This is a genomic window from Neobacillus niacini, assembly GCF_023715415.1.
GTDB lineage: Bacteria > Bacillota > Bacilli > Bacillales > Cytobacillaceae > Neobacillus > Neobacillus niacini_C.
This window is the reverse complement of record NZ_JAMBOB010000005.1, coordinates 230,686-288,356: the sequence shown is the minus strand read 5'-3', so window position 1 is coordinate 288,356 and position 57,671 is coordinate 230,686. Positions and strand designations below refer to the sequence as shown.

The window sequence follows — 57,671 nt, the reverse complement described above, 5'->3', positions numbered from 1 at the left end:
CAAACCGGTCCTTTGTCTTTATCGGAATGCCGTGAATCAGCTCTTCTTGTTTTCTGCTTTCAAGCTTTTTTACATCTATCTGAAAAAAAGATTGGATGATTCGTGATCGGTCAGGACGGCCATTAAAGATGGTTAACACGCCATCCTCGGTAATGCCGAAATAACCATTCGCTTTAAGTAATGGTGAAATGTCATCCATCTGTTTTCTAAACACCATGGTGGTTGCATCCATTTCAACTAACTGCCATTGATCATACTTCGCCCAAAAGTTTTCAATGGACCAGTAGGAATCAAGGACTACTTCCTCACTTATTTCTCCATCAAGATAGATTCTTTCCAAAATAATCGTCAACTGCTGAGGTTCCGTCATTTGCTGATCTTGATGGTTTTCCACTTTTTCGGCAGAGCCAGTTACCATTATTCCTGGCAGCTTTCCGATGGACATGAAGAGAACAACCGCAACAAAGGCTAAACCAAGCCGATACTGTGTTACCCAATTGAACCTCATGCATAATCACCTCTTAGTATTAGAGATTTAATTCTTTTTCACTACTAGTTTAGCCTTTTTTTCCCTTTTTATCCTTTTTTGAAAAAATCAAAAGAGACAAAGCCTTTTTTCAGCTTTGCCTCTTTTTAAAATTATTTGCGGCTATTAGGTTCTAATCGCTGGGAATCATTGTTTCTGTTACCATCCCGACCAAGTGCTCCATCATCTATAATAACTTGAACTGGTCTGCCGTCGGCCATCGGCTTAACTGCATCTTGGATGGCTCTTTTTGTTTCTTCAGCTCGATCGTTATTGTTTAATTTAACGGAAACCATTACAGAATTACCATAAAGAACGGAGCGGATTTCACGTACATTTTCAATGTCCGATACCTTGCTTTTAATTCTTTCTGTCATACGGTCCTGATTTTCGGGTTTCGTTGTCTTCATTCCCGTATTACCAGCTCTTTGATTCAAATGACCATGGTAATTCACATCACTGGTACTAAATTGATTATCCCGTTGAAAAAAATTATGGTCATGGTTTGCGCGCGGCTTTGTCGGGTTTGGTGGATTTCCATTTTCATCTCTATCCCGAAACTGCTTTCTGCGCTCTTCATTATTTGCTTGGTTTTCAATTCCAAGATTATGGTCCATAAATTCAGTGAAGGGACCATCATTATCCCCAGGCATTCCATTGGAGCCATTTTTATGATTCTCATCTGAATAGTATCCCACTGGCTGCCCCATATTTTTGTGATCTTTGTCCATAGCAGCACGGTCATCATTTGCGCAACCTGACAGCCCAACAGCTAGCAAGGCGGACAGAGGAATCATCCACTGTTTCAAATTAAACAAACGAAAAACCCCCTCTACGATGCGTGAGCATAAAGAATATGCTCAGAATTAGGTTGTGAGTTTATGGGGGTTTTCATTCTGCCATAATCGACCATGAAAGTTATTTTGTCAGCATCTTTAAAGTATCAATGAATTTTTTACGTGAGTAGTACTGACCCACACTTAAATTCATAATTTGATTATATTTCTGCTGGTCACGATACGATCCTTCACGAATGAGCCGGTTCCATTCACGGAAAATATCTGCAGGATAGGCTAATGCGTACAGAAATGATTTCTCGTTCAGTAAGCTTTGGAATTGCGAAAAATTAGAAAGTCGTTCAAATGACCAATCAAGATTAGGAAGAATTCGATTGGCATATTGTAAATAATCCAGTGAAGCTGGGCCAATACTAATTAAATCGAAATCAATGAGATGTAATTGTCCTTTTGAGTCACGTAAGAAATTATGATGGGCAACATCTCCATGAAGAATACAATATGGTTCATTGACAAACAGAGAGCGGTCTTTTTCCATTCCATTTAGTGACCAATTTGCCCATTGGACCATTTCGGATAAAATATGATCATTAATAAAGTATTTTATTGTAGAAATATTAGAGGAAAACGTCGATCCTCTATCTCTCCATTTTTCAATAATAATCCCTTTAGGAATTAACGTACGATAACGTGATTCAAAGGACGAAGTTACTTGATGAAATTGTTCTAGAAGTTCAAGTCCCTCCTGGCGGTTTTTTTGGGATTGAAATGAAAAAGGCGTTTTATTTGGTGGAATGTATTCCATACACCCAAAGTATGTCCCCTCGAAAAATAATGGATCTTTCATTTGAGGATGGACAAAAAGATAGGTTTTTGCAAATCCTTCACTCCTAAGAGTTGAGGTAAATGCCTCTTGAAGCCGAAGCCGTTTATTCGTATGGAAACCTTTTAGCATATAAGTATTTTTTTCTGTTTTTATTAAAATTACACTTTTTCGATAAGGCACCATTTCAACGATAGGTTCTTTAAATTGGGAGCGTAAATAAGAGAGGAGACGAATGAAATAATCATCGTCTCCTTTTTGATTAAAAGTCATACTCATTGCTTTCATCATTGTAACGCATCATTCCGTCCATTGGACCCATTCCATAAGGGTTCATATACGGAGGCTGCGCTACATTTGCTGGTCCTGTATATGGTGCACTATAGATAGGAGGTGTTGGCGGCACAAATGGCTGCTGCGGCATTGCCAGTGGTTTTGGTCCACCACAGCCACAATCACCACCTGCTCCCATTGGTAATCCCCCTTGAGCAGGATATTGCTGCTGCATACCTGGCATTTGACCGCCGGCAAAAGGCATTCCCATATCTGGTGATTCAAAGTCTTGAGCTCCCATTACTTGTGGTCCTGGACCCATTTGCGGGTAACCGTAAGGCATTTGACCATATGGTGCACCCATTCCTGGTTGGCCGAAGTCTGGTCCCATTGGGCCTCCCATTCCTGGTTGACCGAATCCTTGACCCATTGGGCCTCCCATTCCTGGCTGACCGAAGCCTGGTCCCATTGGGCCTCCCATTCCTGGTTGACCAAATCCTTGACCCATCGGTCCTCCCATTCCTGGCTGACCGAAGCCCGGTCCCATTGGGCCTCCCATTCCTGGCTGACCGAAGCCCGGTCCCATTGGGCCTCCCATTCCTGGCTGACCGAATCCTGGTCCCATTGGGCCTCCCATTCCTGGTTGCCCGAATCCTGGTCCCATTGGGCCTCCCATTCCTGGCTGACCGAATCCTGGTCCCATTGGGCCTCCCATTCCTGGTTGACCGAATCCTGGTCCCATTGGGCCTCCCATTCCTGGCTGACCAAAGCCTTGACCCATTGGGCTTCCCATTCCTGGCTGGCCGAAGCCTTGACCCATCGGTCCTCCCATTCCTGGCTGGTTGAAACCTTGACCCATTGGCGCTCCCATTCCTTGCATACCTGTTGGGAACTCAGAACTTTCATCAAATGAAGGCAATTGATCATCAGCTGGGAATTGGTCGTATCCGCCCATCATTTGACCCCCCATCGGCATTTGGTCTATTCCCGGCATTTGACTGCCCATGGTCAATTGGTCCATTCCCGGCATTTGGCCGCCCATTGGCATTTGGCCCATTCCTGGCATCTGACCTCCCATCGGCATTTGACCCATTCCTGGCATCTGACCTCCCATCGGCATTTGGTCCATTCCTGGCATCTGGCCGCCCATTGGCATTTGGTCCATTCCTGGCATCTGGCCGCCCATCGGCATTTGGCCCATTCCTGGCATCTGGCCGCCCATCGGCATTTGGCCCATTCCCGGCATTTGGCCGCCCATCGGCATTTGGCCCATTCCTGGCATCTGACCTCCCATCGGCATTTGACCCATTCCTGGCATCTGACCTCCCATCGGCATTTGACCCATTCCTGGCATCTGACCTCCCATAGGGTTTGTTGTCGGTAATTGCGGCATAAAGGATGAAGACTCATCATCATACCCATATGGCATAAATTCTGCACCAGCTACACCTGGCATTGGTCCAGGTTGATTATGCAGCATATTTGGCATATGGTGCATTGCAGCTCCTTGAACCTGAGGGTATGGCATAAATCCTACAGGCGGACAAGGTGGCGGCGGGCACCATTTCGGTGGCGGCGGACAATATCCAGAACCTGGCAAGATTGGTGTCATCGGTGTACAAAAATCTTGCGGCATTTGCTGTTGGACAGGAAGCTCGTTTGACATCGGTGCTTCTTGTACAGGCATAACCGGCATTTCTTTCGCAGGTTCTTTCATTTCAGGAAGTATGTTTGCTGGTTTTGGAGGTAGAACAGGCTGTTTAACCTCCATATTGGTCATATTGTTCAAATAATAGTTGTTAATATCAATTTCTGGGATGATTTGCAGGGGCATTTTTGGAGTATAAGGTGTTTTTGGTGTTTCGATAATTGGCGTTTTAACTGGTGTTTTAACTGGCGCTTCCTTAATAGGCATTTCCTTAATTGGAGCTTCTTTAATTGGAATTTCTTTAACAGGTTTTACTTTAGCAGGCACTGGTACTGGCACTGGTACTGGTACTACTTTCATTGGAGCTTCTTTTTTCGGAGCCTCTTTTATTGGTGCTTCCTTAATAGGTGCTTCCTTTATTGGAACCTCCTTCTTTGGAGCGGTTTTAATCGGCATTTCTTTTGGTTTCTCTTTGGTAATCGGTTGCTCAGCAATCGGCATTTCTTTCTTTGAGCCTAAGTTGATTGTGGCCCCCGGCTTTGTTCCCATAGGCGCTTCTTTTTTTATATTTCCACCTGTTGTTGGGACTTTTATTTTCATACCGGGCATAATCATATCAGGGTTGCTGAGCTGTGAATTCATCTTTTTCAGCTCTTCAAAATTCACGCCGTACTTCTTGGCGATTTTCCAAAGAGTATCCCCTTTCTGTACGATATGGATCTTCACTCTGATTTCCCTCCTATGCATAAGTCCATATATTCTATGTGATGATAGGCAAAGTGCTAACATTCTTCAGAAAAACTTATGCTTTTTTTCCCAAGAATATGAATCAACCTCTATAAAATAAAAGTAGATGCAATTTATGAAAATTGCATCTACCTAATCATTATGCGTTTTGTAACATCCGTTCAAGCGCTAATTTCGCATTTTCTGCAATTTCAGGGCTTACCTTAATAATATTTTTTGTTTCTTCTAAGGTATCCAAACTCCAAACTAAATGCGGCAAATCAATTCTGTTCATCGTTAAACAAGGACACATCTGCGGATTCAAAGACATAATCTTTTTATCTGGATGATTTTTTATTAAACGATTAACTAGATTCATCTCTGTTCCAATCGCCCACTCAGAACCTGGCTCTGCTTTTTCAATTGCATTAATAATATAACTTGTGGACCCAGCCATATCCGATAATACTACAACCTCACGGCGGCACTCTGGATGAACAATAATCTTCATGTTCGGATAATTGCTTCGTGTATCATGGACATTCTGAACCGTAAAGTTCTCATGGACAGAGCAGTGACCCTTCCAAAGGATAACTTTTATTTTTAAAGGATCGCCTTCGTATTCAAGTGAGTGAGTAATCGGATTCCATACAGCCATTTCATCTAAACCAATACCTAAATCAGCAGCGGTATTTCTGCCTAAATGCTGATCTGGTAAAAATAAAATCCGTTCTTTTTGGGTGAATGCCCACTTTACCATGGTCTCTGCATTAGAAGAGGTTACACTCGCACCGCCATGAGCACCAACAAATGATTTAATCGCCGCTGTTGAATTAACATATGTTAATGGAAGAATACTATCTCCAAAGATTCCTTGCAGGATTTCCCATGCCTTTTCAGTCTGATCAAGGTCTGCCATGTCCGCCATGGAGCAGCCTGCCCGCATGTCAGGAAGAATCACCTTTTGATTCTCATCTGTTAGAATATCTGCTGTTTCCGCCATAAAGTGTACACCGCAGAAAACAATAAATTCTGCGTCTTTATTTTCAGCTGATAATTGAGCAAGTTTTAAAGAATCACCTGTTGCATCAGCAAACTGGACTACTTCATCCTTTTGATAATGATGTCCTGGAATAAAAAGTTTTGAGCCTAACTTATTTTTCACTTCAATGACTCTAGCCTCTAACTCTTCCCTTGACATTTGTTTGTATTTCTCAGGAATCATCTTATTTTTTTGCATTGTCGCTAAAAAACTCATCTTATTTCTCCCCTTTACTCCATAGGACTTTGACGCTTATATCCAGTGCTTTATATGAATGTGTTAAAAATCCGAGTGAAACATAATCAACACCGGTATCACGATAACCAGCTAAATTAGACAATTGAATACCGCCTGATGCTTCTGTAATTAATCCATCCGGAACGAACTTAATTAGTTCTTTAATTTCATCTGGAGTACGATTATCAAACATAATCACATCGGCACCAGCACTAACAGCTTCTTTAACCTGAGCTTCGGTTTCAACTTCAACTTCCACCTTCACCATATGACCGGCCTTAGCTCGAACACTTCCCACTGCATGTGAAATGGATCCAGCAAAAGAAATATGATTATCTTTTATCATAATTCCATCATATAAGCCAAAACGGTGGTTATAGCCTCCACCAGTGGTAACAGCATACTTTTCAAGCATTCTTAAGCCGGGTGTTGTTTTGCGGGTATCACAAATTTTTGTATGACCACTGTCAAGAGTATCAACGGCTTTTCTAGTAAGAGTCGCAATCCCACTCATTCTTTGAATTAGGTTAAGAACCACTCTTTCCCCTTTTAGCAAATCAGATATTTTACCTGAGGCTGTTGCAAGCTTTTGGCCAAATTCTATGGCTTGACCATCCTTCACAAAAACCTGTGTCTTAATTTCCTGATTCAATAGCTTAAATCCCGTATTAATAATCTCTTCTCCGCAGAATATTCCATTATCCTTTGAAAGAAAGACAATTTCACCTGTTGTATCATCTGGAAAAATTAAATCGGAAGTAATATCCTGTTCCCCAATATCCTCAATAAAAAATTGCTCAAGTAGCAAGCGCAGTTTCAATGTGTTCATGGTTTCTCTCCATTTCCTTGCTAATTTTATGAATAATGGTTTTATTTAACCAATGTAGGTGATCTTCTGCTGGGAAATCACTTCGATAATGACCGCCACGGCTCTCTGTTCGCTTCAAAGCAGATTCAGTAATTAAATTCGCCGTAATCAGCATAAAAATCTGAGTCATCTCTTCAAAAGAATAGGCGTCAAAATTATCGATTTGGTGGACTTTAAAATGGTCTAACCAAGCTTTTTGTTTTCGAAGATTAACAGCATCTCGGACAATTCCGACCCGCTCCATCATGTAATCCTTGATTTGCTGAGTATCTGGTAAGATTACTTTTTCCTTTTGAATATACGGTCCAATCTGCATCTTCCCATGGATTTGTTTATATGCTGACTCATTTAACCATTTGGATAGCTTTTTCCCCATATATAAACCTTCTAATAGAGAATTACTTGCCAGACGGTTAGCACCGTGCAACCCTGTGCAGGCGGCTTCACCAATTGCATAAAGTCCCTTTATTGAAGTTCTTCCTGCTAGGTCTGTTTTGACACCACCCATTAAGAAATGACTGCCGGGTGCCACTGGGATTCTTCCCTCTGATAGTTGAAGTCCATTTTCCTCGCAAATAGAGGTAATCGAAGGGAAACGATCCTTAAAGTTTTCTATATTACTAATATCTAAATATACATTGTAGCCATTTTTACGATAGTCATAGATTTTCTGCGAAACAACATGCCTTGGTGCAAGATCCTTGAGCGGATGTACACCTTCCATGATTGGCGTGCCGTCATCGGTAACAAGGATGGCTCCTTCGCCGCGAACCGCTTCCGAAATCAACCCTTTTGTTTCACCATTTAGGTAGAGGAGTGTTGGATGGAATTGAATAAACTCCATATCCACAATTTCAGCTCCAGCTCGATAAGCCATTGCGATTCCGTCACCGTTGACCGTTGGGGCATTTGAAGTATAGGTGAACAATTGTCCACATCCACCAGTTGCTAGAATGGTATTCGTGCTGTAGTGGTACTTTATCGTGCCATCCTGTTCCTTCGCTTTTACACCAATGCAGGTTTTCTTAGAATCCAGCAATAATTCATAAGCAAAAACATTTTCATCAATGGTGACATTTTCCTTCAGCTTGGTAATAAGAAACTCAACCACGTTTTTACCTGTTGCGTCACCGCCACCATGAACAATCCGCTTTTCGCTATGTGCCCCTTCCATCCCTAATAGCAATTCACCGTTGTGATTTTTATCAAAAACAGATCCTTGTTCAGAAATGAACGTAATAAGCCCAGGTGCAGCGTTAATGATTTGCTCGACAGCTTCTTGATTATTGTGATATCTTCCCGCTTCAAGCGTATCAGCAATATGTTTACTAGGGTGATCATGCTTGCCAATAGCTGCAGCAATACCACCTTGGGCCAAATAAGAATTGGCTGTTCTTACTTTTCCCTTTGTGAGTATCCTCACATTTAAATCCTTATTTAAAAGCGAGGCTAACTGCAATGCAGCAATCCCACTTCCTAAAATTAAAACATCACTATTTGTCATCATATTGCCTCCTGGATTAACAGGTGTCTTGACATCTATATTTACATAGATTTAAACTAAATACAAGAAAATTTTTAAAAGCCAGTTATCAATATTCAAAAATACTAATATTGGAGATTACTATGATATATTTTGATTTTGCTGCTACCACTCCGTTAGATTCTGAAGCTGCAGAGGTGTTTGTACAGGCTTCTACTGAGTATTTTGGGAATTCAAGCTCCCTCCATGATATCGGTGGACAGTCACAGGACTTGCTCGAGAATTGCCGTCAAGAGCTGGCAAATCTTTTAGGTATTAACCAAAAGGGGCTGTACTTTACAAGTGGTGGTTCAGAGGGAAATTTTCTTGCCATTGAGGCGTTATTATCGGCGCCAAAAAAACCTGGAAAGCATATTATTGCCGGATTGGCTGAGCACTCTTCTATCCATGGAGTTCTCAACCGACTAGAAGGGTACAGTATTACCTTTTTACCTTTTAAAGCTTCCGGGCTCATTGATGTAGAAGAATTGAAGCGTACCATTACTTCGGAAACCGTATTAGTGGCCATACAGCATGTTAATTCGGAAATTGGAACTATTCAGCCAATTGAAGATATCGCACGAATTTGCCGGGAGAATAACATTCATTTTCACAGCGATTTTGTTCAATCTTTTGGAAAAATTGATGTGCGAAGTCTTACCCAACTTGTTAGCAGTTTTTCGTTCTCTGGTCATAAAATTTATGGTCCAAAAGGGGTTGGCGGAGTTTATATAGACCCGACCATTTCGTGGAGACCATTTTTTCCAGGGAGCTCTCATGAAAAAGGATTTAGACCAGGAACTGTAAATGTGCCTGCGATTGCAGCAATGACTGCGGCTGCTCAAAAGATACATGGCAATTCGGAACAAAACTACGTTAAATATTTAGAGCTTCGCACAGCTTTTATGGAGTCGCTTAAGCCTATTAATGAATTTGTCCATATACATCAGGCTGATTCGGCGTCACAATTACCTTCAATCATTGGTTTACGGATTTCTGGGATTGAAGGACAATGGATGATGTTAGAATGTAATCGGTATGGGTTTGCGATTTCAACCGGAAGTGCCTGTCAAATCGGCTTACAGTCTCCTGCAAAAGTGACACAAGCATTAGGATTAAGCCCACAAGAGGCAAAAGAATTTATCCGGATTTCGTTTGGAACTTCGACCAATAGAGAAGATGTCGTAAAGCTTGGAGAGACTATTGTAGATATTGTAAAAAAATTTAAACGATAGAAACTATGCTAGAATATAGAAATAGAAACACCTAGGAGGTATATATGGCAGAGCAAAAAAAAATATTAGGGGATGAAAGGAGAGCTTTCATTTTAGAGCTGCTTAAGGACAGTCCTGTGCCGCTTAAAGGAAGTGAGTTAGCAACCCGGACAAATGTAAGCAGACAGGTCATTGTCGGGGATATTACGCTCCTGAAAGCAAAAGATGAGCCAATCATTGCAACAAGCCAAGGCTATTTGTATTTTAAGCAAAACACTGGCGTTCCATTATTTGAAAGGACCATCGCCTGCAGGCACATACCAGACGACACCGAAAAAGAGCTAAATTTACTCGTTGATCATGGTGTATTGGTAAAGGATGTAAAAGTTGAACATGCGGTATACGGAGATTTAACGGCGTCGATTATGGTATCCAATCGCCAAGAAGTCAAACAATTTATGGATAATATCCAAACGACGAAGGCCTCGTTATTATCAGAGTTAACAGGCGGCATTCATCTCCATACAATCGCAGCGTCTACCGTGCAAACCTTGGACAAAGCTGAAGCTGCATTAAAGGAAGCTGGCTTTTTAATTGAATATTAAACTAAAAGTACCGAGCATATGCCCGGTACTTTTAGTTTAATTCAACCATTTTAGATGGGTAACTTCCCAATAATGTAACTCCACAGCCTAGTGCTTCGAGCTCGGCCATTGCGCCTGGTATCAGTACCTCATCAAGCTTCATTTCCAAATCAATAATGAAAAAATAATTACCAATTCCAGTTTTCATCGGTCTTGATTCAATCTTAGACAGGTTTATTTTTCGCCAAGCAAAAGCAGATAGGACCATATGCAGCGTTCCGGCTTTATCGGTTGGAAGTGTGACCATCAGGGTTGTTTTATAATGGGACGAACCGCTAAGTTCCTCAAAATCCAGCCCCTTTTCTGATAGCACGAAAAAACGGGTATGGTTATGATCAAAGTCATGAATATTACGTTGAACAATCGATAACCCATATTCTTCTGCAGCCAATTCATTGGCAATGGCGGCAACATTCAATTCAGGGTGGTCCATCACCATTTTCGCTGCAGCAGCCGTGGAACTGATACTCTCATAAGGAATCCCGTGAAACTGAGTATGTAAGAATTTATGGCATTGGGCAATCGCATGAGAGTGACTGTACACCTTCTGAACATTCTGCCAATTTTCTCGATTAGTAGGGTGTACCATCAGATGCTGCTTGATTGGAATGGTAATTTCTCCAACAATCGGCAATTGAACCACATGGGTTAAGTAATCTATCGTTATATTAACTGTGCCTTCAAGGGTATTTTCAATTGGAACAACCGCTAAATCTACTTTTTTACTGACAACTGCATCCATGGATTCAGGAATCGTTCGGTACGGTTCAAGTTCAAATCCACGAAAAACCTTTTTCACCGCTAATTCAGTGAATGTTGCCTTTGGTCCTAAAAAACCAATTTTCATGATTTCACACACTCCCTAACAAAAATCTCTCTCTGCTGTAAAAATGATCAATTATGCGCCTGTTCCAAGCACTTCTACTTTTTCGACGAATTCCAGCTTGCGTAATTCCGAGAGCAGCTCATCGATATCCGTAGAAATATCGGTGGTATTTAGCGAAAGTGTAACGTTTGCTCTACCTTGCAGCGGTATAGTTTGATGTATCGTCAACACATTGCAGCCAGAAGATGCAACTACACCCAGCAGCTTAGACAATGTTCCTGAACGATCTTCGAGATGGAAAAAGAGTGTTACTAATCGTTCCTTTACCACTGTAGAAAAAGGAAATACAGTATCCCTGTATTTATAATAGGCACTTCTGCTTAAGTCTACTTGTTGTACAGCATCCCAAATAGATTCTGCCTTCCCTCTCTCAAGCATTTCTTTTACATCCAGTGTTTTCTTCATGGCTTCAGGCAAGACATCTTCTCTTATTAAATAAAATTTCTTATCAAATTTTTCATTTTTCATCTCTATACCCCACCTGATTAGAAAAAGCTAAAGCGCCCGAACTACGACTGATTTGGGGCGCCTTAGCTAGAATTTCTCAAAGTCCCCTCAATTACCTAATCAACAAATTCAAATTCAAATTCTAATAATTTAACGGTATCCCCATCTTTTGCACCTTTTTGCCTTAAAGCATCATCTATACCTAAACCACGGAGCTGTCTTGAAAAACGACGAATAGATTCTTCTGTTTGGAAGTTGGTCATCTTAAATAGTTTTTCAACCTTTTCCCCTGAGATGACAAATGATCCATCTGGTTCTCGAGTTATATAGAAGGCCTCAGGATCTGCCTCATGCTTGTAAAGAACGCGATTAACACCTGTATCCTCTTCTTCATGATCAAGAGGAAATTCTGGAGTCTGCTCGATTTTGTCTGCAATCGCAAATAATAACTCTCTCAAGCCTTTTCTTGAAAGTGCAGAAATCGGAAATATCGGAAAATCCTCTTCAAGCTGCTCTTTAAATTTTTGCAGATTCTCTTCCGCATCCGGCATGTCCATTTTATTCGCAACAATAATTTGCGGACGCTCAGTTAAGCGGAGGTTGTACTCTTCTAGCTCTTTATTAATAGTCAGATAATCCTCATAAGGATCGCGGCCTTCGATTGCTGCCATATCGATGACATGAACGATTACTCGTGTACGTTCAATATGACGTAAGAATTGATGACCAAGTCCCACACCTTCACTTGCACCTTCAATAAGCCCTGGAAGGTCTGCCATAACAAAACTTCTGTTATCTTCGGTTTCAACCATTCCTAGATTTGGAACAATTGTTGTGAAATGATACTCAGCAATCTTAGGTTTTGCTGAAGAAACGACAGATAATAAAGTTGATTTCCCAACACTAGGGAATCCAACAAGTCCAACGTCAGCGAGCAGCTTTAATTCAAGGATAACATCACGCTCTTGGCCTGGTTCGCCATTCTCAGCAAGCTCTGGTGCTGGATTTGAAGGGGTTGCGAAACGGGAATTTCCTCGTCCACCTCGTCCACCTTTAGCAATGACGGCACGTTGACCATTTTCGACAAGGTCGGCTATAACTTCTTTTGTTTCTGCATCCATAACGACTGTGCCAGGTGGTACCTTAACAATCATATCTTTCGCATTTTTACCGTGCTGATTTTTGGACATCCCATGCTCACCACGAGGGGCTTTCCAATGGCGTTGATAACGGAAATCCATTAATGTACGCAAGCCTTCATTTACTTCAAATACAACATTGGCACCTTTACCACCGTCTCCGCCAGCAGGCCCGCCCATTGGTACATATTTTTCACGGCGAAACGCAACCATTCCATTACCGCCGTCTCCACCTTTTACGTATATCTTCGTTTGATCGACAAACATGTGAATCCTCCTGATTTGACTGATAAACGAATGGAATACAAGCTTACACCATTGACATAAAGACTTCTAAACCTAGTTCGTTTTCTGAGAATTCCTTTACTACATACTGTATTTCCGATGAGTTCAGGAATTGCTCAATCAGTTCTTTTTTTATTATTATTCCGCTAAAATCAAAAAAGAAACGAACTCCATCTGATTGCGGTTGAATTGTTATTGATAAATGATTTTCTTGAAAGGCCTCAATTGCCTGATCTAAGCAAATAAAGAAGGATTCTGTCCAATTCGACAGAATGTTATCATTTATTTTCACGGCTTGAAAGTCAGTAAGTACCTCATATTCAAGCTGAAACAAATGATTTTCCCAATTTGATTTTAGGAGCAAGGAAGCAAACCCTGGCAAGTGTAAATTTGAGAGGTTTGATTCATGCTGTGCTTCAATCACAATTTCATTTATATATTCTTTTGCCCGGTCAATTCTATTTAAATCCAAGTTGCCTTTGATTAACTGCAGCCTATTCAGCCAATCATGCCGTGAGTGCCGCAGCACTTCAATGATATCCCATTCTTTGTCCATAATCGCACTCCTAGCTAGGGTCTCGAAATACTATTTGATGTTAGTATATCAAAAAAGTTCACATGAGTAAGCAATTTTGCGTGAATGTTTTCCATTTGAGGTAATATGAGGCTTTTCATAGAAGGTCAAATTGGAGTTTATAATTGGATATTTTTTCCTAGATAATTAAAAAGAAAACCCTAACCAATCAGGTTAGAGTTTTCTCTGAATGCTTATGCTTCTTGAGCTACTGGATAAACGCTCACTTTTTTACGGTCACGACCAAAACGTTCGAATTTCACAACGCCGTCGATTTTTGCAAAAAGAGTGTCGTCTCCTCCACGGCCTACGTTTTCACCTGGGTAAATCTTTGTACCGCGTTGACGGTAAAGGATTGAACCACCAGATACGAATTGACCATCTGCACGCTTAGCGCCAAGACGTTTTGCTTGAGAGTCACGTCCGTTTCTAGTAGAACCTACTCCCTTTTTAGATGCAAACAACTGAAGATCTAATTTTAATAACATTTATTCCACCTCCCACTTTTTGAAGGTAATTTTTATGTGCTTACCGTATTCTTCTTCAATCGTTTGTAATGAAATAACCATACCTTCAAGAAGAAGTTGAACCTTCTCAAATATATCATTCTGAATATTTTCTGGAATGATACAGCGGAGAAAGCCATCTCCCTGCTCAATCTCTGGAGTGACACCCGTTAAGGCGTGCACCGCATTGATAGCGCCGACGGATACTGCAGATGCGCCTGCACAGACGATATCCTTGCCCCTGTCAGCAAAAAAAGCATGACCACTTATTTCAAAGGATTGAATCGATTCGGATTCAGTACGATTAATCGTAATTTTAATCATCTAGTGCCCAACAACTTAAGCGTTGATCGCTTCGATTACTACTTTAGTGTATGGCTGACGATGACCTTGCTTTTTACGGTTGTTTTTCTTCGCTTTGTATTTGAAAACGATAATTTTCTTAGCGCGACCTTGTTTTTCAACTTTAGCTGTAACAGTAGCACCAGCCACTAATGGACTTCCTACTTTTACATTTTCACCGCCAACGAATAATACCTTATCAAATGTAACTGTTTCACCAGCTTCAGCGTTTAGCTTTTCAATATAGATAGCTTGACCAGCTTCTACCTTGATTTGCTTACCACCTGTTTCGATAATTGCGTACATAACTGCACCTCCTTATAAACTCAGACTCGCCATATACAGGCGCAAATGCAAAAGCATCCAGCTTAATACCTGTCCTGTGCGGTTGTAGCACGGGTGCTACAAACATAACATCGATAATTTTATCACGGTATAGGCTTTAGTGTCAATAAGGTTCTCCAGCTTTTTGTGCTAACTCGCCATGCTTTCCAAATTGTTTTACTACATAATAATGATGAGCAGTTGGCTGAATCGAAAAATACACCTTAAATTTCAGCCATTCTTCCAGCATATCAAGATGTGGTGCGATTGCCTCTTTTACAGCTAGAGTTGTTTCAACTAATACCGCTTCCGATTCAGAATTTCGGTGTTCAAGTAATTCCCGCTCTAAGCGGAATGCTATCGTCTCTGCACTTAAAATTCTTCCTGTCCCATCGCAAACTGGACATTTTTCCTGAAGGGCTTCTGCAAGTGAGACCTTCGTTTTTTTCCGGGTTACCTGCAGGATTCCAAGTGTTGTAAAACCAATTATCTTAGTCCTAGTACTGTCCTTCTGAAATTCTTTCTCTATCGTTTCTTGGATGTACCGTTTATCTTTTTCGTTTTGCATATTAATAAAGTCTATCAGGACAATCCCGCCGATATCGCGAAGTTTCAGCTGGCGGGCAATTTCAATTGCTGCAAGAGTATTGGTTTTAACTACTGTATCCTGATAATCATTTTTGCCGGAGAATTTTCCCGTATTGACATCAATAATCGTTAAGGCTTCCGTCTCGTCAAAAATTAAATATGCTCCATTATCGAGCCAGGCAATTCGCTTAAGCGCCTTGTCAATTTCATGCTCGATTCGATGGTGTGCGAATATATTTTCTTTTCCATTATAATAAGTAATTATTAGATTAGGCTGTCTTGATTGTATTAATTTTTTTAAGGATAGATCATCAATAATTACTTCACCAGCTGACAACCCAGTAATCGAATCAAGAACTAATTGTGTAAAGGTATCTTTTTGAAATAGTACCCCAGGCTTTTTAAGAGATGCAGCTTTTTCCAGTAGTTCTGAATAATGTCCTCGTAAGCTGTTTAGTTCTTTCTCCATTTCCTCTTGGGTTACTGAGGTACTTGATGTTCGAAAAATTAGACCTTCGTCTTCACTTTTAAGTTTCATGCCAATACTACGGAGATTTTCCTTTTCATCAACAATTTTTTTTGAGACTGCCACATAGCGTCCTTGAGGCATATAAATAAGATTGTCCCCATTTAACTCAATAATCCCTGTTACCCTTGCCCCTTTTGGACCAGTTGCGTCCTTATCAACTTGGACTATTAACTTTTGACCTTGATGAACATAGGTAGTTACACTTTTCTTTTCCTTATCATTGCTCCGCTCTGGCGATAATACATATGAAGCTAGCACATCTCTATGTAAATAAGCATTTTTCTCCTCACCAATATCGATAAAGGCAGCATTCATTCCTGGAAGGACCTTTGTTACGGTCCCATAATAAATATTACCGACCAGAGATCTCTGCTCTGGCCGGTCAATAATAATTTTTTCAACTATATTATCCCTGACATAAGCAAATCTCTTTTCTCTTGATTGTGCATTAATAATTAACTTTTCCAATCGAACTTCCTCGCTTTTTTCTGATTGTTACTATTATACCTAATTAGTAAGAAAAAAGAAGGTCGCTGATTTTATCCGTTAATCGCTTTTCTGAAAAATAAGCATGTAGTAGTTCGTTTTCATCTAGCATTCCTTTTTCTTTGCCATCACTCTCGATAATAATTGGGTGCTTGCAACCCCGCTGAAATTTTTCCAGAACGTCTATTAGCAAGTCTTGCTCATTTGCCTGAATTGGTTTCAGAGCTTGGAGATCACTTTTTTTGCCATAATAACGTTCGAGTAAAAACCTCATAAAAATATATCGGCGCTGTTTCCACTCATGGTAGAGTGAGAACAGTAAAAAGCCTACGATAATCCAAACATTTATTTGCTGTGGAGCTGCTAGGAATGTTACTAACGAAAAGATTCCAACGCTGAAAAAAGAAATGATTAGCGTTAACCGGTGGGCTATGGGAAATGATTTTTTTAAGGAGAGTAGCATAAAAATAAGCTTTCCACCATCAAGCGGCCAGACCGGAAACATATTAAAGATAAAAATCATAATGTTGTAGTTTAAAAATAAAAGAAACAAATCCTCAGACATCAAATCAAAGGAAAATAGTGCGTACGCTAATGCTACCATCCAGATATGCTGTATTGGACCTGCGAGGACAACAATAGCCTCTTCCTTTAATGGCCGGTTGCCATGTTCCTCCATTTCAGCCACCCCACCAAAGGGGAGGAGGGTGATTTTTTTAATTCTCCATGAAAAAAAAGAAGCTGCAGCAGCATGCCCCATCTCGTGTACAAAAATGATGGCGATTAACAAGCATAGCTCAAGGAAATGTGCTGTAGCAATCGATATCGCGATGACAATCCATAACAAGGGATGGATATATACATGTTGTAATAAATGTATGACTCTATTCAACGCGTATCACCTGAATCGGGTCGATAAAATCATCGCCTTTTTTTATAGAAAAGTAATATTTTCCCTTTGTTTTATCTTCACCCGTTGATTCTGAGGCTGTACCCACGACGGTTTCGGTTTCAATAAACTCGTATAAACTAACCTTAATATCATCGAGATTACCGTAGGTGGACTGTGTTTGGTCAGCGTGCTGGATAATGACCGTTTTACCCGTATCTTCCTTCACACCCGCAAACATGACATTTCCCTCTTTCATCGCTTCAACGGTTGCTCCCTTAGTTGTTTCAATCATGATTCCCTGTCCATTTTTCTCAAAGTTTTCGAGGACTTTTCCTGAAAACACAGGTATATCCTGTTCTTTTTCAACAACGTTTTTCTCTTCTCCCTTTCCTTCCTCCGTAAAAGGCAGAAGTGCTAATGGCTTACCAAATTGATCTTCATACCATTTAGATACAGTGGCAAATTTAAAATCCTGCTCCATTGTTTTCGTTACAAACTCCTTCGCTGGAGCAAATGTTGCAGAATTTTCTCTGAACATAATTGCAATCACAAGAAATAAAACAGCGGATGCCAGGATCTTGAAAATGAAAACTTCCTTTTTAAATAATGGATGAACGCCTTCATCCTTACCTGGATCAAAGGAGGAATAATTGTTAAAACCATATTTTTCATCGTCCCCCGGCCAGCTTATTTCTCTTTCAGGCCCATTTCCAGATGACCCCTTTTCTTTTTTCCTTTTTGCGATTCGTCGTCGTATTTCTTCAGGAGTAGACCGCATTATTCCCACCAACCTTTAGACAGCTTTTTGTACAAGTCTATGAGGCTGTCCTCAAGAGTATGACTCCGGCAAACTTTTTTTAGGTATTGGACATTTTCAATAGATTAGTCTCCATTTACCCAGCAACTAAAAAATGTACATTTGCCTCTATCTGAAACTTCCATGTTATTTGTGGATAAGCCACACGTTTTTTCGGCTTATCCATATAATGACTGTAACTAATTTATAGAGGTGAATAATTTTGTCAAAAAGTCACATAGATCATTCCTATCGTGGGGATGTATACGATTTGATTGAGTTAAACCAAATATTAACTGGTCCTTATCAAATTCTTTTTGAGGGGCAGAGTCCATTTCAGGACGTGCTCTTGCTAGAAACAAAAAATATACGTTTATACTGGAATGATCAATTAGTTTGGAATAGCTTAGATGAACGGATCTATTACGAAGCTCTGGTTCATCCGACCATGTTCCTATCAGATAAGCATGAACGTGTATTAATTATCGGTGATGAATGCGGAATGGCATTGCGCGAGGTTCTCAAATATCCAGATGTCTGTCATGTTAGTTTAGTACCTCTGTCCGCTGAAACCCTTTTAGCTGCCCAGAAAACAATTGAAATTTCTGAACTTAACGAAGGGTCTCTTTTAGATAAACGAGTGCAAATCATCCAGAGCAGCATACATGACTTCTTTATGACTGAACAAGAATCATTTGATGTGATCATCGTTAATCTTCCACGACCAGACACAAAAGAAATAAGCAAAATGTATACGAAAGAACTGTTTAAAAAATTAACCAAACTCCTGACACATGACGGTATATTGGTTTCACAGTCTGCTTCGCCTGAAGATAATCCGTCTGCCTTCTGGTGTATTGAGAAAACAATCCAAAGCGCTTCACTTCATACACTTAACTATCATGTTAATGTTCCTTGGTTTGGAGATTGTGGATTTCATCTTGCCGGGAAATCTAAACTAATTTGGGATGAAGGGAAAAAACGCGATGTCAAAAACCGTTCACTTCCGAAAAATCTAAAATCATGGTTTACTTTTACGCAGCAGGTAAAGTCAGTCAAAAAACAAGCTGTTGTCAACTCAATACAATCCTTACGCCTAGCAACTTTCCTTCCAAATAAAGTGCAAGACCAGGAACTTCATCATCTCCTCTCCAATTCCCACACAGTCCTATACAAAGGCAGTACTAAGGGAGATTCTGTTTTAGTGCTAGAGACCAAAGATGTGCGACTGTATTTAGACAAGCAGCTTCAGTTTAGTTCTTTAGATGAACAAATCTATCATGAGGCTCTAGTTCACCCTGCCCTTTCCATGGCTCCAAAAAGAAATCGTGTGCTAATTGCAGGCGGCGGGGATGGCTTTGCTATTCGTGAAGTGCTTAAATACCCTGATGTGAAGCATATTGACTTAGTAGACCTTGACCCATTGATGATACACATAGCGCGTAACATACCTAAAGTAGCTTCCTTAAACGGTAGAGCCCTCCATGATAAGCGAGTATCTGTTCATCAAAAGGATATTCAGGTTTTTCAAAAAGAGCAAAAGGAACTCTATGACGTCATCATTGTGGACTTACCCGATCCGGGTGATGAGATATTGAGCAGATTGTATACAGTAGAATTCTTTAGTAAATTATCCAATCTTCTAACGGAAGATGGTATTCTAGTCTGTCAATCACATTCACCAGAGTATGCACCCTTTGTTTACTGGAGCATCGGATTATCACTTAAAGGAACTGGAATGAATATCAGGAGTTACCATACCGAAGTTCCATCATTCGGGGATTGGGGATTTCATCTGGCATCAAAGAAACAGCTGAATTTGCAGAATAGAAAAGTATTCGTCCCGCATCAAACTCTGCCAGACGACCTATCCAGCTTATTTGTCTTTCCATCTAAGTACCGGTCTGTTCGGGAAAACTCACACATGAATACCTTATCTAACCTGAAATTACATGAAATATATCAACAAGAATTACGTAGATAACAGATCAACCGATTATTGATTCCAATAATGGCTCTACTCAGAATGTAAGTATGGCCCATTTTGGATAAGGGAAATATTATTATTTCTATCAAACAAGGACATCCGTACAATATATTTGTCCATAATTGCCATACCATAAAGGAAAAAGGAGGGGAATGATCAGACTTTGACTAAAGAAGGAAAGCATATTATCATTGACGCTTTTGAGTGCCAGTCTCCCCATTTGAACGACATCAAATTTTTAGAAGAAATGTGCAAAAAAGCTGCTCTAGATGCAAAAATGGAGATTTTATACTCTTACTTCCACCCGTTTCAGCCGCAAGGTGTGACAGGAGTACTGGTGTTATCTACTTCTCATCTATCGATTCATACATGGCCGGAAGAAAGGTACGTGTCATTAGATTTTTATACTTGCGGCACGCTAGAACTTACACCCCAAGTAGAATTTCTTATAAAAGAATTATCTTCAAAGCAGGCAATGGTCTACTCCATTTCTCGAGGAGTATCCTATCCTCAATTGATTTATTGTGAAGAATTAGGCAGTTGATATTGCCTATTAAACAAAGGTGAAAATATATGAGAACCAAAAACGTAAAGCCATTTACCTATGGATCATTATATAAACAACACACACCTGATGATAAAATTACTCCTCTTAGGGACGGGAACCTAATAGATTTTACAATAACAGGGCCCTACCAAAATACTAGACCAGATATTGCGGCCAATTCAATTACAGTTCACAAGTCAGGTGTATATCAGATCACAGCAGATGTATCCGTTATTTTGGAAGAAGACCAATCAGTGGTGTTCAACATAATCCGTCTTCCTGATGCTTCCGACCCACTAATTGGCTCTACCTTTGACGCAAACGGGAATATTACCGTCACAGGAATAAATGTTCAAGCTTATTTGTATGCTGGAGATGCAATCGGCATTTTTATTGCTGGTACGTATGCTCCTAGAGGTAAACTGCCACGATATAATAGAGCCGCACTCACTGTTCAATTGCTTGAATATTAATATGTTAGGCACATGTAAAAAGGCCTGTCCACTTTGAAGTGAACTCGCCTTTTTTATTTATTATCTTTCACCAAAGACACTCTTGTTTTTATGACTTAACTGAAAATTTTTACCTGGAATTAGTGTTTTTGGATTATGGACTTTTTTCATAGGGTTTTGGACTATTTTTATATGGTTTTGGACTATTTTTATATGGTTTTGGACTATTTTTATATGGTTTTGGACTATTTTCATGGAGTTATGGACCATTTTTTAATAGTTATGGACTATTTTACTATCCTTTTGGACTTTTAGCCAAATATTACCAAATGAAATCATAAAAAATAGCCTGTCCACAATTTAGTGGACAGGCAAATTGATTATCTAACACCAAAAAACTTTTTAAGTTTACCAAAAACACTCTTGTTTGCTTCTTCAAGCGGTTGCAACGGAATGGACTCACCTAAAATACGTCGAGCAATATTTCGGTACGCGATGGACGCTTTACTATTAGGATTTAAGGCAATCGGTTCGCCGTGGTTAGACGCTTTGATTACTTCCTCGTCATCTGCGACGATTCCGATTAATTCAATGGATAAATGTGTGGTAATTTCATCTACATCTAGCATATCGCCGCTCTTCATCATATGATTTCTGATCCGGTTAATCACCAATTTCGGTGACTCGACTGTCTGTGATTTTTCAAGCAGCCCAATGATTCTATCAGCATCACGAACAGCAGATACTTCAGGTGTTGTGACGACGATTGCACGGTCCGCACCCGCAATTGCGTTCTGAAAACCTTGTTCAATTCCTGCTGGGCAATCAATAATGATATAGTCATAGTCTTGCTTTAGTTCATTAATTAGTTTGTGCATCTGTTCTGGCTTAACAGCTGATTTATCAACGGTTTGCGCTGCTGGCAGCAAATACAATAAATCTTCGAATCTCTTATCCTTTACGAGTGCTTGATGGATTTTACATCTACCTTCTACGACATCCACAAGATCATAAATGATACGATTTTCAAGCCCCATAACAACATCTAAATTTCGAAGGCCAATATCTGTATCTACTAAACATACTTTTTTTCCTTGAAGGGCCAATGCTGTACCTATATTAGCAGAAGTCGTGGTTTTTCCGACGCCGCCCTTACCGGATGTAATTACTATTGCCTCTCCCACATTAATGTCCCCCTTCTAATCGCGTTAAATTAGGCCTTAAATTTATTAAAACTTGCAATCTATCTACGATGATTTGATGGTTGTCGTCGATGTACGCACATTCCATTTCACGTTTTTCATTATTTTGAGGGTTATCAGGCGCACGGTTTAGACAATCACTAATCCTAAGCTGTGACGGCTGCATGCTGGATGCAGTAATAACCGCTTGATCATTACCAAAAACCCCTGCATGGGCTATTCCCTTTAACGATCCCATAATAAAAATATTGCCGCCTGCTATTACCGTTCCGCCTGGATTTACATCGCCTATAAGCAATAAATCTCCTGGAACCTCTAATATTTGTCCAGAGCGGATGATACGCGCAACGGTTACAACTTCGTTTTCCGCTTTCAGCTTATCTACTTCTGCTCGAGTGACAACATTTGATTCAATTTTATCGACCACTAGATTCTTTTTCTGACGGATAAGATCTTTTATTTCTTCAGTTTGAGCGTCAGTCAAATACCTGTTACCCACATCCACTTTAACAGGTGTTAATTGACGCTCAGTTTGAGTTCTTTGATTTTCAGATAGTTTTTCATCGAGTTCCTTTTTCAGCTCATAATAGGAACAGCTATCATCAAGATGAAGGACAATTCCATCCTTCGTACCTTTAATCGTAACATTTTGTCGCTTTTTCATGGAGAAAACTCACCTCAAATAATAAGAAACACATTAGACACCTTTTCTATCCATAGACACACATCTATTATACAATTCGACACGCTTTCTGTATTCTCCTTTTTTAAAAAGAAATACAAAAATCATTCATCTCGTAAGCTTTGCGCAAAACTTTCAAAATGACGCTTTAACGGGTACGCCGCTACCAAGAGAAAGACTGCATTTAGAATGAGGGAAGGATAAAAACGCATCTTAATATAACTTATAAAATCAAGAGTAGTGATATGGATTAAAAAATCCATTTCATAAACTCCTAATTCTAGCAAGGAAATCCCCACTAGAGATATTAACCATGCGACAATAATATTGGTTTGCAACACATGCATAATTTTTGAAATAAGGTACGTAACCAATGGAAAAAGAAAAAAATAAATTCCAATAATCTCAATCCAGACAATATCAAATAGCAGACCAAAAATGGCTGCATAGATGATTCCATATTTTCTGCCAGTATAAATGGTTAGAAACAATATTCCTGCAAATAGAAAATGTGGCGCCAAAATAAAGTTGCGCCCGAAAACCTCTGGGGGCATATATTGGACGAATATGCTCTCTAATAAGAAAAGGAATAGAAACAAAAGAGGAAGTAGGAATTTCTTCACAAATCCTCCTCCTTCCCTTCGCTTTCACCCATATCACTTTGATTAGGCTGAGCCATTGACCGTGTGATCACTATGATATTTTCCAAATCATAAAAATCCGCACCTGGTTCGACTAATGCTGTTTGATTCAAACCATATTGATCTGGCTTAACCTCAATGACTTTCCCAATTTGCAAGCCCTTAGGAAAGACGCCGCCTAAGCCGGAGGTGATGACATTTTGTCCTTTTTTTATTTCCACCCCTGAAGGAATCGCTTTTATTAACAACGCTTTTTTCTCTTTATCATAACCTTCAACCAGTCCAAACACATCCGTCTCACCTTGAACGATTGCAGATATCCGATTCTTCGGATCCATTGCACTTAACAATTGGACGGTTGAACTAAATTGATTGACAGTTTTCACCTTCCCAATCAATCCATGGGCAGTGACAACCGCCATATTTTTCTTAATTCCATTTGTTTTTCCTTTATTGATAATAATCATTTCATGCCAACGATCAGGGTTTCTACCTATTACGGTTGCCTGTAAAGGTTCAAAATCACTCAGGGTCTCTTCTTCACCAAGAATATCACGCAGCTCATTATTGTCCTTTTCAAGCTCATGTACCTGTGCTTCAAGGCTAACAAGCTTCTCCAGCCGTGACTTTAATTCTTTATTCTCTTCATATGTATTTTGCAAGTCCTGAAGATTTTCAAAGAAACCTGCAACTAAATGAGCAGGCTTTGAAACCAGGGATTGAACCAAGCCGACAGTATCCTTTAAGAACTGCTCCGGCCAGGATAGTTTACTTCTCTCCCTTAAAGAAAACCCAATCAATGCCACGAGAACAATAATGCTTACCAGCAAAACGATCAATCGTTTATTCAAAAAGAACTGTGGCATGATTATACACCTCTATTTTTTGACAATGTTGTACGTATTCAATGATTTCCGCTCCAGGCACTTCGCTTTCCGCAGGCGTTGCGGTGAGCCTCCTCGGCGCCTAAGCGCCTGTGGGGTCTCACTTGCTCCGTACTCCTGCAGGACATTGAATTACATCCTTGAATCCGCCCACGCACGAAGAAAATGCGATAGGATTTTCGAGGAGTCTCGTGCCTTCCGCTCCAATCAACAAGTTAGTACTAACACAACCATTTTTTTATATAGTTATATTATTTGTTATCTTGATTCTTTTGCTTTGTTTTTGAATAGTTGTATATGGTCTAGGGCTTTTCCTGTGCCGATAGCTACACAATCAAGTGGATTTTCTGCAATAAGAACAGGCATGTTCGTTTCTTCACTTATCACCTTGTCCAAATTACGAAGCAGTGCTCCTCCGCCTGTTAATACTATTCCACGGTCCATAATATCTGCAGCAAGCTCTGGAGGTGTTTTTTCTAATGTGTTTTTTACAGCCTCTACAATCGCATAGACGGTATCTTTTAATGCAACACCAATTTCTTTTGCTGTGATTTCAATTGTTTTTGGAAGTCCCGTAAGCAAATCACGTCCTCGGATTTCCATATTTTCGATACCTTCAGGGTCACCTGCAGAACCAACTTCCATTTTTATGGATTCCGCTGTACGTTCCCCAATCATCAGGTTATAATTTTTCCGGATAAAAGTAACAATTGAATCGTCCATTTCATCCCCAGCCACACGAATCGATATGCTCGTAACGATACCGCCTAAAGAAATAATCGCTACTTCTGTTGTACCGCCGCCAATATCGACCACCATACTGCCCGTTGGCTCCCATACAGGAAGGTTTGCACCGATGGCAGCAGCAAATGGCTCCTCAATCGTATATGCGTCCTTAGCACCAGCTTGACGTGTTGCATCTATTACAGCTCTTTCCTCAACAGCCGTTATTCCTGATGGTACACAAACCATTACATAAGGCTTACCTGAGAAAATGCTCTTACTTTTAATTGCTGTACGGATATGGTGTTTCATCATCGCTGCTGTAATTTCAAAGTCCGCGATGACACCATCCTTCATTGGTCTCATTGCAACCACATTTCCTGGTGTACGTCCAATCATGTTCTTCGCATCATTACCAACCGCCACAATCGACTTCGTGTCAGTCTGCATCGCCACAACAGATGGCTCTCTTAATACAATTCCTTTACCTTTTACATAAACAAGGGTATTTGCGGTCCCCAAGTCAATCCCAAGGTCTCTAGTCCCAATTCCAAACATAGTTGTATCTCCCTTTCTGATACGAAAATAGCTTAGGTAAGTGAATATACCTTCTAATCAAGTTTTTTTCTAGTAAAATTTATATAGTAATCACGTAAGATGTCCTAAAAAATCATAAACATTATTATATCCCAACGTCAAAAAAAATCATAGTATTATAAATATCCTTTTTCCTTGAGAGAGACAAATTTATTTTCGCCGATGATGAGGTGGTCGAGGACGTCGATGCCTAACATTTTTCCGCATTCCACAAGCCTCTTGGTTACCTCTATATCCTCACGGCTCGGTGCGGGATCTCCGGAAGGATGATTATGAAGACAAATAATGGAAGCTGCTGAGCGTTTTAAGGCTTCGCGAAACACCTCCCTTGGGTGCACTATCGAGGCGTTTAAGCTTCCAATAAAGATTGTTTGTTTATGGAGCACTTGGTTTTTTGTATTTAAATACAAACAAACAAAATGCTCCTGTGATAAAAAGCGCATGTCGTTCATCACATAGTTGGCGCCATCTTCAGGTGAGCGTATCACATAGCGATCTGTATAATTTAAGTTGGCAATCCGTCTGCCAATTTCAACAGCAGCTAAAATTTGAATCGCCTTTGCCTGGCCGATTCCCTTTATTTCAGTCATTTCTTCTAATGTGGCCGCTTTTAAAAGTCGTAAGCCTTCAAAATTTGTAAGCAGTCGGTTGGATAATTGTAAGACACTTTCATCCTTTGTACCAGTTCTAAGTAGAATTGCAATGAGTTCATGGTTTGATAAACTCTCTGGGCCATTTTGTATAAATCGTTCTCTTGGTCTTTCGTCTTGAGGAAAATCTCGGATCATTAATGAATTAGTGGACATTCTATTTCCTCCCTTATTAGGGAGTTAATAAACGATCTAGTTGTTACGACAATTGGTAGCCTAGCCTTTTCAACTCACGATAAGTCCTTGAGACGGGCAGGCCGACAACCGCAAAATAATCTCCATTAATTTTTTTGACAAGCATGCTTCCCAGCTGCTGAATCCCATATGCACCTGCTTTATCAAGCGGCTCACCACTTTGTACATAGAAATTGATTTCCTCGTCATTTAACTCCCAAAACCAAACTTCTGTTTTTTCAAAAAAACGGGCAGTTCCATTTGGAGACAAAATGGATACACCTGTGTAAACATCATGCTTTTTACCAGAAAGAATTTTTAATTTTTCTCTGGCATCTGCTTCGTCAGTCGGCTTTCCTAGCACCTGACCATCCGCAACGACAATCGTGTCGGAACCAATAACAAAAGCATTTGGATTTTCTTTAAAAATAACCTGTGCTTTTCGCTCGGCAAGATCCATCACTACATCCTCTGGAGAAAGCGTTGGATCAAAGCTTTCATCTACTTCACTGCTTGAGATTGTGAATGTTAATCGGAGGTTTTCTAGAAGTTCTTTTCGCCGTGGAGAAGAAGAGGCTAAAATGAGGTTCTGCATTCAATCACCTTACCTTTTGCATCAATTAGGGAGATACATGTTAATCCTATCAGAATTTGTTGAAGCAAACAATTTTTATATCATTAAAGTTCGAAGATTTTTGTCAGATTATGCAAATTATATCTTTGGATTTGAATTCAGAATATTTTGTTTTAACAAGAAAAGCCTGTCCCAATTAGACAGGCTTACTTTAGTAAGATAATTTCCCGGAAAATATCAGCTTTTGTCGACTACAGAGAATAGTAAACGCTTAAAAAGTTTAATAAATGCTGTTGTGCTTCAATCAAACTATCTTTTTTCTTCTTTTCTTGAAAAGCTTTTACTTTTTCAAGTGCACTTGATAATTCCACGTTTAGATTCTTTACCTTTTCATTTTTCAGGTCTTTGGATTTATTCAATTGATCACCTAAACTCATGACTTCTTTACTAGCTTCAGTTGACATACTATCGGAAAGAATGCCATTTGAAGTGACCTTAGAAAGCTGTTGATAGATGGCAGGTGCGGCCTCTAAAAAACCTTTTTCACCTTCATTTATATCCGATACTGTCTTTTCAGGAATAGGGATTTGTTTTGGCAGGACATCATCAAAGCCATTTGCTTCATAATGACTTTCCATTTGTTTTGCTGTTTCAATTGAGTCAGCCACACCTAAAAACATAAACTCTTTATCATTCATCGTTAGTGTTTGTGCTGGTGCACCTTTTCCTTTCGCCTCGTTTGCTGCTCCTGATGCTGCATCTTTCGATGAGAAGGCACCACCTTGAACAATAAACGCCGTTTGAGCACCTATGACAATAGAGCTACTCTTCCCTCCGGTTGCTTCCGAATCTTGATCCGATCCCTTATCTATGACTGTAGGCACAGTTACAGCGGGTTTACTGTTATCAGAGATAAATAGCTTAAGCATCAGCACCCCAAGGCTCGATCCAATCAAGATAGCAAAAACTGCCGTTACCAAGATGGATTTCAACACTCCGCCATTACGCTTAGTAGAAAAAGTCGAAAGAGTAACAGTCTTCTTTTTTCCACCCTTTTTCGGGTTTTGACTGCTGACAACTTTGTATTCCTTGATGTCATTATCAGAGGATTCAGGAATAATCCAATCAAAGCTTTCATCAATCGATTCTTTGGCGGCTGCAGTCTCTAGAAATACATCATCTCCACTGCTATCCTCGTCAATCGTTATCACTTTCGTAAAAGAATCTTTACTAGATTCTTGTTCCTTCTTAATGGGTTCATCAGAAAAGGTTTGGGTTTCTCCATTTAACTTTATTTTGATGGTATTGCCAGTATTCGGCTTGTCCACTAACTTGTACTCCTTCCCCTACCAATAGCAATTTCTACCATCCTATCACAAAGACAAAAAAAAATAACAAGACTTTTGTCGTCTTGTTATACAATGCTTTCGTCAATTTTTTTATTTGTTTGGTTTTATCAAGTCTACTGATAGTTGGTCAATTGGTATAGGCTCTTTCACTCCATCTTTCGTACAGAGGTTATGAGTATTCCCATAAAAACAAACACCACTTATCTTTTTATCTGTAATTCTGATAAAAGTCTTATTATCTTCTGGGATAAAACCACCCGTAAAAGGATCTTTGATTTTATCAAGATAATTTAACTGAAGCAATTTGTCATAGGTAATATCCGCATATGGATTGCCTTGTATTTCTTCATCCTTCAAATATAAATGAGCTGCATCCTTTAAGGTAATCGCATTTCCGACAAAAGCTTGATCTTTTGTCATGGCGATTACCTTGGTCATTGAAATAATCCCTACAGAAGAAATAATACCTAATATGACAATAACTGCCAGTAATTCCACCAAGCTATACCCTTTTTGATTTTCTCCAAAAGATAGGACCTTTTTCATAGAAATAATGAAATCTCTGTTAGTTTCCATCAGCAAAGGTACTCAATGGATTTTTCTTATTGGCTGGCGCCGGTGCATCAATTTTTGGCAGATCAGCAAGTAAATCTTCAAGGGTAGGCAGGTAATAAGCAGAAACAGAAAGACTGTAGTTTAACTTTTCGTTTTCCGTACCCTGACTTAATGAAGTTACCTCCTGGCCGCCAGAATAGCTGATATTCTCAACTACTACAATCCTGTTTAGAGATTCAAGGGTGCTAATAAACTTTTCCAAATGTTCATAGCTTGGCGATTCCACACTTAAGCTCATGGTAATCTTTTTTACCCCACTAACCGCAGGAGCAGCAGGTTGTTGATTGGCTGCATCTTGACTCGCTGTCTCCTGAGTTTCGGTTGTACCCTCTTGAGTCTCAGCAGTACCCTCTTGTGGTGTTTCGGCACTAGCAGTCGCAACATCAGCTCCAACAGAAAAGCCTATTGATCTAATATTACTATTTGAAACGTTTTCTGCTCGCTCTAAATCAAGGATGACCTGCTCTTGAAGCGGAGTGACAGGTACCCTTTTTTGTAGTTCCCTTGTATCCTCTACTACCTTAGCAGTATCATCCATTCTTTTTTGAGTTATGGTTTCTAATAACTGCTGCTCTGTTTTTAGTGACTGCTCTTTAACCTCAAGATTGGACTTTAATGGTTTAAGCAGAAGGAATTGAGCAATGACAATGAGTAGGACAACTATAAGAGTTCCAATCAACAATGTAAGCTTTTCATTTTTCGAAAGTCGAAGCTTCATGATGCTGTCACTCCTTCCTCATCATCCTTATCTTGACCTTTGTTCAGAATCTCCTTAATTGCTTCTTTGTTAAAAGTAATTCCAAACTGCCCAATATATCTTGGTACATACTTATTAGTAGGTACAGTTACTGTATTTTGCGATTCAGGTGAATCTGGTTTAGTTGTAATTATAATATTGTTGGGATTATTTGGATCAGTGGTAACTACTAGATTATTGTTAGTAGTGGTAGTTTGCCCATCTCCAGTTTGTGATGTTGCTTCGTTACTAGCTACATTAACTTCATTAGTGCTTAGAGAACTAAGACTCACTTCGTCAATCCATTCTGATTCATTTAAAGTATCTAAGAAGTAGGCTGCCTCCCTGCCACTATCAAATTGCACAGAAATTGAAACAGTTCCTGCCTCTGTATAACTAAAACTTTGAATAAAGCCTCGCTCAGGTAATAAGGATGTAAGATACTGCATCACCGGTACTGTTTGAATTGGATATGCCTTGGCCCATTCAACCGCATTTTTCAGCACAGTAACAGACAAGTTAGATTCATTCTGCTGTGAATTACTCTGTTCCGCTTCCACAATTTTCTTCGTTGTTTCAATTTGACTTTCGAGGTTAGCAATATCTCTCTTGGCTGACTGGATTTGCAAGAGATAGTAGCCTCCAATCATTAAAAATATAGCCGAAACAATTGATATGATACCAATAAGTCCCTTTTTTCCACGTTCCTTTTGGGGCAGCAGGTTAATATCTACTAACATTATTGCACCTCTTTTAAAGCAAGACCTAAGGATAGTAATAAATTAGATGGTAAGTTTTCGGTTTTACCTTTTATTTCGGTCTCAAGTGTCATTCTTTCGACAGGAACTTCCATTCTATCGATCATTTCCGCATGAATTGCACTTACCATTGGGTGGTCACCGTCTAACAAATACTTCGTAATATCTCTTTTTTCATTACTAAGTGTATAGCGGTAAAAATCATGCAGCTTATTAATCTCTTTAAATATTTCTTCAAACTGGATGACGAGTTCTTCTGATTCACCCTTATATTTGCAATTTATCATGCCAAAATCTTGCCGGACTTCCCAATCGTCGATGTTAAACGGTAAGGAGAAATGTCGCATGACAAGTGGTACAGTATCCTCAAAGATGCACAAATTAACACCAGTTAAATCGAATTGAACTGTAAATACGACCTCATTATCACTTGAGTGACCTAGCTGCTCATACAGCCGGTACAATGATAATGGTGAAATATCAGCTGCAATGGGATTAAGCTTGAGGCTAGAAAATAATTCAGCATACTCCATCACAACCTGTTCTGGAGCTGCAAATAATAGCAAATCTTTTGTTTTACCATTACTTCCGAGTTGATAATAATCAAAGACCGGTTCCTCAAATGGTAAATGTATACTAGATCCAAGTTCCAGATAAAGATATCCTTTGATTTCGTCTTCCTGAATATCAACTGGAATGGAGACTTTTCGAATAATCACAAGTGAGTCTGGGACGATGAAGCGGATAGAACGTCTTTTGATTTTCCATTCATCAATACATTCCTCAAGAATGTTAGAGAGTGCATCATAATCAACGATTTTACCGTCAACGATAATACCTGGCATTAAAAAGCGTTCGCTCCATCTTTGTGCAGCAGGGGGATTCGATTGTTTTAATTCAATAAAACGAATCGAGTGGTCATTAATGACAAAATTAATTATTCTGTTTTTTGAAGAAAAAAGGGAAAATGCCATATCTAAAACCCCTTACTTAAAATCCTTGATTAAGAAACTGTAAGTATAAATCAATCAAATCCGATCCCCAATAATAAGCCGTCAATGTCCCGGCTGCAATAAATGGACCGAACGGTATCGGCTGCTTTCTTTTTACAATTTTGAAAATCAGAGCAAACCCGCCGATTACGGCTCCAAATAATGTTGATAAGAAAAAGGATAGCAGGACAAGTTTAAAGCCCATGACAAATCCTAATAAGGCATAGAGTTTTACATCACCCATGCCCATTCCACCCTTACTAATGAGGGCAATGACCAAAAGGAGAGTGAAACCTGTAACAGCACCCAGCAGGCTGTCCCACCAAGGGGATAATGGCCAAAAAATCCGTTCCAATAAAAAAATCCCTGCAAACCAGATTAAAATCTTATCAGGGATGATCATATAGTGAATATCTGAAACGATGATTATCATAAACATCGAAATGAGCGATAGTGCAACTACTAATTCTCCGGACCATCCGATAACAAACGGAGCTGTTGCAAACAGAATACCTGTCAGCAATTCAAAAATAGGATATATAGGAGAAATCCGCGACTGACAGCCGCGGCATTTCCTCTTTTGAAGAAGATATGAAATTACTGGAATTAGTTCATATACTCTTAATTGGTGTCCACAAGTTGGACAAGACGAACGTGGAGCTACAATGGACTTTTTCAAAGGAACCCGGAGTCCCACTACATTGAAGAAGGAGCCAAAAACTAGTCCTAAAATAAGAAAATAAATCATTATAATAATCATAAAATTATTTTATGATAGAGTTTCTTGATAATTCATGTTCAGGAACTGGTTGACCGTCTGTTGCCTTTTGAACTCCTCGATCCTTACCACCTTTATCTTCTTCACTATATAAACGGACACTATATTCTAACTTGTTACTATTATTTTTAATAATAACATATGAATCAGTAGCATCCTTATGATCAGCTGTTACACCTGTGGCTACAGCAGTTGGTTTTAAATATGATGTAGTTGTTCCATCAGGGTCTTTAACTGTTTCTAGATATCCTTTTTCTTCTAAATAACTTAGATTAACTTTTACTTCTTTTCCTACAGCTGGCATTAAAGATTTATCCGCAGTAACAGCAATTTTTGCAGAGTTAATCATTTGCTGAGCATTTGCTACGTGAGCATCTTTCTTTGAGTTATCAATCAGACCCATAATTGATGGAATAGCGATAGCTGCAATAATCGCTAAGATTACAATTACTGCTAATAATTCAATCAAAGTTAAACCGCGTTGATCTTTCATTTTGTTCTTTAACTTTTGAAACATGTTTCCCTCTCCTTTATGGTTCTATGAACCTAGTAATATTGTCTCTTGTAGTATACATTAATTTACAAACATGTAAAAGAGAAATTAATGGTATTTTGTCACATAAACGCAAAAAAACTAATACTTTTGTAATCTATTGATTAATTTGTTGGAATTGGTCGAACATGCTGAACTGAGGTACCATTATTGCTGCGACAATAGTCCCTACTAATGCAGCCAAAAAGACAATCATTAAGGGTTCTATTAATGATTTTAACTGATCAGTACCTGTATCAACTTCTTTTTCATAGAACTCAGCAATTTTGGATAGCATTGAGTCTAGTGCCCCTGTATCTTCACCAATACTAATCATTTGTGTGACTAATGGAGGAAACGCCCAATGATCCTTCATTGGCTCTGCCATAGAACGTCCTTTTTCAAGATTGCCTCTTGACTCCTTAATAACTTTTGCAAGAACTTCATTCTCCACTACTTTCTCAACAATCGCCATCGCTTGAAGAATAGGTACTGAACTAGAAAATAATGAACTAAGTGTTCTCATCATTCGGGCTAAAGCAGCCTTTTTAAGAAGGTTACCGAATACTGGCATTTTCAATAAAAAATAATCCATATAGTATTTAGTGTTTTTGTTCTTATTTAAGAATGAAACTAGAGCTACTAAACCAATTATTAAAAGGATTATTACCCACCAAGATGATTGAACAAACTCACTAGCAGCTAACACAACCTTTGTAATAGTAGGTAATTCTCCACCAAGGTCATCAAACATTGTCACAAATGTAGGAACAACAGCGATGAGTAAGAAGATTACCACGGCAATCGCTATAATTCCAACGACAATTGGATAGGTTAGTGCCGATTTTATTTTTTGAATTGTATAGTGCTGTTTTTCAAAATGCTCCGCTAAGCGTTCAAGCGTCTCATCCATATTCCCGCTGACTTCTCCAGCCTTGACCATATTAATAAACATTGGATTAAAAATCTTCTTATGCTTTGACACAGCTTCCGAATAGGGAATACCTTCACGTAAATCTTGCTCAGCTAACAATAATGCCTTCTTTAATGCCTTACTTTCCGTTTGTGCAGCAAGAATACCCGTTGCATCAACGATGGTAACACCAGCTTTAAGTAAAGTAGCAAATTGTCTAAGATAAATAACAAAATCCTGAAGCTTTACAGGGTTCCCTAAGGAAATTTCCGTTGTCATTAAGGTCTCCGGAACCTCCGTTATATCAACAACCCTAACCCCATCTTCTTTTAGTTTCAACATTGCTTCTCGTCTAGTTGCTGCAGTAATCGTCCCTTGGCGTTTTCCACGTCGATCACGACCTGAATATTTATACCTAGTCATCACTCATCATCTTTTCTTGTAGATATTTGATTGCAGATTCTTTTTGGATTAGATTTCGATCAATTAAATCCCTAATGCTCATCTCAAGCGTATGCATTCCATGAGCTCGTGATGTTTGCATAGTACTCTGTATTTGATGTATCTTTTCACTTCTTATCATGTTAGCGATAGCAGGTGTATTGACCATTATCTCTGTTGCAGCTTTACGACCCTTTTTATCAGAAGTTGGAAACAAACGTTGTGAAATAACTCCAACTAAAACTGAAGCTAGCTGTACCCGTATTTGTGGCTGCTGTGCTGGTGGGAATACGTCAATAATCCTGTTTATTGTTGCCGGTGCACTTGATGTATGAAGTGTTCCAAGTACAAGGTGACCTGTTTCTGCTGCCGTTATCGCAATCCCAATCGTTTCTAGGTCACGCATCTCACCAACCAAGATAATGTCTGGATCCTGACGAAGGGCGCCCTTTAAGCCGTTTGCATATGATTTTGTATCAAACCCAACTTCACGCTGATCAATGATTGAATTTCCATGCTTATGGAGGTATTCTATTGGGTCTTCTAGGGTAACGATATGTTTTCGCATCGTTCTGTTTACATAGTCTATCATGGAAGCAAGAGTGGTAGATTTACCACTTCCTGTTGGACCTGTTACTAGAATAAGGCCCTGCGGTTTTTCAACAAGTTTTGCAACGATTTCAGGTAAATCTAGATCTTCAATTGTCGGTGTCTTTGAAGCTACCACCCTCAATGCCAACGATACACTTTTCCGCTGATGATAGGCATTAACACGAAATCGGGAAGCACCTGGAATCCCGTAGGAATAATCCAATTCTCCCTTTTCCTTAAAAACATCCCACATTTCTTCTGGGATTGTTAATCTCGCCATTTCTTCTGTATCAGCAGGAAGTAATATATCCTTTCCGTACCGCCTTAGATCACCATTAATCCGGAAAACGGGAGGTACTCCAACCGTTAAATGAATATCGGACGCTTTAAATTCGAGAGCTGCCCTTAATATATTATCGATTTTTTCCTTCATTTTTTTACTCCTACTCCAAAATTGCTACACGTAGTACTTCTTCAGTTGTAGTAAGACCTTGTTTTACTTTTAATAAACCATCATCGATTAAGAAGATAGTTTTATTTTTAAGAGCATGATCCTTAAGTTTATGGAATGAATCATCATTCATAATTACCCTTCGCATATCATCATTGAGAACGAGCACTTCATGGAGGGCAATCCTCCCTTTATAGCCGGTCATATTACACGAAGAACAACCTTTTCCACGGGAAATTTTATCAATCTTCATTCCCCGTCTTGCAAAAATCTCAATTTCCCGCTTCGATGGTTCCTGCACTTCTATACAGTCACGACATACCTTTCGAACTAGCCGTTGAGCAACAATCCCACTCAATGAGGAAGCAAGCAAAAATGGTTCAACCCCCATATCGATTAATCTAGTAATCGTACCTAGCGAGTCATTTGTGTGTAACGTGCTAAGCACTAAGTGACCCGTTAGGGATGCACGGACTGCAATCTCAGCCGTTTCCTTATCCCGTATTTCTCCAACCATGATGATGTTTGGGTCTTGTCGAAGAATAGACCGAAGTCCCGCGGCAAAAGTCATTCCAACATTCGTGTTAACCTGGATTTGATTAATTCCCTCCATCTGATATTCAACAGGATCCTCAATGGTAATAATATTGACTTGTTCACTGTTAAGCCTATTTAAGGCAGCATACAGAGTTGAGGATTTACCCGAGCCAGTTGGACCTGTTATAAGGACGATTCCAGTTGGCTGTTCAATCATCTCAGAAAAACGTTTTAGGTTTAGTGCATTAAACCCAATCTTATTCAAATCATTTAATGCCGCACCCATATCCAGAATCCGCATTACAATTTTTTCACCGTAGACGGTAGGCAGAGTTGAAATCCTCAAGTCAATCGGATGAAATTCAAGATTTAATTTAATCCTTCCATCCTGAGGAATTCGATGTTCGGTAATATCAAGATTGGCCATTATTTTAATTCTTGCAGTGAGTACACTTAGCATATGGCGTGGTAACACACGATCAACCCTTAAGACACCGTCAACACGATAGCGGACAACTACCTTTGTTTCCTGTGGGTCGATATGGATATCACTTGCCTTTTGAACAACTGCATTAGTAAGAATTTGATTAACAAGTCTTACTATTGGTGAGTCTTGGTTAGTGACATCATTATCTTCTCCACGTTCACCTGGAGTTAACTCATCAAAAAGTTCTTCTAAGCCATCATCTGAGTTGTAATATTTGTTAATCGCCCTGATAATATCATCTTTTGTACCGATAACTGTTTCAATATGAAAACCCGTAGAAAGCCGTAAATCATCAATCACTATAAAGTCCATCGGGTCTACCATGGCTACATAAAGTTTATTACCTTCTTTTTTTAGCGGAACGATTAAATTTCTTCGGGCCGTTTCCTTTGAGATTAATGAAAATAGATTAGCATCAAAGGGATAGTTATATAGGTTCACATGCGGTATCCCTAGCTGAACCTCTAATACTTCTGCTAGCTGTTGGTCTGTAATATAGCCTCTTTGTAAAAGAGCATCGCCAATTTTCTGATTAGCTGCTTTTTCCTCTAATGCAGATTGTAATTGAGCAGGAGTGATTAAGCCCTCTTCAATTAGTAAGTCACCGAGACGTTTACGAGATTGTTTCATTTTATATCACGGCCTACTTTATTTTTCTTCTTCATTTAGTTTCCCCCAAAGGTCATCATTATTTGAAATCTGTTGATTTGTGTCTGATGCTGACGGCGTTTGAGTTCCATTTGAATTTGTTGTTCCGTTACTTATAGTCCCTCCAGTAGTGCTTGTACCTTGTTGTGTTCCTTCTAGTCCCATAATTTCAACACGATATACAGGAGGATAATAGTCTTCCGATATCAATTTACTAGTTAACAGCTGGCTGCCTTGGTAAATATTCCGATAAACCTTAACAATCTTCCCATCTACTCCCTCTGATTCTACCTTTGTTTTACCTGGAAGTACGAGCGGACTGTATTGGACAATCGTCTTAGGTTTCAATACTTGTTCATCTTTTTTGCTAATTTCGTATTTGTAAAGGAGCTTGTCACCGTTCAACGTGACTTTAAAATCACCATTCACTAATTCAAGCTGTAAGGTATATGGCACTTTATTAGGATTTTCAATTACCAGATCAATACCTTTAGCGGTGTTAACCATTGCTTCAAAACCTAATACAGCATATTGTGGTAAAGCCTTGCTGATATTTCTTTCACTTATTGTAAGGTTGGTAGGCAGCACTGCTTGGTAAATACCTGTCGCAACAATATTTATTGCAGATGAAGTTTCAAACTTCTGCTGTTTCGCAAACTCAAGTAATGAAAAAGTAGATTCTTCTCCAATAGTAATCGCAGGATTTTTATTTATCACATTGGATAGTTCTGCAGAAACATTTTCTAAATCCACAATAACCTCGCTAATGACATTATCATTACCTTTTACAAGTAAATAATCTTTATTTAGGTGAAATGAGAATGTGCCATCTTCAAATTGAGCTGCTGTATTTGTTAAATTCTCTGTCAGTTTAGTCAGCTCAAGTTGTTTACTATCGACCTCAGGAAAAAGAGTGTTAATTTGTTCCTCAACCTGTAACAGGTCTATACTAATGCTAGCCAAGTTTTTCTGACCATCCTTTAAGTTTAAGACTGTTTCTGTGGCATCAAAATAAAACAAATTCATATCAAAAGCTGCCACTTTTTCACTGTATTGAAGCTCAATTTTCGCGTTTTTCACCCATTCAACATGTCTTTCTTCCAGAAGTGCTATGGCCTCGTTTTCGGTCTTCCCCGAAAGGTTTACTGAACCAACAGAAGTACCTTCTGAAAGCATTCCATCATTATTTCCTATTTTTCCAAATGCTTGTGAACCAAAGTGGGAAAAACTAAAAATAAATGCTGTACTCATGAAGAGAACTGTAAATAATTTAATAAATGGTTGATACTTACTCATATATACCCACCCTTTTGCACTTGGTCTATTTCTGCAACTCTAATATTTTTTCTTTAGGTTCCTTATTTTCTTCTAAATCTGCTGCCACTTCTTTTTCAGCTAGTAACAGCTCTAACTCAAGTTCGTCGAATTGAGGGTTGTCATTTTCTTGTTTTTCATCGAATTCTATTGGTTCAAGTTCTTCAAGTTCATCGAGCCAGCCATCTTTCACAGGCTCTAGTACTTTATTCGAATCTTCTAGGAGCATATTTTCAATTTCAGAAAGATATCCATCACCAACAAGTTGATCATTTTCAACTTCTTCAATTGTATCCAAGCTACCATCTCGAATTTGTAAGAAGGAAATATCTTCATCCGAATTTTCTTGTATGTTATTTTTTGCGAGTGTTAAGGAAGCTTTTTCGGGTAAACTATCATCAAAATATTCAGTATCAGCCCTATTTACTAAAGAGTTGGGATGAGAAGCTACTTCAATTTCTGATAGATCCAACATTTCTAACTCAACACTATTTCCTTTTTGATTATCTGAAGGGAACACATCTTGATCAATATCGTACATTAGTGACACTACTTCTCTATTAATAACTGTTCCTAAACGGGAGTTCATAAAGTATGCAGCAAAAAGGGAAAGTACTAATAAAAGTAAAAAGGTTACCTCTAATGGAACTGTAGACCTTGTTGAGAGTCCCCCTAGTGCCAGAATAAACCCTGTAAACGTTACAAGTGCCTTTCCTTTAAAGGTATAACCCAATGGTAGAAATGAAATCACTAACATAGAAACTAACATAGCCCCAAAGGCCCAGAATATAAACTGCATCACTTCATTCCCCTTCTTTATTAGGTAACTGCTATAAAATTACAAATTAGTCCAATAACTATACTTTTTTGTTGATTTTCTCTATAATTAGACAAAAATCGTCTACTAAATATTGTATAATACTTTTAAATAGATTAAAAGACGCTGGAAAACATTTATAGGTCATAAATACTGAAATTTGTTATTTTTTGTACTGGCAATTTGTTAATATATAATTCTAAGAGACTAAAAAACATGAATTGTCCCAGAGGGGAATTGATTAAATGAAAATATTGAAGGATGAAAAGGGAATAACACTTATAGAAGTACTGGTATCAATTGCAATTCTTTCCATTGTGTTTATTTCAATAATGAATCTTTTTCCACAAATGGAAAAAATAAATCTTCAAAATCAAGACAAATCCCAGGCAATCAGTACGGCTAAAGAAATTCTTATTCAATGGCAAAAAAATGATGAAACTACTCGTGAAAAAGTAAATAATCTCTTCACAGGGACTCCGGTAGGGGGCTTTTATACTACTCTTGAACAAGGGGGTAGCGTAAGAATAATGATCAAAGAAACGCCAAGTGATAATAAGTCCCTTAAAATAAACTTACATCAGATAACTGTTCAGATTCTAAATGACAATGGAAATGTTATTAGTGAAACGTACGGTTATGTTAGGAGATAGGAGTAAATCCAGTGAAAAAAGATGAACGAGGTTTAACATTAATTGAAGTTATAGTTACTTTAGCAATATTGTCGATAGTCAGTGTAATTATTTGGAGCGTTTTTTTTCAGGGCTATAAACATTCGCAAAAATCGATATCTAAAAACTCTATCATACAAGAAACGAATCTACTAGTTACAAATCTAAAAAAAGTTCATCAAACATCTGATCAATATGTTATTGACATTAGCACTAATTGTAAGATTGTTGTCACACCTAAAAATTACAATTCAAATACTCCTCCGCAACTAGTTTCAGGGCCAACTCAAGAATTTGGACCATCAAAGGTTTGCTTTGAGGTTACTGGTAAAAGTACAAAAGTAATCGATAAAAGCATGAAAGAAATAGATGGTACTCACACTTTGATTACAATTGAACCTAACTCTGAAGAGGTTGAACTTTCAATCTTAGCAAGCGAATTAAGCAATAAAAAAAATAATGTAACGATAAAGACCTATCTCTATAAAATGAAAGGAGCTGATTATAATTGAATAATAATAGTAATGAACAAGGGTATGCCCTTGTAACAGTTTTACTTATAGTTACTATTTTTATGGTAGTATCTTTGTCGTTTATGGGACAAGCATTTTCCAGTGTGAAACAGAATACAGTGGTCGAAAAAGTCTCACAATCTGTTTCAGTTGCTGAGATGGGAGTTGCATATTATAAAGTAGCACTCCAAGATATTTACGAAACAGAACAGCCTGATGTATATACTTTTTTAACTCAAGAATATAAAAAAAATCCAAGTCTAAACTATAAGCTAAAAGCTGTGGAAGCATTTTATGACAGAATTCCTCCTGCATTTGGAATTGGTCCTATTACTTATACTAAGCCGGTAGACTTTAAAAAGAAAGATGATCCTGTTTATCCGATTGATGGAAATACTAGAAGCTATTTTGTCTTGAAAGATTTCTATGCTGTCAAAGGGACTGATTCAATAAACTTCCATTATAAAGTTGAAGGCTATGATAATGGTGAAAAAACTGAACTCGAAGCTGATACGACTATTAGCTTCCAAACGCTTAATGCAGGAACGCCTACAACTAGTTTTGTAAAAAAACCTGAACCACCTAATTGTACAGATTTAAGTAAACTAGGTGAAACCGGATGTAACCAAATACTTGTTGGGAGTGAGACTTTTCCTAGTAATAGCCCTAACAACTTATTGAATAAAACCATTTATTCTACAGGTACTCTGACAGTAGATAATAATATTAATAATATGACAGACGTACACATTCACGCAGATACACTAGTTATCGGGAATAACTTAAAGAATACTGACGGTATAGCTACAGGAAGTACCATAGAAACTATAGGGAATGTAACAATAGGAAATAATTTCACCGCCGATTGGACAAACCTTTATATCGGAGGATCATTATCAGTAGACGGACAATTTAACTTAAAAACTGGTCCAGGAAAAAAAGAGAAGGCTTTGATCAGAGGTAACGTTACTGTAACGAATCATATGGATATCGGCACAGATTATACTATGTGTGTAAAAGGGAACATCAAAGCCGCTACCTTGTCAGTGAGTGGTACCTTATATGCTAGAGAAAATTCGATTATACTAACACAAAATAATGCTATTATATCTGGTCCTGTTAAGTGGATTGAAAAGTTAAGGGCAGATGAAATGGCTGCCTTTCAAAATGCATGTGGAACAACCTTTGACGATGCATCAATTATTTGGGATGATAATATTGAAACTGAAATTGATAATGTAAATTATAATTAATTGAAGTTCCCCCATCGTATTAGTTGATAAAACTATAGTCTTAAATAGAAAAGAGGCAGTGAAAGTTATTTGAACACTTTTACTGCCTCTTTTCTATTTATCCACTAACATGAGGAGTATTCCGCAACGCGATTCCTTCCAGCACGCTTCGCCCCAACATACAATGCCCGATCAGCATGCCGCACCAATGCCAGCGGCTCTTCAGCATCCTCAGGTGCTGTAGCAACCCCAATAGAGGCTGTAATCTTCACTTGATGTTGTTTAAGGTCCAATGATTGCTGTATGGTAAATGGCCAGTTGGCAATCGTTTGTCTAATCATTTCAGCCATCTGAAAGGCTTCTTCCTTCTTGGCCTCAGGTAGAAGAACGACAAATTCCTCGCCACCGTATCGGGCGACTGTTCCACGTGAACCTATTAGATTACTTAAGCGTGTTGCAAGTTCACAAAGAATTTCGTTACCGCTTTGATGACCATACGTATCATTGACGGCCTTAAAATAATCAATATCCAGAATTATTAATGATAAGACCTTACGTTCAAATTGAACTAATTTATCAAATTCCTCAGTTAATAATTTTTCAAAGTAACGATAATTGTATAATTTCGTTAATGCACAGTGTTCGCTTTGTCTCTTTGTAAGCTCATAGTGCTTTGCATTTTCCATTGCTACTGCAAAATAGGAGCAAAGTATATCGACAATCATCAGTTGAGATTTTTCGTATGCTCTTTTTCGCTTTGAAGCAAGCATTAATACCCCAATGACTTTTTTATTTCTGACAATTGGTACTGCTAATATACTTTCCGCATCAGGTGAGAGAAGTCCCTTTGAAAAAGACAGCCAATCCTTTTTTGAATTATATAAGTAGCCTTTTTGTTTTTCCCAAACAAAACCGCTTATTCCCTCACTTTTTCTAACCCTTACTAAATCGCTTGTTAATCCAGCACCGCCCTCTATTCGGCGGGTTAATTGAAGTTCGTCTTCATTTATTACTTCCAGAATATAGGCGTAGTCGACCGGAAGCATTTCACTAAGCTTATGGATGAAAAGATCAATAACCCCATTTACCTCAAGCCGTTCTGCCATTTGATGGCCAATTTCAGCAGCCTTTTGTAAATATTCGTTAACTTTTTCAGTAGAGTAATAAAGATTAAAAATGATAGATAAACTTGCAAACGGAACGGCCACTATTACTAATGCTAATAACCCTTGCTGGTTATAAAACATATATAGCACAAAGCCTAATGGCAAGGTAAGAAACGTAGTAATAGTCTCAACCATGAAATCCTTCCCAAAGTAGGATTCCTTACTCTTATAAATAAAGTATAAATAAAATGATATAATAACCTGATTTAAAATGTAGTTTACTATCGCATATACAGCTGCAAGCCAAATAGAGTTAGGATCATTTATTAAGCTAGGTCCAGTTTGTCCACCAAGTGAGTAGTAAACTACTCCACTTACTAAGGATACAAGGAAAAACATGACCAAGTTAAGTGGAATACGGAAATATTGCTCCTTTTGTATCCGCAGCCTTAGCAATAACACGATTACAGCGGCTTGCGCAAATACCATTTCAACGAATAAGCCAAAGCTTAAAAATGTTGCAAGGGATACCCATTGAATTAAAAAGATAGGCGTATTATTGATAACCATTGGCATAAAGGCAACAACAGAAGTTAACGTCAAAAAGGCTAATAGATCTAACCATTGCCCTGAGAGGTGAGGAGGGAAAATTTGGTAGGTAAACCACATTCCTGCTGGAACGAACAACAACCAAACAAGAAATATAGCTTTTTTTATCTTTGGTTGAACTGCCATATAACTCCCCTCCCCACTCGCAATATTTTGAAATCGAGATGTATTTATTTTATCAAAAATACTTTAGTTTGTCATAGTGATATTTTATTGTTTTTCAAAAATTCACACAAGAAAGGTTTAGCCTCAGAGATGAAATACAAAGAGCCTGTGACGATTAGTACTGAATCTGGCTGCGAATTCTGGATACATTTGACAAGGTGAGAATCCCAATTTTCCCCGATACTTTTAGTTTCCGAATGACTCAATGAGAACAAATCAGTCGCTTCTGCTGCACGAGGAAATTCAAATGAAACGAAGGAAATTTCATCTGCCACTTGATCCAATTGAGCAATCATTTGATCTAGCTTTTTATCCTTTAAAGCAGCAAATACGATATGAATAGTATTGTTAGAATAGCGATTTGAAAGTTCATGGACAAGTGCTGAAATCCCCTCATCATTATGTGCACCGTCAATAATAACAAGTGGGTTATTTGATAAGATTTCAAACCTGCCTGGCCAATATGCAGTCTTTAAGCCCGTCCTTATTGCTTGTTCACTTATTTTAAATTCTTCGTGTTGATTGATCGATTGTGCTGCCATTACGGCTAATGATGCATTTTCTGTTTGGTGCTGGCCTATCATACTAATTTCTAATTGTTTTAAAATTTGATTATCACTTTTTAATGTAAAGACCTCTCCTCTTACTTGCGGGCTGTGTGCGGTAATTGAGAAATCCTGGTTCAAACTATATAGTGGAGCATGCTTTTTTTCAGCTTGTTCTTCTATTACTTTCAGGGCATTTGTGTTTTTAACAGCTGTAAAAATTGGTATTCCTTCTTTTATAATTCCTGCCTTTTCAAAAGCAATTTCCTCATAGGAATGTCCTAGGATATTCGTATGATCTAAACCTATATTTGTTATGATAGACGCTATCGGCTGGATAATATTTGTTGAATCAAATCTACCACCCAAGCCAACTTCATATAATACGATGTCCACTTGATTAACATTGGCAAAATAATAGAAAGACATAGCTGTGATGACTTCAAATTCAGTCGGTCCGCCAAGCTCTGTTTCTTCAAGTTCATCTGCGAGCGGTGCAATAATATTGGTCAGTTCTAATATTTCTTCGTCACTAATAGGCTTTCCATTTATAGAAATTCTTTCATTAAATTGTTCTATAAATGGTGAGGTAAAGGTACCAACTGAATAACCAGCTGCCTCAAGGATATTTCGCAGAAAGGTCACTGTAGAACCTTTGCCATTTGTACCGCCAATATGAACAGTTTTCATTTTCAATTCTGGATGGCCTAGTTTCTCCATCATCCATTCCATTCGAGAAAGACCTGGTTTAATGCCGAGCCTTAATCTTGCGTGAATCCAGTCAAGGGCTTCGCTATAAGTTGTAAACATCCATGACACCCCTATTGAATATTCTAAAAGAAGACGAATCCTAAAACAGGACTCGTCTTAATGTACTTATTATAACCCTTTTAATTCATTTAAACGAGCCTCTACTAGCGCTCTCTTTTCACGATAATCGTTTTCTTTTGCACGTTCTTCGGCAACAACACTTTCAGGCGCCTTTTTCATAAAGCCTGGGTTGCTGAGTTTCTTTTCAACTCTTTCTACTTCTTTTGTAAATTTATCATATTCTTTTTCAAGACGAGCAATTTCTTCTTCAATGTTAATCAATCCTTCTAATGGAAGAATGATTTCCAATCCAGTGATTACTGCTGTCATTGCCTTTTCTGGTGTTTCAAGGTTCGTTCCCATTTGTAATTCTTCTGGGTTACAGAATTTTTCAATATAGGCACGATTTTTTTCAATAGCCGCTAAAACAGAATCATCCTTTGCCTTAACAAGCATTTTAATTTTCTTGCTCATTGGTGTGTTTACTTCAGCACGAATGTTACGAACGGAACGAATCATTTCCATTAACATTTTCATTTCTTGTGCAGCTTGTTCATTAGAGTAAGCCGGATTTACCTCTGGCCACTTAGCAGTTGTAATTGATTCACCGCTGTGTGGAAGGTTCTGCCAGATTTCCTCGGTAATGAATGGCATGAATGGATGTAACAAACGCATTGTCTGATCAAGAACATGGGCAAGAATCGAACGAGTGGTTTTCTTAGCTGCTTCATCATCACCGTATAATGGAAGCTTCGCCATTTCAATATACCAATCACAGAAATCATCCCAGATAAAGTTGTATAGTGCACGGCCCGCTTCACCGAATTCATAACGCTCAGATAGCTTTGTCACCGTTTCAATTGTTTCGTTTAATTGCGTTAATATCCATTTATCTGCAACTGATTTTTCTCCGCTAAAATCGATTTCCTCATACGTCATGCCATCCATATTCATCAATGCAAAACGAGAGGCATTCCAGATTTTATTCGCGAAGTTCCAAGTGGATTCAACCTTTTCAAAACTAAAGCGTAAATCTTGACCAGGCGAGCTTCCTGTTGAAAGGAAATAACGTAAGGCATCGGCACCATATTTATCGATAACATCCATAGGATCCACACCATTACCAAGGGATTTACTCATTTTTCGTCCTTGTTCATCTCGAACTAAACCATGAATGAGAACATCTTTAAATGGACGTTCCCCTGTAAATTCAAGACTTTGGAAAATCATTCGGGATACCCAGAAGAAGATAATATCATAACCGGTTACGAGTACATCTGTTGGGAAGAATCGCTTAAAGTCCTCTGCTTCAACATTTGGCCAGCCCATTGTTGAAAATGGCCATAATGCAGAACTGAACCAAGTATCCAAGACATCTTTATCCTGCTCCCAATTTTCGATATCAGCAGGAGCTTCGTGACCAACAAATATCTCGCCTGTTTGCTTATGATACCAAGCTGGAATTCGATGACCCCACCAAAGCTGTCTTGAAATACACCAGTCACGGATATTTTCCATCCAGTGCAGATAAGTTTTTTCAAACCGCTCTGGAACGAAGTTAACTTTGTTTTCTTTATTTTGCAAGGCAATCGCTTCATCCGCAAGTGGCTGCATTTTAACAAACCATTGCGTCGAAAGGTAAGGCTCAACTACTGCCCCACTGCGCTCGGAATGACCAACGGAGTGCAAATGCTCTTCGATTTTGAAAAGAACTCCTTGTTCTTGTAGATCTTTAACAATTTGTTTACGGCACTCAAAACGATCCATACCTTTGTACTTTCCGGCTCTATCATTCATTGTTCCATCTTCGTTCATAACAAGAACACGCTCAAGATTATGACGGTTGCCGATTTCAAAATCGTTCGGGTCATGTGCCGGAGTAATTTTAACTGCTCCAGATCCGAATTCCATATCAACATAATCATCGCCAACAATTTTGATTTCACGGCCAACGATTGGAAGAATAACTGTTTTCCCAATTAGGTGCTTATAGCGATCATCCTCTGGATGAACGGCAACAGCCGTATCACCCAACATGGTTTCTGGTCGAGTGGTCGCAACTTCAATATGTCCTGAACCGTCTGCTAACGGATATTTCATATGATAGAATCCACCTTGAACATCCTTGTAAATAACTTCGATGTCCGATAACGCTGTCTTTGTAGATGGATCCCAGTTGATGATGTATTCGCCTCTGTAAATTAAACCCTTTTTATAAAGAGTTACAAATACCTCATTTACTGCATCCGATAAACCTTCATCTAATGTGAAACGCTCACGGCTATAATCTAATCCTAAACCTAGTTTTGCCCACTGCTGGCGGATATGGGATGCGTATTCTTCTTTCCACTTCCATGTTTCCTCAACGAACTTTTCACGTCCTAGATCATAACGGCTCTTACCTTCACTACGTAGTTTTTCCTCAACCTTCGCTTGTGTCGCAATACCGGCGTGATCCATTCCAGGAAGCCACAGAACATCGTAGCCTTGCATTCGCTTCATGCGTGTAAGGATATCCTGTAATGTTGTATCCCAAGCATGCCCTAAATGAAGCTTGCCTGTAACGTTTGGCGGCGGGATAACGATGGTATAAGGCTTCTTCCCCTCATCATTCTGTGCTTCAAAAAACTTTCCTTTTAGCCACCATTCATAACGTCCTTGCTCAATCGACTGTGGATCATACTTCGTCGGCATGGTAATTTCCTTTGTTTCCATTTGACCATCTCCTTTATTTCTCTTTTAAGCCCAAACAAAAAACCCCATTCGTCAATAAAAGGACGAATGGAGTTTGCTTCGCGGTACCACCTTTTTTCCAACCATAAAGTAAATGGCTAGCTCTTAACTGGATAACGGATTTGATCCGTCTTCAACTAATGGGATTCTCAAATATCCGTTCGCTGAAGAAGCTCGAGGGCGACCTTCTGATTGTCTGCTTAGGAGCCTTTCAGCTAATGGCTGCCCTCTCTAAAAACAGATAAAATCGTACTCTTCCCTGTCAATGCTTAGTTTTTAATTTATGTTATTATACTACCCAAAAAAGGTTCTAGACGTCAATAATGATAACCAAATTTTTTTATTTTTAAACATACTAAAGAATTATGCAATTTGGTTATTATTCTCTATTATTTCTTCCGTGGGATTTTGTTGTAGTGATTTTTTTAGTTCATTGCTTGATCGTGCCAATGTAATACCTAGGATTGCCCAGAATAATGGAGCCACTGGAACGGTACTTATATTAAAGAATGCTTGTACAAGATAACCAATAATGGTTGAGATTAATCCGTATAATATGAGTTTCTCTCTTCCTTCTGCATATTTTACTGCTTGAAATGCTTTTCTGATAACAACAAACAATAAAAGTAAATAAGTTAAAAGTGCTGGAAGCCCTAATGTAACGGCAATCTGTAAATACTCATTATGTGCTTTATCAACAAGGATATATGGACTACCTAAATACTTTTTCTTTTCATCTTCACTTGCAGGAAATACATATTCCAACGTGTCAGGTCCAGAACCTACCCAGAAATATTCTTTAACAAGAGGTAATGTCTCTTTCCAAATAAAGAACCTACTGGAGCCTTCTTTCCCAGTACTTTGATTGGATGCAATCTTATACGAATCAGAGAATAGCGATGTTAGTCTGCTCGTGATAGAGCCGCCTTCTAAAGCATCAATACCTACAAAAAGTAACCCAAGAGTCAGCAGTAAAGCCGTCCACTTTTTCCAAAGATATTTTCTTTTCGCTATAACAAATATCGTTAAAAATACAATTCCACAGAAAACGCCAATCCAGCCGCTCCGTGTTTGTGAAAAAATCAGGGCAACAAAAGCTATACAGCTAGCGAAAAAATAACACATTGTAACTAATTTACTTTCCTTCGTTTTTACATAAAGTGTAATCGCCAGCATCATCATTAAAACAAGATATGCCCCAAAGAAATTGGCATTATCAAAAAATCCAAAACTTCTTGTTGTATTGAAAGTTAAGGCATTCCGTGGGAAAAAGTCTAATAAATAATGTTGTAAGATTCCATAAATCGAAACGAATACAGAAATGATTACCATACCTGGAATTACATTATCTAGTTTTTTTCCATCCATTAACCGATATGAAAAGAGAAAAACGCTGCAATACGAAAAGAATGATACCAATCCTTCGAACCTTGTGTCCGTCCCATAAAACGATGTTACTCTATTTACTGAAAACAATGTAGAAATACCGACTAAGCACATGAACACTAGAACAATATACTCTACCTTCAAGGATGATTTTGGCAGACCAGTAGTCCAATATTTTTTCTTAAGAATAATATAGAGCCATGTACATAAGACAAATACATCTAAGTAGAATACCTTAGGAAAAGTATAGTAAGTAAGCGGTCCCCAAGGATAAATCATGAGTGGAAATAGTAGAATAAACCAATACATTTGTTATTGACCCCTTTATGCGACTCCATTATGTAATAAAAATTTCCAAAAAAATCTCAGTTTTCTATGACTTTTTAATTATTCCATTTATCCTAGGATTATTCAATATTATTTTTCAGTGAAGAGTTATTAATAAAAAAGTGTTAGATAATTGGGGAGTTTAGACTATGTGTAGAATATACATAAAAGAAATGCCTTTTTGGAGAGGAAGGATGTTATGAAGCGGAGGAAGTTCATCACGAAATACTCCTATACTCCCTGGTATCGAACCTGCAGGAGAGTATGTGAGCAGCTGATTTTGCCGTTTACGGTTTTTCAATTAATCCGGACACTGTTTATACCCACCGTCTTTGATGTCTTGTTATTAAGTATTTTTGTTGCGATTGCCGTATCAATTTATTTTGAAATTGTTTAAGAGCCCATTTAGCAATCATTACTGCTGCTGGGCTCCTTCTTTTGCCTGCCTCGCTTGTTCATCAATTTCTGTCATTCTCATCACTACATACTCGGAATTTTTTAAATGCCAGTATTTGCGCTGGAGCATTCGCACAAATTTCAACTCATTTTTGGGCTGTTCTTTTTTATAGTACCGTTCGGCCACCTGGATTATTGGGATGGGATAAGCTAAATAACTGAAGAAAAGTAGTTTTTCATCGGCTTTAAATGGAAAGAATTTAAAGTAATGGTACACCCAGTCGATAGCCTCATCATTCCGTGTTGGCTGTGTATTAAAGGTACGTGACAGGTATGGTAAGAGATCATGAATCGGTGAGCCGTAACGGGCATTTTCAAAGTTAATAAAATAACCATAACCCCTATCGTCATAAAGGAAATGCTCGGATGATAATTTCCCATGTGTAATTACCATTCGTGCTTTTTCATTTTCCTTCGTCTTTTCATACCATTCTTCGAATTTCGTTTTTGAAAAACGAAGCGCCTGGCTTATTTCGTTATAGTACAAGCAAAACAAAAGTTCAAAAGGAGACATGTAGGTCTTTTTCTCACATTCATCGATAAACCCATCCAGAAACTCCTGATTTTTATCGAGCAGCGCAATGGTTTTATCATAATGTTCTTCTCGTTCTTCTTTATTTACATTGATGTCTTTTGCAGATAAGGTGTGGAGCCTGGCTAATTCACGAAATAGCTGCAGATGTTTATGAGTCCGGTCTTCCTTTATTTCATTGGACATCCAAGGCATTAGGTAATAAAGGTTTTTATCATGGAGGACACCATATCTTCCGTCCATTGTCGGATAAATAGGTACAATCCGATTGTATCCCTTTTGGTAAAGAAGATGAACATGGCGAATAAAATCTGTCCCCGTTGTCGGAACGATTTTCTTCAATGCAAATGTCCCTTTATCGGAATAGATTTTTTTAATATTGCCGTGTTCTTCAACGAAATAGGGGTTTACTTGATAGTTTCTTAAAATAGGTATAAGTGGTTCCACCAGATTTGAATCACTCATCAGCATTCAACTGCCTTTCGCTCATGGAAAGTCCTTAAAAGGATGTGAGCAGGTTTTGAAACCCGCTCACACTGCTTTTGGTTCATTATTTTTTTGCAAAGGCAACAGGTACATATAATACTTGGCCCTCAAACACATCCTGATTGAGTTCAAGATTATTGTAACGAAGCAGGTTTGGTACGGATACGTCATAACGGTCGGCAAGACTATCAAGCGTATCGCCCTTTTGAACAATACACACTTTTAATCTAGCCTGATCTGAAGTTTCTTCCTTGCGGGCAAAGAACTCCGTTAGTGTCATCGTTTTCTTCTTGGTATTCTTCTTTTTCGCTTGTTTTGGCGGTGCTTCTGGAGAGGATGAACTCTCTTCCATAACTGGCTCTTTTGGTTCTGCCGGGACTTCTATTTCTTGTTGAATTGGTGCCGCTGGAGCTTCCTCGATGATTTCCTCCATCTCATCGACGGGCTCACTAACTTCACTTCTGGCATGCTCAAAAACTAAAGGCCGCTGTGGCTCTTCTTCAAGCTCTTCTTCAGGCTCTTGATACGAAAAGGTTGGGAATTTCGGAAAAGCTTCAACCTTTTCCTCTTCTTGCTGCTTTCTTGCTTCAGCCTCAAATAAGAAAGTATCCTCAAATGTATTCTCTTCCTGATGTGTTTCTTCTTCTCTTGGAACTTCCACCTGATACCGATGGAGTACTTCATACGCTTCTTCTTGCTCAACCTCTTCTTCTTGCTGAGTAGAATCATACAAGCCGCTGATGGTCAGTTCAGCAGATAGTTTGAGACAGCTCCGTTCCGGGATGGAATAATCAAACGACTCCACGATAACATCGATATCATAAATGCTCTGAATTCGATTGTTTGGAATGGTAATATCTACTGGAAAACGATGTGAAAATTCACAAATGCCTTCCTCCTGTGGATCTACCCTTTCCACATACTTTTGGTTAGGGGCATTTTGTTCCTCTTCAACAGTACTTTCTTCGTCATTTCTATATTCGCCTGTTAATTCCAGCGAACCACGTATGGTTACGTATTGATCATTTTCCTGGATGGTAATATCCGGGTCTAGAGAAATCGACACAAGTTCAGCTACTTCCTGTCCCTTTCTAAACCACAAAGATTCCTCCAAGGAAAATCGCAGGCACGATTGATTCTCCTGAGACAAAGCGACTCCTCCTTTCGTTTCCTTTTACGCAAAAAATCACTATGTCACTTACACAATATGAACCAAAGCATTTAAATATGATAAAAAAGCCTAGTGATGCGAAAAAGTTTAAGATATGGAGCGTTCTTTGAATTGGTATAGGACGGAATCACGTGGGGTTTTGAGAACTGGCAAAAGTATATAAGCGGAGATTTTCCGGTTAAATGCAGGATGGAGCTCGCTTCGGGGTAATTAAGCGGAGGTTTTCCGCTTAATCATAGAAATATCTCCCTTTTCCGAAATTTTTTAGCCAATAAGCGGAATCTCTCCGTCTATTTAAGCCACTTTTAATAATAATTACAAATTAAGCGGAATTTCTCCGTCTATTAAGTCTGCTCGAGTTTTAAGTGCAGACCTTATTAATTTATGTGCCAAATATATTTCAAATCCATAAATAAACACTCACCTCTAAAAGGTGAGTGCCTGAAAATGGTATTATTTAAGTTTTGAAAAAGCAATTTCGACTGCTTTAATCGTCTTCTCAATATCCTCATCGGTATGAGCCGTTGATAAGAACAATCCTTCGAATTGTGATGGCGGCAGGAATACTCCTTGATCAGCCATTTCACGGTAGTACTTAGCAAAAAACTCCAAGTTAGAGGTCTTTGCGGTTTCATAGTTGATTACATCTTCATTGGTGAAGAAGAACCCGATCATGGAACCAGCGCGATTAAAAGTAACAGGAATATCATACTTTTCAGCCGCTGCTACAATACCTTTTTCGAGTAGATCACCCTTGCGTTTGAACTCCTCGTAATGCTCTGGTGTTAATTGACTTAATGTCTCATAACCAGCAGTCATCGCAAGTGGGTTACCGGAAAGTGTTCCTGCTTGATAGATTGGCCCTGCAGGAGCTATTTGACGCATGATTTCGGCTTTACCGCCGTAAGCCCCAACTGGCAGTCCGCCGCCAATTACTTTTCCAAGACAAGTGATATCAGGGGTTACGTTGAAATAGCCTTGTGCGCAATTGTAACCGACACGGAAACCAGTCATTACTTCATCAAAAATCAGCAAGGCGCCCTTTTCAGAAGTAATCTCACGAAGACCTTCTAAGAATCCAGGAAGCGGCGGTACAAGTCCCATATTCCCGGCAACTGGTTCAACGATAATACATGCAATGTCATCGCCGAACTGTTCGAATGCGTATTTAACACCTTCAAGGTCATTGTAAGCGACTGTGATCGTATTTTTAGCAACACCTTCTGGGACACCAGGGCTATCAGGTAAACCAAGTGTAGCAACACCTGAGCCTGCCTTTATCAATAGTGAATCACCATGTCCATGGTAACAGCCTTCAAATTTCAAAATCTTGTTTCGGCCTGTATAGCCTCGTGCTAAGCGGAGCGCACTCATCGTCGCTTCTGTTCCGGATGATACCATCCTTACCACTTCAATCGATGGCACACGTTCAATCACAAGCTTAGCCAGTTCATTTTCCATTAAGGTCGGTGCACCATAGCTAGTTCCAAGATCAGCCACCTTTTTAATGCCTTCAACTACTCTGTCATTTGTATGGCCGAGGATTAGCGGTCCCCAAGATAAGACGTAATCGATATACTCATTACCATCGATATCATAGATTTTTGAACCTTTTCCTCTTTCCATGAAAATCGGATCCATATCGACAGATTTAAACGCACGTACCGGGCTGTTAACGCCGCCTGGCATTAAATCTTGAGCTTCTTTAAATGCTTCTACTGATTTTGTATATGAGCGCATTTTTCGTGTTCCTCTTTTCGAGTTGTAGTTATTAATTTTCTTTTAACCAGCGGCAAGCGTCTTTAGCTGCATAGGTAATTATAAGGTCTGCACCTGCACGTTTAAAGGCAATTAACATTTCCATAACGGTTTGTTTTTCGTCAATCCAGCCGTTTGCAGCAGCTGCCTTAATCATCGAATATTCACCGCTTACGTTGTAGGCAACAACAGGTAAGTTATAGTTATTTTTAACATCACGAACGATATCAAGGTAAGGCATTCCAGGTTTCACAATTAAGAAATCTGCCCCTTCTGCTACATCAGATTCAGCTTCACGGAATGCTTCCATCCGGTTGGCCGGGTCCATTTGATAAGTTTTGCGATCACCGAATTGTGGTGCACCTTCAGCTGCCTCACGGAACGGTCCGTAAAAGGCAGAAGCATATTTAACCGCATAAGACATGATCGGGATTTCCTTAAAACCAGCTTCATCTAATCCAGCACGTATCGCTGCGACAAATCCGTCCATCATATTTGATGGCGCAATAATATCAGCACCGGCTTCAGCTTGAGCGATGGCTGTTTTCACCAATAATTCAAGGGATGGATCGTTTAAGATTTTATCGCCTTCAACCATTCCACAGTGGCCATGGCTGGTATATTCGCACAAGCAAGTATCAGCAACAACAATCATTTCTGGGTAATGTTCTTTTATGTAACGAGTGGCAACTTGGATAATGCCGTGGTCATGAAATGCTTGGGTACCACATTCGTCTTTTGTAGCTGGAATTCCGAATAATAATACAGACTTAATTCCATGTTCAACGATATCATCCATTTCTGCTTTTAGATTGTCCATTGAAACTTGGAATACACCTGGCATCGAAGATACTTCTCTGCGGATGTTTTCGCCTTCATAAATAAATAATGGATAGATGAAGTCCTCTGGTCGTAAGTGGTTTTCTCTTACTAGTGAACGCATGTTAGCGCTTGACCGTAATCGGCGATGACGTGAAAATTGAAGTTCCATTTCTTTTTACCCCCAAATTGTTTTTATAGGTTTCTGTGTAATCATAGTGTTGATCTCCACTCCAGGCACTTCGCTTTCCGCAGGCGTTGCGGCGAGCCTCCTCGGCGCTAGCGCCTGTGGGGTCTCACCTGCTCCGTACTCCTGCAGGAGTCTTCGTGCCTTCCGTTCCTATCAACGAGTTTCCTAGCACAGACTTTCTCCACTAAAAAAAATCATTTTTCTAAGTACTCTATCGTGCTTTCTACCATTTCTTTTACGGTGTATTCTATTGGTGAGACGTGGACTGGCAGTCCAAAGGCTCGTAGTTTCTTCTCTGTGATGGGACCTATACAGCTTATCACACATCTTTCAATATGACTCTCTAGTTGATATTCCTTCACGACGCTCATAAAATGATTAACCGTGGAAGGACTTGTAAACATTAAGATATCAATTTCATCCTCAGTTAACATTTTAGCCAGTTTATCCCGGCTATCGTCTGGCATGTACGTTTCGTAAATAACGATTTCATCGACTGTGGCACCATGGTTGCTGAGAGAAGTGGAGATATACTCCCGAGCAAGATTTCCCTTTGGAATCAGCACTTTGGATCCACTAGGAACCATCGGTAAGAACTCTTCTGTAAATACCTCTGTCACATAAGCAGAGGGTACAAACTCTGCTTTGAATCCTTTTTCCTGTAGTACTTCTTCTGTTTTCTTGCCGATTACAGCAATTCTCGGAAATGTTTTATTCTCTTCCTTCTTATAAAAAGAGAAGAAAGTTTCGACAGTGACATTGCTCGTAAAAACAATCCAGTCATATGTATCAATCTCATTCATAGCATGCTGAAGCTGCTCTGTGAGTTCAATTGGACGAAATGCAATAAGAGGGATTTCGATTGAAATCCCTCCATACTTTTCGACAAGTTGTGAAAAGGATTTTGCTTGGCCTGCTCCGCGAGGAACAAGGACCTTTTTGTCTAACAAACCTAATGGTTTTAGCATTGACCTTCGAGCTCCCGTTTAACCCGATCAATCAGGTCCTTAGCTCCTTTTTCGATTAATAAGTCTGCTGCTTGAATACCAAGCTCTTCAGGATTGGTTCCTCTTACTGCCTCTTTGAAGATTTCCTTTCCTTCTGGAGAACCAACTAATACAGTTAGAACGATTTCATCATTATCAGCGGTAGTGGCAAATCCAGCAATCGGCACCTGGCAGCCCCCTTCCATTTTATGAAGGAAAGCACGTTCCGCTTTAACGGCTCTTTCTGTCTTTTTACAAGTGAATTTCTCATACAATTCAAGAAGCTCTTTATCATCTTCGCGGCATTCAATCGATAATGCTCCTTGACCAACGGCAGGGACACAAATGTCTGCATCAATAAATTCAGTTACAGTATCACTTGTCCAGCCAAGACGAGAAAGTCCAGCTGCCGCTAGGATGATAGCGTCATATTCTTCGTCTTGAAGCTTTTGTAATCTCGTATCAACATTTCCGCGGATCCATTTGATTTCTAAATCTGGACGCTCTGCTAAAATCTGGGCGCTACGACGAAGACTGCTCGTTCCGATTATCGCTCCTGGCTTTAAATCTTTTAATTTAACATGGTCTCTAGAAATCAAGGCATCACGGTGGTCCTCACGGAAAGGAATACAGCCGATTGTAAGTCCGTCTGGAAGAATGGCTGGCATGTCCTTCATACTATGTACGGCCATATCAATCTCTTTATCCAGCATGGCTTGCTCAATTTCCTTCACAAACAAACCTTTTCCGCCAACCTTTGAAAGGGTTACATCTTGAATTTTATCCCCTTTGGTCACAATTTCTTTTACTTCAAATTCAAAAGGTCCTCCGAGCTTCTTAAGCTGTTCAATTACCCAATTTGTCTGTGTTAGTGCCAACTTGCTTCGTCTAGAACCTACGATAATTTTTCGCATGATTGCCTCCTGTTATGAATACCAAAAATGAAAGGATGATAATTGTCCAAATAGGAAAAAGTTAATTAATACGACTAAAAAGGAACCGACATTCCAAAGGGCTAATTGTCTGCCTGACATATCTTTAACGATTCGCAGATACAAATAGATACTGTACCCCGTTAACAATAGAAAAGACCCAATTATTTTCATATCGTACCAAGGCATCCCTGGAACCTTTAAAATGGCCCATTGTAAGCCAAGGATTAAACTTAGTAACAGCATGGGGACCCCGATAACTACTAAAATATAAGAGGATCGTTCTAGCTTGCTTAAATCTGCTAGTCTCAAAAGTCTTGTGCCCCATTTTTTCCTTTTCAACAAATCATATTGAATGAGATAGAGAAGCGATAGGACAAAGGACAAGGAGAATGCCCCATATGATAGAATGGCCATTGTAATATGTATAAGCAAAAGCTCGGACATAAGTTGATTGCCTATGACGTGCGAATCATATTTAATCGGTGCAAACGTATGAATCGCAATAACAATAAAGCCAAGTATATTTGTAAAAAAGACGATAAAATCGACCTTAAGCAGTCGATTTATTCCAAGCGACAGCGTTACCAATATCCAGGCATAAAAATATAAGCCCTCAAAGATTGTTAACGCTGGAAATCTACCTGTTTTTAGCATATAGGAAGTTAAGAAAACCGTTTGCAGGACCCATACAAACGCAAGTAACCAGAAGGCGATTCGGTTTGCCTTCCGGTTATGGTGAATGAAATCAAAAAAATATAACAACACACTGAAGGCATATAGGACTACTGTCAATTCATGCAGCCGCGTCATATGGAAGTCAAACATAATTAGTACCTCTTATGACTGAAAGGAAGCCTGCGGTACATGAACCGCTGCATTATTCGATTCGGCTGCTTTCGTTTGTTTTTCAACAAGCTCTTCAATCTTAAATATTTTCATAAATAATTCCAATGCCTCATCAGCATCTGGACGAGCAGCCAATTCTTTTGCTTGTAAGATTGGATCTTTTAATAGCTGATTGATAATACTCTTTGTATGTTTATTTAAGACCTTCCG

At 39.0% G+C, this 57,671-nt stretch carries 56 protein-coding genes, 2 pseudogenes and 2 other annotated features (2 of these 60 only partly in view); of the genes and pseudogenes, 10 read left to right on the top strand and 48 right to left on the bottom strand.

What is annotated here, in order from left to right; genetic code table 11:
• The 3 genes from M3189_RS13440 to M3189_RS13430 form a co-directional block, all read right to left on the bottom strand.
• A protein-coding gene (locus M3189_RS13440; protein WP_251634582.1) for an intercompartmental signaling factor BofC crosses the window boundary here: on the bottom strand, positions 1-508 show its 5' portion. Its footprint begins 44 nt before the window's first position; only the first 508 of its 552 coding nucleotides appear in the window; its start codon is at positions 506-508; its stop codon lies off the left edge, out of view.
• 131 nt (positions 509-639) lie between these two features.
• Positions 640-1,344 carry a YhcN/YlaJ family sporulation lipoprotein gene (locus M3189_RS13435; RefSeq protein ID WP_251634581.1) on the bottom strand — a complete coding sequence of 235 codons (705 nt, stop codon included), beginning with the start codon at positions 1,342-1,344 and terminating at the stop codon, positions 640-642.
• Positions 1,345-1,444: 100 nt separating this feature from the next.
• Positions 1,445-2,425 (bottom strand): phosphotransferase, encoded by a 981-nt coding sequence (locus tag M3189_RS13430; protein WP_251634580.1) that lies wholly within the window; start codon positions 2,423-2,425, stop codon positions 1,445-1,447.
• A 1,859-nt stretch (positions 2,426-4,284) separates the two neighbouring features.
• On the opposite strand from M3189_RS13430, the pseudogene M3189_RS27160 reads away from it, so the two are divergent.
• Positions 4,285-4,476, top strand: a pseudogene (locus tag M3189_RS27160) (hypothetical protein); the annotation flags it as partial.
• A 182-nt stretch (positions 4,477-4,658) separates the two neighbouring features.
• On the opposite strand, the pseudogene safA reads toward M3189_RS27160, so the two are convergent.
• From safA to nadB, 4 genes and pseudogenes are all read right to left on the bottom strand, one after another.
• Positions 4,659-4,814 (bottom strand): annotated as a pseudogene (gene safA / locus M3189_RS27155) (SafA/ExsA family spore coat assembly protein); the annotation flags it as partial.
• A 139-nt stretch (positions 4,815-4,953) separates the two neighbouring features.
• Entirely contained in the window at positions 4,954-6,051 is a 1,098-nt protein-coding gene (nadA, locus tag M3189_RS13420) for a quinolinate synthase NadA (protein WP_251634578.1), read from the bottom strand.
• A gap of 1 nt (position 6,052) precedes the next feature.
• A complete protein-coding gene (gene nadC, locus M3189_RS13415; RefSeq protein WP_251634577.1) occupies positions 6,053-6,901 on the bottom strand; it encodes a carboxylating nicotinate-nucleotide diphosphorylase in 849 nt (282 codons plus the stop codon).
• The gene (gene nadB / locus M3189_RS13410; RefSeq protein ID WP_251634576.1) at positions 6,870-8,444 is read right to left on the bottom strand and encodes an L-aspartate oxidase; all 1,575 of its coding nucleotides are present in this window, start codon (positions 8,442-8,444) and stop codon (positions 6,870-6,872) included. The genes nadC and nadB overlap by 32 nt, the downstream gene beginning before the upstream one ends.
• 122 nt (positions 8,445-8,566) lie before the next feature.
• Between nadB and M3189_RS13405 the strand changes: the two genes are divergently transcribed.
• Entirely contained in the window at positions 8,567-9,697 is a 1,131-nt protein-coding gene (locus M3189_RS13405; protein WP_251634575.1) for an IscS subfamily cysteine desulfurase, read from the top strand.
• Between the two features lie 44 nt (positions 9,698-9,741).
• Positions 9,742-10,281: a transcription repressor NadR gene (locus M3189_RS13400; RefSeq protein ID WP_251634574.1), complete on the top strand. Its 540-nt coding sequence runs from the start codon at positions 9,742-9,744 to the stop codon at positions 10,279-10,281.
• A 31-nt stretch (positions 10,282-10,312) separates the two neighbouring features.
• Here M3189_RS13400 and pheA read toward each other — a convergent pair whose 3' ends face one another.
• The 10 genes from pheA to M3189_RS13350 form a co-directional block, all read right to left on the bottom strand.
• On the bottom strand, positions 10,313-11,167 hold the full coding sequence (gene pheA / locus M3189_RS13395; protein WP_251634573.1) for a prephenate dehydratase: 855 nt from the start codon (positions 11,165-11,167) through the stop codon (positions 10,313-10,315).
• 51 nt (positions 11,168-11,218) lie between these two features.
• The gene (locus M3189_RS13390; RefSeq protein ID WP_095248781.1) at positions 11,219-11,674 is read right to left on the bottom strand and encodes an ACT domain-containing protein; all 456 of its coding nucleotides are present in this window, start codon (positions 11,672-11,674) and stop codon (positions 11,219-11,221) included.
• Between the two features lie 95 nt (positions 11,675-11,769).
• On the bottom strand, positions 11,770-13,059 hold the full coding sequence (gene obgE, locus M3189_RS13385; protein ID WP_251634572.1) for a GTPase ObgE: 1,290 nt from the start codon (positions 13,057-13,059) through the stop codon (positions 11,770-11,772).
• A gap of 43 nt (positions 13,060-13,102) precedes the next feature.
• Positions 13,103-13,633: a sporulation initiation phosphotransferase B gene (locus tag M3189_RS13380; protein ID WP_251634571.1), complete on the bottom strand. Its 531-nt coding sequence runs from the start codon at positions 13,631-13,633 to the stop codon at positions 13,103-13,105.
• Positions 13,634-13,845: 212 nt separating this feature from the next.
• A complete protein-coding gene (gene rpmA / locus M3189_RS13375) occupies positions 13,846-14,139 on the bottom strand; it encodes a 50S ribosomal protein L27 (protein ID WP_095248784.1) in 294 nt (97 codons plus the stop codon).
• Complete coding sequence (locus M3189_RS13370) at positions 14,140-14,481, bottom strand: ribosomal-processing cysteine protease Prp (RefSeq protein ID WP_251634570.1); 342 nt, start codon at positions 14,479-14,481, stop codon at positions 14,140-14,142.
• Between the two features lie 15 nt (positions 14,482-14,496).
• Positions 14,497-14,805, bottom strand: coding sequence for a 50S ribosomal protein L21 (rplU, locus tag M3189_RS13365; protein ID WP_045523405.1), 309 nt, complete (start codon positions 14,803-14,805; stop codon positions 14,497-14,499).
• Positions 14,806-14,817: 12 nt separating this feature from the next.
• Positions 14,818-14,899 (bottom strand) — a sequence feature (ribosomal protein L21 leader region).
• 48 nt (positions 14,900-14,947) lie between these two features.
• Complete coding sequence (locus M3189_RS13360) at positions 14,948-16,408, bottom strand: Rne/Rng family ribonuclease (RefSeq protein WP_251634569.1); 1,461 nt, start codon at positions 16,406-16,408, stop codon at positions 14,948-14,950.
• A 43-nt stretch (positions 16,409-16,451) separates the two neighbouring features.
• A complete protein-coding gene (locus M3189_RS13355) occupies positions 16,452-17,318 on the bottom strand; it encodes a M50 family metallopeptidase (RefSeq protein ID WP_251634568.1) in 867 nt (288 codons plus the stop codon).
• A complete protein-coding gene (locus tag M3189_RS13350; protein WP_251634567.1) occupies positions 17,311-18,096 on the bottom strand; it encodes a M23 family metallopeptidase in 786 nt (261 codons plus the stop codon). The genes M3189_RS13355 and M3189_RS13350 overlap by 8 nt, the downstream gene beginning before the upstream one ends.
• A 241-nt stretch (positions 18,097-18,337) precedes the next feature.
• Between M3189_RS13350 and M3189_RS13345 the strand changes: the two genes are divergently transcribed.
• From M3189_RS13345 to M3189_RS13335, 3 genes are all read left to right on the top strand, one after another.
• Complete coding sequence (locus tag M3189_RS13345; RefSeq protein WP_251634566.1) at positions 18,338-20,098, top strand: spermidine synthase; 1,761 nt, start codon at positions 18,338-18,340, stop codon at positions 20,096-20,098.
• Positions 20,099-20,264: 166 nt separating this feature from the next.
• A complete protein-coding gene (gene speD, locus M3189_RS13340; RefSeq protein ID WP_251634565.1) occupies positions 20,265-20,645 on the top strand; it encodes an adenosylmethionine decarboxylase in 381 nt (126 codons plus the stop codon).
• 29 nt (positions 20,646-20,674) lie between these two features.
• On the top strand, positions 20,675-21,121 hold the full coding sequence (locus tag M3189_RS13335) for a hypothetical protein (RefSeq protein WP_251634564.1): 447 nt from the start codon (positions 20,675-20,677) through the stop codon (positions 21,119-21,121).
• A 359-nt stretch (positions 21,122-21,480) separates the two neighbouring features.
• Here M3189_RS13335 and minD read toward each other — a convergent pair whose 3' ends face one another.
• From minD to M3189_RS13240, 19 genes are all read right to left on the bottom strand, one after another.
• The gene (minD, locus tag M3189_RS13330; protein ID WP_251634563.1) at positions 21,481-22,284 is read right to left on the bottom strand and encodes a septum site-determining protein MinD; all 804 of its coding nucleotides are present in this window, start codon (positions 22,282-22,284) and stop codon (positions 21,481-21,483) included.
• Between the two features lies 1 nt (position 22,285).
• Positions 22,286-22,966, bottom strand: a complete 681-nt coding sequence (gene minC / locus M3189_RS13325; protein ID WP_251634562.1) for a septum site-determining protein MinC — start codon at positions 22,964-22,966, stop codon at positions 22,286-22,288.
• 122 nt (positions 22,967-23,088) lie between these two features.
• Complete coding sequence (gene mreD / locus M3189_RS13320; RefSeq protein ID WP_251634561.1) at positions 23,089-23,607, bottom strand: rod shape-determining protein MreD; 519 nt, start codon at positions 23,605-23,607, stop codon at positions 23,089-23,091.
• Positions 23,604-24,491 carry a rod shape-determining protein MreC gene (gene mreC, locus M3189_RS13315; protein ID WP_251634560.1) on the bottom strand — a complete coding sequence of 296 codons (888 nt, stop codon included), beginning with the start codon at positions 24,489-24,491 and terminating at the stop codon, positions 23,604-23,606. Before mreC ends, mreD begins: the two co-directional genes overlap by 4 nt.
• Positions 24,492-24,767: 276 nt before the next feature.
• The gene (locus tag M3189_RS13310) at positions 24,768-25,790 is read right to left on the bottom strand and encodes a rod shape-determining protein (protein ID WP_251634559.1); all 1,023 of its coding nucleotides are present in this window, start codon (positions 25,788-25,790) and stop codon (positions 24,768-24,770) included.
• A 155-nt stretch (positions 25,791-25,945) separates the two neighbouring features.
• A complete protein-coding gene (gene radC, locus M3189_RS13305; RefSeq protein WP_251634558.1) occupies positions 25,946-26,635 on the bottom strand; it encodes a RadC family protein in 690 nt (229 codons plus the stop codon).
• A gap of 43 nt (positions 26,636-26,678) precedes the next feature.
• The gene (locus tag M3189_RS13300) at positions 26,679-27,248 is read right to left on the bottom strand and encodes a Maf family protein (RefSeq protein WP_251634557.1); all 570 of its coding nucleotides are present in this window, start codon (positions 27,246-27,248) and stop codon (positions 26,679-26,681) included.
• Positions 27,249-27,478: 230 nt separating this feature from the next.
• Positions 27,479-28,555 (bottom strand): SPOR domain-containing protein, encoded by a 1,077-nt coding sequence (locus M3189_RS13295; RefSeq protein WP_251634556.1) that lies wholly within the window; start codon positions 28,553-28,555, stop codon positions 27,479-27,481.
• 111 nt (positions 28,556-28,666) lie between these two features.
• Positions 28,667-29,152: a type II secretion system protein gene (locus M3189_RS13290; protein WP_251634555.1), complete on the bottom strand. Its 486-nt coding sequence runs from the start codon at positions 29,150-29,152 to the stop codon at positions 28,667-28,669.
• On the bottom strand, positions 29,142-29,909 hold the full coding sequence (locus tag M3189_RS13285; protein WP_251634554.1) for a GspMb/PilO family protein: 768 nt from the start codon (positions 29,907-29,909) through the stop codon (positions 29,142-29,144). Before M3189_RS13285 ends, M3189_RS13290 begins: the two co-directional genes overlap by 11 nt.
• A complete protein-coding gene (locus M3189_RS13280; protein ID WP_251634553.1) occupies positions 29,906-30,667 on the bottom strand; it encodes a PilN domain-containing protein in 762 nt (253 codons plus the stop codon). Before M3189_RS13280 ends, M3189_RS13285 begins: the two co-directional genes overlap by 4 nt.
• The gene (gene pilM / locus M3189_RS13275) at positions 30,667-31,659 is read right to left on the bottom strand and encodes a type IV pilus biogenesis protein PilM (RefSeq protein WP_251634552.1); all 993 of its coding nucleotides are present in this window, start codon (positions 31,657-31,659) and stop codon (positions 30,667-30,669) included. Before pilM ends, M3189_RS13280 begins: the two co-directional genes overlap by 1 nt.
• A 16-nt stretch (positions 31,660-31,675) precedes the next feature.
• Positions 31,676-32,425 (bottom strand): prepilin peptidase, encoded by a 750-nt coding sequence (locus M3189_RS13270; protein WP_251634779.1) that lies wholly within the window; start codon positions 32,423-32,425, stop codon positions 31,676-31,678.
• A 16-nt stretch (positions 32,426-32,441) separates the two neighbouring features.
• Complete coding sequence (locus M3189_RS13265; RefSeq protein ID WP_251634551.1) at positions 32,442-32,972, bottom strand: prepilin-type N-terminal cleavage/methylation domain-containing protein; 531 nt, start codon at positions 32,970-32,972, stop codon at positions 32,442-32,444.
• 133 nt (positions 32,973-33,105) lie between these two features.
• Complete coding sequence (locus M3189_RS13260; protein ID WP_251634550.1) at positions 33,106-34,323, bottom strand: type II secretion system F family protein; 1,218 nt, start codon at positions 34,321-34,323, stop codon at positions 33,106-33,108.
• A complete protein-coding gene (locus M3189_RS13255) occupies positions 34,316-35,365 on the bottom strand; it encodes a type IV pilus twitching motility protein PilT (protein WP_251634549.1) in 1,050 nt (349 codons plus the stop codon). Before M3189_RS13255 ends, M3189_RS13260 begins: the two co-directional genes overlap by 8 nt.
• A gap of 10 nt (positions 35,366-35,375) precedes the next feature.
• Complete coding sequence (locus M3189_RS13250; protein WP_251634548.1) at positions 35,376-37,037, bottom strand: GspE/PulE family protein; 1,662 nt, start codon at positions 37,035-37,037, stop codon at positions 35,376-35,378.
• Between the two features lie 18 nt (positions 37,038-37,055).
• Complete coding sequence (locus M3189_RS13245) at positions 37,056-38,351, bottom strand: G5 domain-containing protein (protein ID WP_251634547.1); 1,296 nt, start codon at positions 38,349-38,351, stop codon at positions 37,056-37,058.
• 25 nt (positions 38,352-38,376) lie between these two features.
• Positions 38,377-39,171: a hypothetical protein gene (locus tag M3189_RS13240; RefSeq protein WP_251634546.1), complete on the bottom strand. Its 795-nt coding sequence runs from the start codon at positions 39,169-39,171 to the stop codon at positions 38,377-38,379.
• A 260-nt stretch (positions 39,172-39,431) separates the two neighbouring features.
• On the opposite strand from M3189_RS13240, the gene M3189_RS13235 reads away from it, so the two are divergent.
• Genes M3189_RS13235 through M3189_RS13225 form a run of 3 tightly spaced genes read left to right on the top strand, consistent with a single transcriptional unit; the run spans position 39,432 to position 41,622 of the window.
• A complete protein-coding gene (locus tag M3189_RS13235; protein ID WP_251634545.1) occupies positions 39,432-39,839 on the top strand; it encodes a type IV pilus modification PilV family protein in 408 nt (135 codons plus the stop codon).
• Positions 39,840-39,850: 11 nt separating this feature from the next.
• Entirely contained in the window at positions 39,851-40,369 is a 519-nt protein-coding gene (locus M3189_RS13230; RefSeq protein WP_251634544.1) for a type II secretion system protein, read from the top strand.
• On the top strand, positions 40,366-41,622 hold the full coding sequence (locus tag M3189_RS13225) for a polymer-forming cytoskeletal protein (protein ID WP_251634543.1): 1,257 nt from the start codon (positions 40,366-40,368) through the stop codon (positions 41,620-41,622). The genes M3189_RS13230 and M3189_RS13225 overlap by 4 nt, the downstream gene beginning before the upstream one ends.
• Positions 41,623-41,726: 104 nt before the next feature.
• On the opposite strand, the gene M3189_RS13220 is transcribed toward M3189_RS13225, so the two are convergent.
• The 4 genes from M3189_RS13220 to M3189_RS13205 form a co-directional block, all read right to left on the bottom strand.
• Positions 41,727-43,442 carry a sensor domain-containing diguanylate cyclase gene (locus M3189_RS13220; RefSeq protein ID WP_251634542.1) on the bottom strand — a complete coding sequence of 572 codons (1,716 nt, stop codon included), beginning with the start codon at positions 43,440-43,442 and terminating at the stop codon, positions 41,727-41,729.
• 71 nt (positions 43,443-43,513) lie between these two features.
• Complete coding sequence (locus tag M3189_RS13215) at positions 43,514-44,836, bottom strand: bifunctional folylpolyglutamate synthase/dihydrofolate synthase (protein ID WP_251634541.1); 1,323 nt, start codon at positions 44,834-44,836, stop codon at positions 43,514-43,516.
• Positions 44,837-44,905: 69 nt separating this feature from the next.
• Positions 44,906-47,551 (bottom strand): valine--tRNA ligase, encoded by a 2,646-nt coding sequence (locus M3189_RS13210; RefSeq protein WP_251634540.1) that lies wholly within the window; start codon positions 47,549-47,551, stop codon positions 44,906-44,908.
• 55 nt (positions 47,552-47,606) lie between these two features.
• Positions 47,607-47,844: a binding site (T-box leader), on the bottom strand.
• 88 nt (positions 47,845-47,932) lie between these two features.
• The gene (locus tag M3189_RS13205; RefSeq protein ID WP_251634539.1) at positions 47,933-49,264 is read right to left on the bottom strand and encodes an O-antigen ligase family protein; all 1,332 of its coding nucleotides are present in this window, start codon (positions 49,262-49,264) and stop codon (positions 47,933-47,935) included.
• A 217-nt stretch (positions 49,265-49,481) separates the two neighbouring features.
• Here M3189_RS13205 and M3189_RS13200 point away from each other — a divergent pair, with 217 nt between their 5' ends.
• On the top strand, positions 49,482-49,679 hold the full coding sequence (locus M3189_RS13200) for a hypothetical protein (RefSeq protein ID WP_251634538.1): 198 nt from the start codon (positions 49,482-49,484) through the stop codon (positions 49,677-49,679).
• Between the two features lie 18 nt (positions 49,680-49,697).
• Here the strand turns inward: M3189_RS13200 and ysxE are convergent, their stop codons facing one another.
• The 8 genes from ysxE to hemA all read right to left on the bottom strand — a co-directional run.
• The gene (gene ysxE / locus M3189_RS13195; RefSeq protein WP_251634537.1) at positions 49,698-50,735 is read right to left on the bottom strand and encodes a spore coat protein YsxE; all 1,038 of its coding nucleotides are present in this window, start codon (positions 50,733-50,735) and stop codon (positions 49,698-49,700) included.
• 85 nt (positions 50,736-50,820) lie between these two features.
• Positions 50,821-51,906 (bottom strand): stage VI sporulation protein D, encoded by a 1,086-nt coding sequence (gene spoVID, locus M3189_RS13190; RefSeq protein WP_251634536.1) that lies wholly within the window; start codon positions 51,904-51,906, stop codon positions 50,821-50,823.
• A gap of 474 nt (positions 51,907-52,380) precedes the next feature.
• On the bottom strand, positions 52,381-53,667 hold the full coding sequence (hemL, locus tag M3189_RS13185; RefSeq protein WP_251634535.1) for a glutamate-1-semialdehyde 2,1-aminomutase: 1,287 nt from the start codon (positions 53,665-53,667) through the stop codon (positions 52,381-52,383).
• Positions 53,668-53,698: 31 nt separating this feature from the next.
• A complete protein-coding gene (hemB, locus tag M3189_RS13180) occupies positions 53,699-54,676 on the bottom strand; it encodes a porphobilinogen synthase (RefSeq protein WP_251634534.1) in 978 nt (325 codons plus the stop codon).
• 212 nt (positions 54,677-54,888) lie between these two features.
• Positions 54,889-55,662 carry a uroporphyrinogen-III synthase gene (locus tag M3189_RS13175; protein ID WP_251634533.1) on the bottom strand — a complete coding sequence of 258 codons (774 nt, stop codon included), beginning with the start codon at positions 55,660-55,662 and terminating at the stop codon, positions 54,889-54,891.
• Positions 55,656-56,594 carry a hydroxymethylbilane synthase gene (gene hemC, locus M3189_RS13170; RefSeq protein ID WP_251634532.1) on the bottom strand — a complete coding sequence of 313 codons (939 nt, stop codon included), beginning with the start codon at positions 56,592-56,594 and terminating at the stop codon, positions 55,656-55,658. The genes M3189_RS13175 and hemC overlap by 7 nt, the downstream gene beginning before the upstream one ends.
• 12 nt (positions 56,595-56,606) lie before the next feature.
• Positions 56,607-57,440, bottom strand: a complete 834-nt coding sequence (locus M3189_RS13165) for a cytochrome C assembly family protein (RefSeq protein ID WP_251634531.1) — start codon at positions 57,438-57,440, stop codon at positions 56,607-56,609.
• Positions 57,441-57,452: 12 nt separating this feature from the next.
• Positions 57,453-57,671: the 3' portion of a glutamyl-tRNA reductase gene (gene hemA / locus M3189_RS13160; protein ID WP_251634530.1), read on the bottom strand. It continues 1,122 nt past the right edge of the window; the window shows 219 of its 1,341 coding nt (coding positions 1,123-1,341); its start codon lies beyond the right edge, outside the window; its stop codon occupies positions 57,453-57,455.

Coding starts and splice junctions, on each gene's coding strand:
- M3189_RS13430 (WP_251634580.1), bottom strand. CDS start 2,425: ATGAGTATGACTTTTAATCAAAAAGGAGACGATGATTATTTCATTCGT.
- nadA (WP_251634578.1), bottom strand. CDS start 6,051: ATGAGTTTTTTAGCGACAATGCAAAAAAATAAGATGATTCCTGAGAAA.
- nadC (WP_251634577.1), bottom strand. CDS start 6,901: ATGAACACATTGAAACTGCGCTTGCTACTTGAGCAATTTTTTATTGAG.
- nadB (WP_251634576.1), bottom strand. CDS start 8,444: ATGACAAATAGTGATGTTTTAATTTTAGGAAGTGGGATTGCTGCATTG.
- M3189_RS13405 (WP_251634575.1), top strand. CDS start 8,567: ATGATATATTTTGATTTTGCTGCTACCACTCCGTTAGATTCTGAAGCT.
- M3189_RS13400 (WP_251634574.1), top strand. CDS start 9,742: ATGGCAGAGCAAAAAAAAATATTAGGGGATGAAAGGAGAGCTTTCATT.
- pheA (WP_251634573.1), bottom strand. CDS start 11,167: ATGAAAATTGGTTTTTTAGGACCAAAGGCAACATTCACTGAATTAGCG.
- M3189_RS13390 (WP_095248781.1), bottom strand. CDS start 11,674: ATGAAAAATGAAAAATTTGATAAGAAATTTTATTTAATAAGAGAAGAT.
- obgE (WP_251634572.1), bottom strand. CDS start 13,059: ATGTTTGTCGATCAAACGAAGATATACGTAAAAGGTGGAGACGGCGGT.
- M3189_RS13380 (WP_251634571.1), bottom strand. CDS start 13,633: ATGGACAAAGAATGGGATATCATTGAAGTGCTGCGGCACTCACGGCAT.
- rpmA (WP_095248784.1), bottom strand. CDS start 14,139: ATGTTATTAAAATTAGATCTTCAGTTGTTTGCATCTAAAAAGGGAGTA.
- M3189_RS13370 (WP_251634570.1), bottom strand. CDS start 14,481: ATGATTAAAATTACGATTAATCGTACTGAATCCGAATCGATTCAATCC.
- rplU (WP_045523405.1), bottom strand. CDS start 14,805: ATGTACGCAATTATCGAAACAGGTGGTAAGCAAATCAAGGTAGAAGCT.
- M3189_RS13350 (WP_251634567.1), bottom strand. CDS start 18,096: ATGCGGTCTACTCCTGAAGAAATACGACGACGAATCGCAAAAAGGAAA.
- M3189_RS13335 (WP_251634564.1), top strand. CDS start 20,675: ATGAGAACCAAAAACGTAAAGCCATTTACCTATGGATCATTATATAAA.
- minC (WP_251634562.1), bottom strand. CDS start 22,966: ATGAAAAAGCGACAAAATGTTACGATTAAAGGTACGAAGGATGGAATT.
- mreC (WP_251634560.1), bottom strand. CDS start 24,491: ATGCCACAGTTCTTTTTGAATAAACGATTGATCGTTTTGCTGGTAAGC.
- M3189_RS13310 (WP_251634559.1), bottom strand. CDS start 25,790: ATGTTTGGAATTGGGACTAGAGACCTTGGGATTGACTTGGGGACCGCA.
- radC (WP_251634558.1), bottom strand. CDS start 26,635: ATGTCCACTAATTCATTAATGATCCGAGATTTTCCTCAAGACGAAAGA.
- M3189_RS13300 (WP_251634557.1), bottom strand. CDS start 27,248: ATGCAGAACCTCATTTTAGCCTCTTCTTCTCCACGGCGAAAAGAACTT.
- M3189_RS13290 (WP_251634555.1), bottom strand. CDS start 29,152: ATGGAAACTAACAGAGATTTCATTATTTCTATGAAAAAGGTCCTATCT.
- M3189_RS13285 (WP_251634554.1), bottom strand. CDS start 29,909: ATGAAGCTTCGACTTTCGAAAAATGAAAAGCTTACATTGTTGATTGGA.
- M3189_RS13280 (WP_251634553.1), bottom strand. CDS start 30,667: ATGTTAGTAGATATTAACCTGCTGCCCCAAAAGGAACGTGGAAAAAAG.
- pilM (WP_251634552.1), bottom strand. CDS start 31,659: ATGGCATTTTCCCTTTTTTCTTCAAAAAACAGAATAATTAATTTTGTC.
- M3189_RS13270 (WP_251634779.1), bottom strand. CDS start 32,425: ATGATTTATTTTCTTATTTTAGGACTAGTTTTTGGCTCCTTCTTCAAT.
- M3189_RS13265 (WP_251634551.1), bottom strand. CDS start 32,972: ATGTTTCAAAAGTTAAAGAACAAAATGAAAGATCAACGCGGTTTAACT.
- M3189_RS13260 (WP_251634550.1), bottom strand. CDS start 34,323: ATGACTAGGTATAAATATTCAGGTCGTGATCGACGTGGAAAACGCCAA.
- M3189_RS13255 (WP_251634549.1), bottom strand. CDS start 35,365: ATGAAGGAAAAAATCGATAATATATTAAGGGCAGCTCTCGAATTTAAA.
- M3189_RS13250 (WP_251634548.1), bottom strand. CDS start 37,037: ATGAAACAATCTCGTAAACGTCTCGGTGACTTACTAATTGAAGAGGGC.
- M3189_RS13245 (WP_251634547.1), bottom strand. CDS start 38,351: ATGAGTAAGTATCAACCATTTATTAAATTATTTACAGTTCTCTTCATG.
- M3189_RS13235 (WP_251634545.1), top strand. CDS start 39,432: ATGAAAATATTGAAGGATGAAAAGGGAATAACACTTATAGAAGTACTG.
- M3189_RS13220 (WP_251634542.1), bottom strand. CDS start 43,442: ATGGCAGTTCAACCAAAGATAAAAAAAGCTATATTTCTTGTTTGGTTG.
- M3189_RS13215 (WP_251634541.1), bottom strand. CDS start 44,836: ATGTTTACAACTTATAGCGAAGCCCTTGACTGGATTCACGCAAGATTA.
- M3189_RS13210 (WP_251634540.1), bottom strand. CDS start 47,551: ATGGAAACAAAGGAAATTACCATGCCGACGAAGTATGATCCACAGTCG.
- M3189_RS13205 (WP_251634539.1), bottom strand. CDS start 49,264: ATGTATTGGTTTATTCTACTATTTCCACTCATGATTTATCCTTGGGGA.
- M3189_RS13200 (WP_251634538.1), top strand. CDS start 49,482: ATGAAGCGGAGGAAGTTCATCACGAAATACTCCTATACTCCCTGGTAT.
- ysxE (WP_251634537.1), bottom strand. CDS start 50,735: ATGAGTGATTCAAATCTGGTGGAACCACTTATACCTATTTTAAGAAAC.
- hemL (WP_251634535.1), bottom strand. CDS start 53,667: ATGCGCTCATATACAAAATCAGTAGAAGCATTTAAAGAAGCTCAAGAT.
- hemB (WP_251634534.1), bottom strand. CDS start 54,676: ATGGAACTTCAATTTTCACGTCATCGCCGATTACGGTCAAGCGCTAAC.
- M3189_RS13175 (WP_251634533.1), bottom strand. CDS start 55,662: ATGCTAAAACCATTAGGTTTGTTAGACAAAAAGGTCCTTGTTCCTCGC.
- hemC (WP_251634532.1), bottom strand. CDS start 56,594: ATGCGAAAAATTATCGTAGGTTCTAGACGAAGCAAGTTGGCACTAACA.
- M3189_RS13165 (WP_251634531.1), bottom strand. CDS start 57,440: ATGTTTGACTTCCATATGACGCGGCTGCATGAATTGACAGTAGTCCTA.